This is a genomic window from Armatimonadota bacterium, assembly GCA_036504095.1.
Classification (GTDB): Bacteria; Armatimonadota; DTGP01; order JAKQQT01; family JAKQQT01; genus DASXUL01.
In genome coordinates this window covers 1-57671 of the sequence record DASXVS010000045.1, presented here as the reverse complement: position 1 = coordinate 57671, position 57671 = coordinate 1, and the positions used below count along the sequence as shown (strand labels likewise).

The following is a 57671-nucleotide window of genomic DNA, read 5'->3' as shown; positions in this document are numbered from 1 at the left end:
CCTGGGCCGGGTCGATGATATTGTCCGTTCGCTGAAGGGTGCGGCCATCGTAATCGGTGGGATAGACCTTGCGGGCGAGCGAACTGCGCTGGATGCTGCTGCCGCGGCCGATGATGTTCATTTCGCCGCTGATGTTCACGCGGGAGAGTTCATCTTCGATCTTGGCGACACGCTTCGTGAGGCTGTTGAGGTCGCGCCGGAGACCGGTCACGTCCACTTCGAGCATCTTGAGTTCGGGGGCGAACTGATCCACCAGTTTGCTGATGGAATCAAAATCCTCTTTGGTGAGCAGGGTCTGCAGGTCTTGCTTGGTGGCGAGGCCGGTCAGGTCCGGTGCAGGTTTCGGCGCCGGGGTGGCGGCGGAGATCTGCTCCTTGATCGATTGCTCCAACTGAGGGAGCAGTCTCGCGATGGCGACGGCAAACTCGTAGCGCGTCATCGCCTTTTTACCGTCAAATGATCCTGAAGGGTACCCAAGCATGTAGCCACGCTGAGAAAGGGTGCTTACCGCCTCGTAAGCCCAGTGGTCCTTAGGTACATCCGCAAATGGAGCCTGCGCGTGCGCCGTGGCAATCGCCGCGACCAGCAACGCAAATCCTGCAATGAGCTTTCTCATGGCAGCGTCCTTTCCGTGGCAGGGCACTGAGAATAGGAGAGGCTGAAACGTCACCCCGGAGAGGCCATGTTTCCTCCGGATTACGCTCCATCGTGCTCTCCGCGGATTACCCGCGCGCCGCATTGCCACACTAACGGTTTCGACAGAAAACCAAGGGTAAGTTAGCATTATGCGGCGGGCAACGGCAATAGCAGGCACTCATGGCGAAAACGGGCAAAATCAAGGGGCCGCGCCGAATAGTACGGCGCGGCCCCCTGATGCTATCATTTGCACACGTGATGTAATACTCTGGTGCCGAAGGTGGGATTCGAACCCACACGAGGTCACCCCCGACGGTTTTTGAGACCGTTGCGTCTGCCATTCCGCCACTTCGGCGCGCGGCGCGACACGTGTCCGCGCACACTAACACAATCTATCAAATATACAGTTCTCTGTCAACCGGCCTCACCGCCGAATCCAAGGAAAGGCGACTCACGTGGACGATCAACCCATCAACCCTGTTTCAGGAGACGCGACGCCGGAACCCGTTGCTGAACCCGCGGCGCCGCCCCCGCAGGCGCCGCCGCCCCAGGGGGCCACTTTCGGCACAGCGCCCGGCGCCAGCGCGACGACATTCGCCGCGCCGCCATCTGCGGCGCAGCCCCCGCTGTATTCTGCCCCCAGAACCTCTTTCTCCCCGCCCCCACCGCCGCCCGCGCGCGACAAGAAGGGCCTGAGTTGGGCGGCATTCTTCGGCGGGGCATTGTTCGGCTGCGGATGCCTTCCATTCGTTGTGATGGCCCTCTTCTTCGGAACCGTGACATCGCTCATCTCCAGAGGCCCGTCAGCCGGCACAGGTCCCAGCCGGGATTCGGTGGGCCTCATCAACGTCACCGGCGTGATCACCTCGGGAGAAGCCGACGGCGGCCCGTTCGGCGGGGCAAGCGGCGCTGAAGCGCAGAGCATCATCGACCAGTTGGAGGAGGCTCGGAAGAACGACAAGATCAAGTCCGTGGTCCTCTGGATCAACAGCCCTGGCGGCAGCGCCGCGGCATCGGATGCCGTGTACACGGAGGTCGAGAAGGTTCGAACCGGCGGCAAGAAGGTTGTCGTGGCGATGGGCGATGTCGCCGCATCCGGCGGCTATTACATCGCAAGCGCCGCGGACAGAATCTACGCCAACGGCGCCACCTTGACAGGGAGCATCGGTGTCATCAGCGAACTGCCCAATTTCAGTAACCCCAGCGGCTGGATCAAGAAGAGCGGTTACGATGAAATCGTGGTCAAATCCGGCAAGTTCAAGGACATGGGCAATCCGATGCGCCCGATGACCCGTGAGGAGAAGGCTCTGTTCCAGGATATGGTCGATGACATCTACAACCAGTTCCTGACGGCCGTCAGCAAGGCCCGAAGGATCGACATGGCCACCCTGCGCCCCCTCGCCGACGGACGCGTGTTCACCGGTCGGCAGGCGGTCAAGAACGGGCTGGTCGATAAGATCGGAACGCTTCGCGACGCCATCGCCTACGCCGGCGAGCAGGGGGGAATCAAAGGCGATCCGCCGATCTATAAACTCAGCAGCAGCCCGCTCTCCCGCCTTCTCAGCGGCACAGGCGAGATGTACCAGGGTTCGATGCAGCGCAAGATGCTGGGATTGCTGCTTCTCGATCCGCGCGCGGCGGCGTTGGCCAAGGCGCTGGAGGGCGGATCCGGGCAGGTCGAGGCCAGGTAAAGAGGCCGGTCGAATGCGGCGCGACCGGTATCGGCCGCGCCACATTCGACCGGCTATGGGGTTGCAGCGGGAGCGGTCCGACGGTTGGACTCCCCTCCCCCCGCGTGTGTATGATAATGACAGAGATATTTGTTTCCTAGTTCGTAGAGAAACGAGCGGGCACTCGCGGCCCGACTCGTTTCTTGGCGTGTTGGGTCGTAACCGTCTTCACCGGACCGCCGTCGGGCGCCGGATGACGACGGGGCAGTCGCGGGGAGCGTGAATTTGGCGGTTAAGGTTGGTCTCATCAGTCTCGGCTGCCCGAAGAATACGGTCGATTCCGAGACGATGCTGGGCCAGCTTCGGGCGGCCGGCATGGAGGTCTGCGCGGACGAAGAACAGGCAGACGTTCTGATCGTAAACACCTGCGGTTTCAAGGAAGATGCTGCGCAAGAGTCGGTGGACGCGCTGCTGGGTACCACCGAGTGGAAAAAGCGGGCCGGAGGCAGGGCGGTTATCGCCGCCGGCTGCCTCGTCCAGCGCTATGGCGCGGACCTGGCGAAAGAGCTGCCCGGCGTGGACGCGTTCATCGGTGTGGGGCAGTATGAAGGCCTGGCTCTCCAGATTCAGAGCATTTTGACCGCCGCCCCGCCGCAGCCGCTCCTGCAGATCGGGCCGCCGCGTCCGATTCCGCACCGGCAGCCGCCGAGGGTCAGGTCAACGCCGCCGTGGACCGCCTATGTGCGCATCAGCGATGGCTGCGACTACCGTTGCGCCTTTTGCACGATTCCGTCGATCCGCGGCGATCACGCCAGCCGTCCGGTCGAGGCGATCGTCGATGAAGTCCGCGCGCTGGCAGAGGAAGGGACCGTGGAAATCGTCCTGGTCGCCCAGGATTCCATGCGATACGGCTGGGACCTGTATGGAACGCTGGCATTGCCGCGATTGCTGCGCGAGCTGGCCAATGTCGATGGCATCCGGTGGATCCGCATCATGTACGCGTTTCCGGCGACCGTGACGGACGCCGTCATCGATGTCATCGCGTCCGAGCCGAAGGTGTGCAAATACCTGGACATTCCGCTGCAGCATGCGGACCGCGGCGTTCTGGAGGCGATGAACCGCCCCGGTGACGGTGACAGGTATCTGCGGATCATCGAGCGGTTCCGAAAGGCGTGCCCGCAAATCGCGATCCGAAGCACCTTCATTGTGGGGCACCCGGGCGAGACGCCCGAAGCGTTCCATGCACTGAAAGGCTTCCTGGCATCCGCTGAACTGGACCGGGTTGGGGTCTTCTCGTTCTGCCGCGAAGATGGAACCCCGGCGGCGACGCTTCCGGGCCAGGTGCCCCATCGAGTCGCGGAGCAGCGGCGCGAAGAACTGATGAAATGGCAGGCCGGCATTTCCCGCCGGCGAAATCGCGCGCTGGTCGGCAGCGCCCTTGACGTCCTGGTCGAGGAGCGAACTGCAAACGGCGCATATAGCGGTCGTACGTATCGCGACGCTCCGGAGATCGATGGAACGGTGGCATTCACGGGCGGCGATTCCGCGCCCGGATCGATTGTCAGTGTACAGATCACCGCTGCGGGCGTGCACGATCTTTCTGGCGTTGCCGAGGGCGCTGACCCGGGCAAAGCCGCTTTCAGGTCTGATAGTCAGTCATAAACCGCGCCCCGCCTTCGGGCGGCGTGTGGATTGAGGAGGCGAATACCTTGTCTAAATCGGCATCTACAGCCGTATTGCGTTCCGCGGCTCTCCGCTTTGTAGCGGACCGCGCCGTTGTGTATCTCCTGCAGGTCGGTGAGCCCGCCAAGACGGGGCAAGTCACCGGTTTCGTGAACGAGGAGCATCAAATCTCCGCGAAGGTCGTTCGTGACGCGCTCACACTCGACCCGCGCTTCGTTCAGCACGAGCGGCGCTGGGACCTTGCGGCCCGCCAGATCGACACCCGCCACCCGATGGAGCGCATCATCGAGGACTTTCTCGGTCTCGTGGGACGCCCCCTGCTTATCGACACCATCGGCGTCGAGATTGCCAAGGCTACTGGACAGACGCCGGAAACAACCACCGAGGTTGTCCGCCGCCTCGTCACAACGCGGCCGAAATTCGCTGTTGTGGCCGGCGACCGCGTCGTCCCGGCAACCTGGCTTCTCAACGTGGTGCCCGGATCGGACGTCGAGGACACCTTGTTCGACAACTTCGAAGACGACACGGTGGTGGCCCGGGTTCGCGCGCTGGTGAAGCCGGCGGAATGGAAGCACCCGGTTGCGGCAGCAACCGCGGCCATCGACAAAGCCGGCGAGCCGCTTCCCGCCAAGGCGCTCGCCTATCTGGCGTATGAAATCGCGCCGTCAGAGTTCTGCGCCCCGAAGTTCCACGACGGCCTCCTGGAGGCAGGGCTCACCCCGCTATCAGACGCTACCTGGATCACGCCCAAACTCATTGAATCTCTGCCCAACCTGTGGGATAAGATCGCCGATGAGCCGCCCGTTGAAGGCGCCCCCGAAGAGGCCTCGCGTCCGGCCGGCGAAATCGCGATCACCCCGGCGGATATGGAGGAAATCGCCATCATCATCCGGCGGTCCGAGAGCTTCATCACCTCCCGCCAGTTGCTGGAACAGGTGCTTGAAGTGAACGCCAGCGACCGCGACTACGGCAAATGGGAAGCCGCGATGGCCGCCGCGCTGCAGGAGCAGGGCGAGGTGATCAGCGTCGGCTGGGACCGTTGGCGCCGGTTTGAAACTATCCCGACCGACATCCTGGACGCTCCGCCAACGCTCGAGTTTGAGTCCTTCTCGTTCCAGACCCTTGAGGGCGAGGAACTGGACGTGGAAATGACCGAAGACGGCCTCGACGGCAACCTGAAGTCGCAGGTAACGCAGCCGATGGCCCTTCTGGGCGGGGAAGCAAAGAGACAGAAGGACGGCTCTGCCCGTTGCACCGTGACGATTCTGCACCACGAGAGCGGCACGCTGCCCGTCAGCGGCGATGCCCCGTACTTCCCAACTGACCCGCCGCTTCTGGAAGCGACAATCTCGGGACCCAGCGGGAAGTTCCCGCTGTGGGTGAACAACCAACTCGGCCTCGCGTACGGCCTCGACGCGGTCTATGCGGACCTGCCGGAATCCGGCGGCGTTTTCACACTCACGCCGGGGAACCGGCCGGGTGAGTATAAACTCGAAGTCGGCGCGGATCTCGACCCCGCGATCGGCATCGACGAGGGCCGCCTGAAAGAGCTTCGCAATATCGCCGCCCGGCCGAACTTCGCCGACATCTCCACGTTTGAACTCATCGGCGAGTTCCTCGAACGGCATCGCAAAGGGGCGGACTTCTTCACGCTGCTGGCAGAAATCTGGGTCATCCGTCCGGTGTCCGCTACGCTGGTCGCCTCGCTGCTCAGTGAGTATTACTGCTTCAAGCAGAACAAGAACGGCTCGTGGTCCTTCGACCCCCGCGAGGTGGACAAGGGCTTCAAGAAGGCCAAGAGAAAGTACGTAAAATAATGGCTGAGGTGTGAGGGCTGAGGGCTGAGCAAGCCACCTCAGCCCTCAGCCCCCGGCCCTCAGCCCTATGAAAGCACGCACCCGATACGCTCCCAGCCCCACCGGACCGCAGCACATCGGCGGACTCCGGACCGCCCTGTACTCGTGGCTCCTCGCCCGCCAGACAGGCGGGCAGTTCCTTCTGCGCCTCGAGGACACCGACCGGGAGCGCTACGACGCCGAGTCGGAACGCAGCATCAAGAATTCGCTCCGCTGGCTCGGCCTGGACTGGGATGAAGGCCCCGAGGTCGGCGGCCCGCACGCGCCGTATACGCAGTCGGAGCGCCTGCCCATCTACCAGGAAGCGGCGGAACGCCTCATCGCGCAGGGCAACGCCTATCGTTGCTACTGTACGAAGCAGCGCCTCGACGAGATGCGCGCGGCCCAGCAGGCCGCCAAGCTTCCCACCGGATACGATCGGAAGTGCCGCAACCTGACTGCCGAAGAGCGCGCCGCCAACGAGGCCGCTGGCCTCCCATCGGTCGTGCGGTTCGCGATGCCGGCAGATGGATCGGTCACGTTCACAGACGCCATCCGAGGCGACATAACCTTCGAGAACGGCCTGCTGGACGATTTCGTGATCCTGAAGTCCGACGGCTACCCCACCTACCAGCTCGCCGCCCCGCTGGACGACGTGCTGATGGAGATCACGCACATCATCCGCGGCGAGGAGTGGATTTCCAGCGCCACGAAGAACATCCTCCTAACGCGTGCGCTCGGCCACGAACCGCCGATCTACGCGCACCTGCCCCTGATCCTCGGCCCCGACAAGAAGAAGCTCTCGAAGCGCAACGGCGATGCCGCGGTGAAAGACTACCAGGACGCGGGCTACCTGCCGGAGGTGTTGCTGAACTTCATCGCGCTCCTCGGCTGGAGCGAAGGCACCGACCAGGAGCTCTACACCCGCGAGGAACTGATCTCGAAATTCAGCCTCGAGAACGTCACCAATCACCCGGCCGTCTTCGACGTCGTCAAGCTGGACTGGATGAACGGCCTCGCAATCCGTGCGATGTCACTCTCCGAACTCGCCAAGCGATGCGTACCCTATCTCCAGGCCGCCGGGCTGATCCCGGATCCGGTGCCCGCGGAGATGCTGGCGTACATCGAGTCGGTCATCGCGCTGGAGCAGGAGCGCCTGCACAAGCTGGCGGACGCCCCGGAAATGACCGCCTTCTTCTTCAAGCACGACCTCGAATGGGATGACAAGGCCCTCAAGAAGGTCCAGGCCGATGGCGCGAAGGAAATCCTGAGCGCTGCCGCGGACGCCCTGGAAGCAACTGCCGACTGGAGCTTCGAGTCGGTGGAGTCCGCCGTCCGCGGCCTCATCGAAACGCGCGGTGTGAAACCGGGCGAGGTGATCCACCCCGTCCGCGCCGCCGTCACCGGCCGCACCGTCGGGCCAGGCCTCTTCGAGACGATCCACGTCCTGGGCAAAGCGGAAACCATTCGCCGGCTGCGAAACGCCTCCTAACCGGGCGGTCATCCTCCCTCTGGTCGCTGGCAGGCGGCCTGTGGTATCATCATCGTTTGTAGCCTGAGCGGCGGCGCTGCGCCTCGCATCCGGAGGGAGGGCAGCCGTTCGCCAGCCGAAATCGATGCTACGTGGAGGTCACGATGATGAAGCCGGTTGCCCGCCTTGCCAGCGCACTTGCTCTCTGCGCCTCACTCGTTCCCCCTGTTTCTGCCGGTGGCGGCGGAAACACCTGGGCCATTCCGATACAGGCCGAACTCAAATCGGCGGCTGGTGTACCCATAAACGGGAATGTGCACCTGGCCTTCAGCCTCTATAACTCTCCAAGCGGTGGAACGGCATACTGGACGGAATTTCGCGACGTCATTGTAACCGCAGGTCTGCTCAACACGTCGCTAGGACAGGTGACCCCGGTTCCCGATCCCTTCCTGGAGCCGGCCTACCTCGGTATCCAGGTCGGAACCGACCCGGAAATGACGCCGCGCCTCTTGATGACGGCCGCACCGTACGCACTGCGCCTGCCGAACGTCTATACCTTTGCCGGAATGGTCGGGATTGGCACCGCTTCTCCCGCCACCACGTTGGATATCATTTCGCATGACCAGGCAACGATGCGCCTGTACAGTGTCAATGGCAGCGCACCCACCATCCTGCTGAACCGTACCGCAGCCTCCGGGTTCGCGCCCGGGAGCCTGGGGGCGCTGAATTTCGGGCTCAATGGGAATACATGGGGCTCAATCGGCGCCAACTTCGCCACCGGGACAAATGATGGCCTGCTTTTTGGCGCCAATTACGGACAGGTGGCAAGGCTGATGTCGCCCGGCCTCTTCGAGTTGCACTCCTCGGTCGGCGATAAGCTGGTACTCTACCGCGCCGCGGACGGGATATCGACCGTCGGAATGGGCGTGCAGGGCAACCTTCTGCAGGTCCATTCGGACACCAACGTTTCAGACATCGCGTTCGGTTACGGCAGCAGCGACAACCTCACCGAGACCGTCCGCTTCTCCCACCTCGGCCGCGTCGGCATCGGTACGACCGCGCCCGCATTCCCACTGGATATCGCGTCTCCCGGTCAGGCTGTGATTCGCATGCAGAGCGCGGCGACCGGGTATGGCTCCGTCATCGAACTGCGCAACAACTCTGCCCCGCAGACGATGATTGGCGCTATTAACTTCCCGCACAACACGGACGGAACGATCGGTCAGATCGCCTACTTGTCCGGACATCAAATGGTGTTCACCATAAAGAGTTTGGAAGCGATGCGGATCACGGACTACGGCCGCGTGGGAATCAACCAAGCGGTTCCCATGTATATGTTGGACGTCGGAGGATCCATCAACGCCAGCAGCAGCGTTAGGGCCGCTGGCGTCCTCCTCACGTCCGACGCCCGGTACAAGCAGCACGTCTCGACGCTGGACGGCGCGCTGGACAAGGTCCTCGCACTCCGCGGCGTAGCGTTCGACTGGAACCGCCAGGCATGGCCGAAGAAGGACTTTCCGGAGGGACGACAGGTCGGCTTTGTGGCGCAAGAGGTGGAGAAGGTGCTGCCCGAGGTGGTAAGCGCCGGCGCGGACGGGTATAAAGGCGTAGCCTACCAGAACATCGTGCCCGTTCTGGTGGAGGCGATCAAATCGCAGCAGAAACAGATCGATGAAATGAAGGCTCAGGTGGAGCGCCTGACGGCGAAATGAGCTACCTCAGATTGAAGGCGTCTGATCGTGTGGTGAGGAAACTGAAGGTTATTCTGATCCTGGTGGCGCTTGCGATGGCCGGCATCTTAGGCCTCTTCGCGTATGAAATGCACGAGGAGGCCCTTCTCATCGGGCCGGACATGGCTTTCGATGCTCGGCTCTGGAAGGCCACCGAACTCGGCGGCATGAACACCACCCGGATGCGTATGGAGAACGACCTGTTGCGGAAGCAACCGCTTGTCGGAATGACGCGACGGGATGTAATTGCCCTCCTCGGTCCGCCTGACCCTGAATATGCACCCAATGGTACGATGGTCTACTGGCTGGGTCCTGGGGGAGGACCTTTCGGATTCGGGATAGACAGCACCTTTCTGGAAGTCCGCCTCACGAACGACCGGGTGGTGGCTGTACGCGAGACCAGCGGCTAACTGCCCAACGGCTCGCGGTTAATCATCCGGTGCGTCCTTGGTGAAGACCAGTTCTCCGTGTTCAGCATTTATCGGCACACCCCAAATTGAAACGGGCCGCCCCTCTGGGAGCGGCCCGGTACGAGTAACATGATCAGGCGACGGCAGGCTGTCTGGACGGAACGGCCTCGATGTCCGCTGGGTGCATCACAACAACATGGGTTGGGTCCGTCGTGGCAGGAAATTCCACGTCGTAACCCTCTCCATCACCGTATATCTCTAAAATCGCGCCCCGATCACCCTTGATGAGGCCATATTCAGGAAAATCTTTGGTCGTCCTGACAATCGTGAAGAGTTCCAGAGCCATTATCATTCGCCTCCCAAGTCAATCAGCGTGATGAGTTTCGGCGCTATCTTGCCGTGATCTATCTGCCAGATCGACGTAACATACGGATTGCGTCCGTCCGGCGATTGAATTCTACCACGTACAGCCCATTTGGCACCATATTCCGTATCGCCCTTGTATTCCGCAGAATTGTCCCGAATGTGTTTGTGAAGTGCATCGCGCAGGAAATGCGGGTATTCGGAGTCGAACCCGAACCGATTCAGGAATCGGCATTTTGGCCCTCCAGCTTCGTTATCAGGGTTCAGAAGGTACTTGCTAAGCTTGCCATCGGCGATGATGGCCCTGCCGGCATTTGGTACTGTCACGCCACCCCTCCGCTACTTCGTCAATCCCACTGGTGACCCCGCCAATACGCGTCTATTCTTCCGCCTCGTCCTTGGTGAAGACCAGTTCGCCGTGTTCGGCGTCTACCAGGACCGTGTCGCCGTCGGTGAACTCGCCCTGCAGCATTTTCATCGCCAAAACGTCCTGGACTTCGCGCTGGATGGCGCGTTTGAGCGGCCTCGCGCCGTAGACCGGGTCGAACCCGTCTGCGGCGAGGCTGGTCTTGGCGGCGTCGCTCACCTCCACTGTGATTCCCCGCGCTTCGAGGCGCTTCTTCAGTCCGCGCAACTGGATGTCCACGATCTGCTTGATCTGTTCCGCGCTCAGCGAGTGGAACGTGATGATCTCGTCCAGACGGTTCAGGAACTCGGGACGGAAACTTGAGCGCAGCGCCTGCATCACGGCATCGCGGCCTTCCTTGCCCGCGCCGAACTCCTGCAGGTACTGGCTGCCGATGTTGCTCGTCAGGATCAGCACCACGTTGCGGAAATCGACCGTGCGGCCCTGGCCGTCCGTGAGGCGGCCGTCGTCCATCATCTGCAGGAGGATGTTGAAGACGTCTGGGTGCGCCTTTTCCACTTCGTCCATCAGCACCACGCTGTACGGCCGGCGGCGCACGGCCTCGGTGAGCTGCCCGCCCTCTTCGTAGCCCACGTAGCCCGGAGGCGCTCCGACGAGGCGTGACACGGAGTGCTTCTCCATGTACTCGCTCATGTCGATGCGGATCATCGCGTGCTCGTCGTCGAACAGGAACTCGGCCAGCGCCCGCGCCAATTCGGTCTTGCCAACTCCGGTGGGGCCGAGGAACATGAAGCAGCCGATGGGGCGATTCGGATCGCCGAGGCCCGCGCGCGACCGGCGGACAGCGTTGGCGACGGCTGCGATGGCCTCGTCCTGGCCGACAACGCGCTCGTGGATCTTGATCTCCATCGTGAGGAGTTTGTCGACCTCCCCCTGCAGCAGGCGTGAAACGGGGATGCCGGTCCATTTGCCGACCACTTCGGCGATGTCCTCCTCGTCCACTTCCTCCTTCAGGAATTTCACGTCCTTCTGGAGTTCGGCGAGGCGCGCGTTCAGGTCCTTCAGGCGCTGTGTTAGCTCGGGCAGTTTCCCGTAGCGCAGTTCGGCGGCCTTTTGGAGGTCGCCCTGGCGCTCCGCCTGTTCTGTTGCCACGCCGGCCTGTTCGATCTGCTGCTTCGTCGCCTGGATCGCCTGGATGCCGTCCTTCTCCTGCTGCCAGTGGGCCTTCATGCCGCCGATCTTCTCGTTTAGCTCGGCGAGTTCTTCGTCCACCTTCTCGAGGCGTTCCCTAGCGACAGCGGTTTTGTCCCGCTTGATGGCTTCGCGCTCGATGGTGAGCTGTCGGATGCGGCGGTCGATCTCGTCGATCTCGGTGGGCATCGAGTCGATCTCCATGCGCAGGCGTGAAGCGGCCTCGTCGATGAGGTCGATGGCCTTGTCCGGCAGGAACCGGTCCGCGATGTACCTCTGGCTGAGCGTGGCGGCCGCGATGAGCGCGGAATCGGTGATCTTGACTCCGTGATGGACTTCGTACTTCTCGCGCAGGCCGCGCAAGATGGCGATGGTGGCTTCGACGGTCGGCTCGCCGACCACGATGGGCTGGAACCGCCGCTCCAGCGCGGCGTCTTTCTCCACGTGCTTTCGGTATTCGTCCAGCGTGGTCGCGCCCACGCATCGCAATTCGCCCCGGGCGAGCATCGGCTTGAGCAGGTTGCTGGCGTCCATCGCGCCCTCTGCGGCGCCGGCGCCCACGATGGTGTGGAGCTCGTCGATGAAAAGGATGACTTGCCCTTCGGCGGCAGCGATGTCCTTCAGGACGGCCTTCAGGCGGTCCTCGAACTCGCCCCGGTACTTGGCGCCGGCGATGAGCGCTCCCAGGTCGAGCGAAACCACGCGCTTGTTCTTCAACCCCTCGGGGACGTCGCGCGCGACGATGCGCTGGGCGAGACCTTCGACGATGGCTGTTTTGCCCACGCCGGGTTCACCGATCAGCACGGGGTTGTTCTTGGTGCGGCGGCTGAGGACCTGGATGGTGCGGCGAATCTCGTCATCGCGGCCGATGACGGGGTCGAGTTTACCGGCGCGCGCCGCCTCGGTGAGGTCGCGGCCGTACTTCTCGAGCGCTTGGTACTTGTCTTCGGGGTTCTCGTCCGTCACGCGCTGGTTGCCGCGGACTTCCTGGAGGGCTTCGTAAACACGTTCGCGGGTCACGCCGGCCGTCTTGAGCAGCCGCCCTGTTGCGCCGGGATCCTCGATGAGGCCGAGGAGGAGATGCTCCGTGGAGACATACTCGTCCTTGAGACGCCCCATCTCGTCCCACGACCGGTCCAACGCGCTGTTGAGGCGTGGGCCGACGTTCACGTTGCCAAGCCCGCCGCTCACCGACGGCATCCTGCCCAATTCGGACTGAATGCTCTGGTCAAGCGCCGGCAGCGAGGCGCCGAGTTTGCCCAGCAGCGGGCGAACGATGCCCCCATCCTGCTGGAGCAGTGTCGCCAGAAGATGCTCCGGCTCAATCTGAGGTTGTCCCTTATTCGAGGCCAGGTCGTGCGCCGCTCTGAGCGCCTCCTGCGCCTTAACAGTCATTTTGTCCACACGCATTTGATTGCCTCCTCTATTCAGTTTCGCTAAACCACCGACTGAAGTCGGTGGCAGGCCAGAGAATGTCGGCTGAAGCCGACTCATTCGACTACCAACACACCCCTCCGCTCACCTGCCCTACATCTGTCGGCTTCGGCCGACATCCGAACGTCAGCCACCGACTTCAGTCAGTGGACGGCTCCAGGATCGCCTTCGCCGTGCCGCCCCTGTGATGCTCCTCTTGATTCGCAATGTACTTCGTCATCTTGGGAACATCCCAGCGGGACACAGAGAATCCACTGTATCCTTCTTGCCATCCAAAGCCATCGAGGTCCGGAACCTGGCGGATGGCGTGTGACGATACACCCTTAACCTGTTTGGCAAGGTGGCTGATATCTAGAGTAGCCGGCAGTCTGGAAAGCAAATGAACGTGATCTTCGAACCCACCCAACGCAATCGGCTGCGCGCGAACCGATTCACATTCCGCCCGGATCACAGCATATGCGATGTCACGAGTCTTACCTGCCAGCAGCGGTTGTCTTGCCACCGTTGTCCAGACGAGATGAACGTAAATCTCAGCGTGGCTTCCCGGCATGGTTGCCTCCACTAGACCCACCGACTGAAGTCGGTGGCGGGCCAGAGAATGTCGGCTGAAGCCGACTCATTCGACTACCAACACACCCGTCTGCTCACCTGCATTACATCTGTCGGCTTCAGCCGACATCCGAACGTCAGCCACCGACTTCAGTCGGTGGTCGCACTCAGCCCGCGGAGGCGGGCTTCGTGCCTGTCAGAGCCGCGACTTCAGTCGCCGGGAAAATATGTACTGATTACCCGGAAGAAGTTCAACCTGGCTCAGTCGGTGGCTTTCTCCCGAACTTCGACTCCGTGCCGTTCAACAGCCTCTTGTAATTCGCCCGGTGCTTCACCGTGATGAGCAGCGCCGCCGCCAGGCCAAACCCAAGCAGAGGCGTTAATTCGGCGGTTCCCCGATGCCAGTACCACAAACCGAGCGGAACGCACCACGCGCCAAGCGTCGAACCCAGCGACACGTACCGCGTTACGAGGACCACAACGATGAACACCGTCGCGATGAGCACCGCCACCCGCCAGTCGAGGGCCAGCACCACGCCGAACCCTGTGGATGCCCCTTTGCCGCCCTTCCCCTTGAGGAAAAGTGACCAGTTGTGCCCAACCATCGCGGCAACGCCGACGAGAACGGCCACCGCGGCAACCACGAGTCCCGTCTCGACAGACATCCCTCTCTGTGTCAGGTATACGTAATTCGTGGGGATGGGCATCGCTCCGTCGATGGGATCGAACACCGGCCTGCCCCATACGCGGAGGCTCTTGAACAGGCCAACGAGCCATATCTGCGAAGCCGCGACGGGTAGAAACCCCTTCGCCAGGTCTAAAAGCAGAACGATGGCCGCCCACGCGGGACCGAGTGCCCGCAAAACGTTGGTCGCCCCGATGTTCCCGCTTCCAACGTTCCTTGGATCCACACCGCGCATCCTGCCGACCAGAACGCCGAAGGGGATGCTGCCGACCACATACGCCGCCAGGACAAGAGGTATGAAGCTCCACCACTCCACCAGCACCATCATGCCTGCTTCTCCCGCTTCTCACGGTCCTCGCTGCGCCGCAGGAAGAGCCGGACCGGCGTTCCCACGAATCCGAACGCATCCCGAATGCGGTTGATCAGGTATCGTTCATACGAAGAGTGCGTGATGTCCGGGTTGTTGACCATCACGGATATCGTGGGCGGCTTCACGCGGATCTGTGTCGCGAATCTCACCTTCAGATCGCGTCCGCGCCGCGTGAACGGCCGCGCGTCCACTGCCTCGCGGACCACACGTGTCATCTCCGCCGTCGGAATGCGCAGCGCGTGGTTATCCGCGGCGACCTTGACGGTCGACAGGATATCCTTCACGCCGCGCCCCGTGATTGCCGAGGTGAAGATCACAGGCGCGTACTCCAGGAACGGCAGCTTCTCCTTCACGTCCTGGGCGAACTTGTGCATCTGCGTGTTGCTGATCAGGTCCCATTTGTTGACGATGATCACGCAGGCCCTGCCGGCATCGTCGGAGATTCCGCCCACGCGCGCGTCGCCGTCCGCAACACCGTCGTTCGCATCGATGATAAGCGCTGTGACGTCGGCTCGCTCGATTGCGCGTTGCGCTCGAAGCACCATGTAATACTCGACGCTTCCGGCCACCTTTCCGCTGCGGCGGATGCCCGCGGTGTCCACCAGGGTGTATCTGTCTCCCTCGAACTCAACCGTCGTGTCAACCGCATCGCGCGTGGTCCCCGGCACGGGGCTCACTATCGCTCGCTTCTCTCCCACCAGCGCGTTCAAAAGGGATGACTTTCCGACGTTCGGCCGGCCGACGATGGCAACCCGGATGACATCCTCTTCGACCTCCGGCTCGTCCATTTCCGGCGGAAGCGCCTTCACGACCTCGTCCAGTAGGTCGGCGACTTCGCGCCCGTTGAGCGCGGAAATCATGAACACGTCGCCAAGTCCCAGCCCGTAAAACTCCAGTGCGTCCCCTTCGCGCTTGAAGCTGTCGGTCTTGTTCGCCGCCAGGATCACCGGGGTGCCGGATTTGCGCATCACTTCTGCGACTTCCTGGTCCACCGGCGTCGGCCCCTCCAGCGCATCGACGAGAAAGATGATGGCGTCCGCCTCCGACACGGCGGTCTGGGCTTGAGCGTAGATCTCGTTCTGCATGAACTCCGCGCCGTCCGGCACGATTCCGCCGGTATCCACGAGCGCGAAGGCACGGCCGTTCCACTCCACGTTGGCGTAGAGACGGTCACGAGTGATACCCGGCGTGTCCTCCACGATGGCGACACGCTCACCCACGATTCGATTGAACAGGGTGGATTTGCCGACGTTTGGCCGGCCCACGATAGCAACTGTTGGTTTTGACATCTTGATAACTAGAGACTCAACTCTTATGACTATTATACTATAAATGCTGTTCGATTGAAAGGGCGAAATGGTCTCCAGGCTGAACCTATTGTAGCGCCGGCACGGGCCGCAGCCTTCAAAGGGTCCAACACGTCGGCAATTGGCGTTCCCGAGCGCCTGAACGCTTGGTTCCCGTCCCCATTGGTGTTTCGTATGCACTCCGTGGCATGATGTGACTGGCGGCCTAGCAAGCCGTACGGAGGAATGCGATGGATACCGGCCGGCGCATCGACAAGATCTTCCTTCTGCACATCTGGGCATGTGTACCCTTCGCGCCGCTGTGGCTCCTCGGCGGTACGGAAAGCCACATGACCCCGTCCTCGGACACGATGCACATCGTTGTCGGGGTCGTTGGCGCGTACCTTCTCTTCCGCACGTGGGTCGTCCTTCGAGGAGGTGAACTCGCGAAGTGGGCCCTGTTGTGGTGTGTGATGGACTCGCTAATCGTGACCGGAATCCTCATCGGCCTGCACGATGCCGAGGATCCCACAGGTTTCATCTATTTCCTCGCAGTAGCCTACGCCGGACTTCGCCTGAGCGTCAAGCAGGTCATTCTTGTTACGTTGTTGAGCGTGCTCGGCCAGTTCGGCGCCGGGCTGCTCAGCCACACGTGGGACAAATACTTTATCGACGGCAACTACATGTACGTCGGCTTTCGGCATTTCTTCATCATCCTGGTCGCCTCACTCATCACATTCCTGCGCCGCGAGAGCCAGAAAGTGGCGCGCCAGCTCGCCGTCAGCGAGTACCAGAGCGATCTCTCGGCCGAGATGCACGACGGCATCCAGCACGACCTCGTATTGATCGCGCGGAGGCTGGACCTCGCTGAAGCCGTCTCCGAGACCGACCCTCTCCGCGCAGCGTCCATCGCGGTTGAACAGCGTGAAACGGCCCGCCGCGCCTCGGACGAGCTTCGATTTCTCATTCGCCAGACGCGACCCGATTCCCTGAGTCCCACGGATTTCATGGACGCGCTGCGACAACATCTCGTCACCTTGAGCGAACGATTCTCCATCCGCATCGATTTCGGATACGACGGTCCGCCATGCGAATTCCCCGCAGCGTATCAACACAACGTCCTCCGCATCGTTCAGGAAGCGGTGACCAATGCCGTGAAGCACGCTGAAGCCTCCCGCATCACCGTTCGCATCCGGAGGGGCGGGCGTTACTATCACATCCGTGTCTGCGATGATGGCATCGGGTTCTCCGACGGCGCAAATGGGGGCTCCGGATTCGGCCTTGCCTCGCTGCGCGCTCGCGCCGAATCTCTTGGCGGATCGACCCGCATCGTCGACCGGGCACGTTCGGGCGCCGTCATCGTCGCCCGACTCCCCATCCAGCCGCCGGACAGAAAGGCCTGGTTCCATGGACTCCATTCGCGTGCTGCTCATTGAAGACGAGGGCTTGCTGCGCAACACTCTCGCGGAATTGCTCCGGCTCCAACCGGATATGGAGGTTGTCGGCGAGGCGGTCGACGGCGAACACGGTGTGAAGATCGCGAAGGTTCAGCGCCCCGATGTTGTGCTGACAGATATCCAGATGCCGCGCCTCGACGGAATCGAAGCAACGCGCCAGATCCGCGAGGCGCTTCCCGCAACCGTGGTAGTCATCCTCACGAATTACGATGACGACGAGCGTCTCTTCGGCGCGTTGAAAGCCGGCGCGCTAGGGTACGTGCTGAAATCCGCATCCCTTCCGGAGATTGTGGAGGCGGTCCGCGCGGCCCGTCGCGGCGAGGGAACGCTTCCGCCAAGCCTGGTGACCCACGTCCTGAGCGAGTTCGCGCGTCAGGCCAACGTCCTGCACAAGCACCACGAGATGTTCACCGAACTCACCCGGCGCGAAATGGAGATTCTCGAGCAATTGGGGAAAGGACTGCGGAACCGGGACATCGCCGACGGCCTCTTCCTCAGTGAGCGCACGGTGAAGAACCACGTCAGCGCCATCCTGTCCAAACTCCACGTTAACAGCCGGACCGAGGCCGCCCTCATCGCCAAACAGGCCGGACTGTAAGCGATCCTGGGGGGTACCGGAAATCCGGTACCTCGCCGACAACGGAATGGCCCCAAAGCCACGCGAACTTGCAACGCCGAATAGCGGATAATGGCCCTGGTTGATACGAAACGCCGTCAGTTTTCGTATAGAAAGGAGGCCAGATCATGGCCGAGAACACACCCGAGGCCACCGGCGAACGCTTGGATCGCCTCGAAAATCAGATGGAGGCCGTGCTTGGCCACTTGAGGCGCCTTACGGCAGGTCTCCCTCCCATCCCGGAGTTCCCCGACGCGACCCCTAAGGCCGCACCGCCTCCAACCCAGCCGCTTCGACAGGAGAAACCGCAACCAACATCGGTTTGGGCGCGGGAGGCAACACCCGAGAGCAATGCTCCCGAGGTATCATTCGCTACTTTTGTGCAGGCGGCGGAGCAAGCGTCTTCCGAGGCGAAGCGCCCGGATGCTCCGCAGCCGGAGGCGAAGCCACCCGAACCGGCGATCGAGACGCCTTACAGACCTGCACCGCCTGTCGGGCGGCCGAGCCAGCCGTCCAGCTCATTCACCTTCGGATCACCAACCCCGGAGAAGGCCGGCGTCGACTGGGAAGACATTATCGGTCGCCAGTGGGCTCTGTGGGTGGGTGCGATCGCCGTGTTTCTGGCGGTGGCATTTTTCCTTGTGTACGCGTGGGACAAACTCTCGCCGTTCGGCCGCCTCGGTGTCGGCGCAGGCGCCGGCCTCGGCCTCATGATCGCCGGGGAGTTCGCGCGCGGCAAGACCGAGAAGAGCGGGTTCAGCGAGGGAATGGCCGGCGGCGGCCTGGCGATACTGTATCTCGATGCTTGGGCGGCCTTTTCCCGTTACAGCATAGGTTCATACGAGCTGTCCCTCGCCCTGATGATCGCCATTACCGTTCTCGGTGTGGTCCTGGCGGTCCGCTACGACAGCCCGAGCCTTCACGCCCTTGCGACGATCGGCGGGTTCGCCACACCGGCGCTCCTTGGAAATGGCGCCGCTGGTGGTAGTTTGCTGCCGTTTCTCTCATACATCACCGTTCTGAATGCCGGCGTCCTGGCGGTAGCGGTGTCCAAAGGCTGGCGAGTCAACGTTGCCTTTAGCGCGTTTGGGACCCTGCTGCTCCTCGGCGGCTGGGCCGTAGACGCCAATCTGACCGACCATCGCTGGCTCGTCATGGCATTCCTTACAATGAACTACTTGCTCTACGCCGCCGCCGCGATCGCGCCGGTCCTGACGAAGCGCGAACCAACCGAACCGACCGATTGGCTTCTCCTCATTGGCGCAACCGCCTTCTACTTTGCCGCGGGGAATGCCCTCATCCGGCCGGCCCTCGGGTCAGTTCCTGGCGCCTTCCCGGTGGCGGTCGGCCTGCTGTTCGCGGGTTTGGCCATCCTGACGCGCTTCCAGTGCCCCGCGGACGTGCCGCTCAAAACAGCCTGCATCGGCATCTCGTGCTCGATGGCGGCGCTTGCGGTGCCCATTCAGTTCAAGCAGGGCATGATCAGCGTCGGGTGGAGCGTCGAGGCGGCCGTCCTTCTCAGCCTGGCTGCCATATCTCATTCCGAGGTTGTCAGGCGCGCCGGACAGATCGTATACGGCCTGGCGGCAGTAGCTCTCCTTTCCACCCTGACCACAACCCCGGCGACCACGGGGCGCCTTGTATTGAACGAACACGGAATCCCCGTGTTATTCTTCGCCCTGGCATCTGGCTGGATAGCGTGGTACACGAAGCGATGTGGCGGCGACGACGGACGACCGGCATACGCGATGGCCTGGGTCGTGGCAGGCGCATGGCTGCTGGCAGAACAGATCCAGTATGGGTTCACAAGCAAGGTGTTCGAACTATCCGGTGGATTGGTCGGCGCCGAACCGTACATCATCGCCATTGCCATTTCCGTCTACGCGACGGCGGTACACTCTTTGTGCGTACGCATCGACGATTTGGAGGCGCGGGTCACCGCCATTGCCACATCATTCGTCGCCATCGCCCTGATCCTGGGTGCAACAGGCGTCGGCTCGCACCTGTGGAGGCCGGTATTTAATCCCAGATTCCTCGCATACATCGTTTCGATCGTCAGTCTGCTGAGCATCGCGTGGGTATCGGGCCGCCGGAAGGAGGCCCTGACGGAGACGGAAGACAACGTGCCTCGCGTTATTGCTCCGGCGGTTCACGCGCTGATCGTCTTCTGCGTCGGGCTTGAGATTGTCGGCGCCTATGCCATGCACCCGGTCTTGGGCTGGGAGGCCATCGCGGGGATGACGGTTGCGGCACTGATGTGCTCCTACGGCGCGATGCTTTTCCTGCCTGCATTCTCTCCCGGACGCGCGGAAATTCGGTACCTTGCCTACGGACTGGTTGGAATTGGCGCGCTGGTGCTGCTGGTGAACGCCACGCAGACCTGGGATTCGACGATCACGCCGATCGCCAACGCCCGGTTCGTTGCTTTCGTGATCTCCGCGGTCGCGCTCTGCGTGGCGGCGTCCCTGTCCGCGCAGGTGGCCGGCGACGGAGAACGAGACATCCCTCCAACAGTCCTGGTCGCCGCCGGGCTGGTAACGCTCTGGGCGCTCACCCAGGAAACCTACTTCACCTTTGCCTATTACCAGCAAAGCATCGGCGTCTACTGGGAGCGGTGGGCGCAATCAGCGGTGTCCGTCGTGTGGACGCTCGCTGCTACCTCACTGCTTCTCCTCGGGATAGCGCGGGAACACCGCATCACGCGCATCGCCGCTCTGGGCCTTTTCGGGGTGACGTGCGCCAAGGTATTCCTGTTCGATCTCGGTTTCCTGGAATCCCAGTTCCGCGTGCTCTCCTTCGGCGGCCTCGGCGGCGCTCTGATCGGGATCTCGTGGCTGTACAGCCGGTACGGCGGTGGCGCCGGCGCCGGGATTCAACCGGGAGGGCTGTTCGCGCATAAACGTTGACGAGCCCGCCAGGGAACCGAACACGGCGATCGTTGTGTTCGTGAGCGTTGACAACGCATGCACGTTCATGCCGCGTCGGGGGCAACGCGCCTCCGGACCACGATGTCCGGAGGCGCGTCCGGCATTTTCCCGCCGGCTAACAGAGGGCACTCCCGCGCCGTTTCCCCCCGGGGGCTATAATGCCGCTGGAGGTAGCCGACACCGAATGCTTTTCATTTTCGATATGGACGGGGTTCTATACCGTGGCACAGAACCCATCCCGCAGGCCGCGTGGGGCGTGGACGCGCTTCGAACCGCTGGGCACACCGTACGCTTTCTCACCAACAATTCATCTCGCACTCGCGCGCGTTATATCCCAAAACTCGCGGATATGGGCATTGCCTGCTCGATGGACGAAATTGTAACTTCCTCGCACATCCTCGCAAGGCTGCTCGTCGAAAGGGGCATGACAGGCTGCTCCGCCTATCCGGTTGGCCACGACGGCCTTCGCGAAGAACTGGTTGACGTGGCCCAATGCCGCCTGATCGCCGGTGACGGCCCGCGCGCCGATGTGGTGGCTGTGGGAATCGACCGCGAATTCACGTATGACAAGATGAGAATCGCGCAGCATCACCTTCTGGGCGGCGCTCGGTTCTTCAGCACCAACCGCGACAGCACGTTTCCCGTCGAAGGCGGAATCCTGGTCCCCGGCGCCGGCAGCATCGTCGCGGCCATCGCCACGGCCTCTTCGAAGGAACCTGAGAACGTCGGCAAGCCCAATCCGCTGGGTACGGCCCTTGTTTGCCGGCTCTGCGGGATCCCGCCGGAGGAGACCGTGGTCATTGGAGACCGCCTGGACACGGACATCGAAGCCGGCCGGGCGGCAGGGGTGAAGACGCTGCTGGTCCTCACGGGCGTCACTTCCCGCGAAGAGGGTGAGGCGGCCCCCAGCCATCAAAGGCCCGACATGATCATCCCCGACCTCTCGCAACTGCCGGAGGAGTGGATCCGATGACGGCCCACCCTCTGGTCCTCACCATCGCCGGCACAGACCCCTCCGGGGGCGCCGGGATACAGGCGGACCTCAGGGCGTTTCAGTTCCTCGGAGTCACCGGAACCTCGGTCATCACTGCCGCCTTGGCGCAGAACAGCACGGGGGTGACCGCGATCCATTACCTCCCGCCGCGCATCATAGAGGCCCAGATCGACGCCGTCGCCAAAGACGCCCCGATAGCCGCGGTCAAAATCGGCATGCTGGGCAACGAGCGCATCGTCTCGGCCGTCAGCGAACGCATTACTCGCCGCAAACTGCCAAACGTGGTTCTCGACCCCGTGCTGGCAGCGAAAGACGGACGGGTGCTCCTCACGCCGCGCGGCATCCGGCGCCTCATCTCCGATCTCCTGCCCAAAACACTGATCGTCACCCCCAACGTGCCGGAGGCCGCCGCGTTGGCTCAAAGAGCGATTTCAACGCTGGACGAAGCGCGGGAAGCGGCGCGGATCATTCACGGACACGGAGCGCGCTGGGTCATCGTGAAAGGCGGCCATTGGGCGGATGACACGTCGCCTATCGATCTCGTCTTCGATGGCGAGACGTTTGTCGAACTGGCGGGCGACCGGATTCCCGGGCCGTCGGTTCGCGGAACGGGATGCCTTTTCTCGGCGTCGCTCGCGGCTTATATCGCCCTGGGCACAGGCGTACTGGACGCGGCCGTTAAGGCCAAGTCCTTCGTGGCCCGGGCCATCACAGACGCGGCCCAAGTCGGCAAAGGACACAGAATCTGGTCGGGTTGAATCGGGAAGGGCATCGCACGATGCCCTTCCCACCTTTTGGCATATATGGCGCCCCGCGCGGGCGACAAAATGGTTGTAGCAAGTTCTAGTTTCACATGGTCAGGGAGGCGGACATGACGAAATACATATTTGTAACGGGCGGGGTTGTATCGTCCATCGGAAAGGGAATCACCAGCGCCAGCATCGGGCGCCTGCTGAAGAACCGCGGATTGCGCGTAACGATGTTGAAAGTTGACCCCTACGTCAACGTGGATGCGGGGACGATGAACCCGTACCAGCACGGAGAGGTTTTCGTGACCGATGACGGCGCGGAGACCGACCTCGACCTCGGCAACTACGAGCGCTTCGCCGATCTCAGTCTCAATAAACTGAACAGCATCACCACGGGCAGCGTCTACGGGAACGTGATCGCCAAGGAACGACGGGGCGATTACCTTGGCCGCTGCGTGCAGGTCATCCCACATGTCACCGACGAGATCAAGGAACAGATCCGCCGCGCAGGGCGCGACAAAGGCGCGGACATCGCCGTGATCGAAGTCGGCGGCACCGTCGGCGATATCGAAAGCCTCCCCTTTCTGGAAGCCATCCGCCAGTTCAAGAAAGAGGCCGGTCCCGGCGGCTCGCTCTACATTCACGTAACCCTCATCCCCGGCGTCGGCCCATGGAACGAGCTCAAGACCAAGCCGACCCAGCACAGCGTCGCGAAACTCCGCGAGGTGGGCATCCACCCGGACATTCTCGTATGCCGCGCCAAGAGCCCCATCAGCCAGGAAATGCGGGACAAGCTCGCACTGTTCTGCGACGTGGACGATGACGCCGTCATGGAGTCCCTGGATGTGCCCTCTATCTACCAGGTGCCCCTCATCTTCGAAGAGGAGGGTTTCGGCGACCTCATCGCCAAGCGCCTTTACCTCTACGACTCCAAGCCCTCCGTGGCCGACACCAGGGAATGGCAGCGGGTTGTCAACGCGATCACGAAGCCCTCGAAGGAGGTGGAGGTCGCCATCGTCGGCAAGTACACGGACCTCCGTGACGCGTATATGAGCGTGAGCGAGGCGATCCACCACGGTGGAATTGAAAACGATGCCCGGGTGAGCATCCGCTGGATCGAGTCCGCCGACCTGGAATCGAATGCCGCCGCCGACCTCCTGAAGGGAGTGCATGGAATCGTTGTGCCCGGAGGCTTCGGGGAGCGAGGCGTCGAAGGAAAACTGGACGCGGTGCGCTACGCACGGGAGAACAAGATCCCGTACTTCGGGCTCTGCTACGGCCTTCAAATGGCGGTCATCGAGTACGCCCGGAACGTCTGTGGACTGGAAGGGGCGAATACCACCGAAGTGGACAAGCAGACCCCTCACCCCGTGATCCACATCCTTCCCGAGCAGGAACAGATTGAAGACAAGGGCGCCACCATGCGCCTGGGACTCTACCCGTGCCGCCTGGCTGAAGGAACGCTTGCCAGGGACGTTTACGGTGAGGCCCTGGTCTATGAACGGCATCGGCACCGTTACGAAGTGAATAACGAGTACCGCGAGCAGCTCACCGACGGCGGCCTCCTCCTCAGCGGCACCTCGCCAGACGGCAGACTGGTGGAGATCGTGGAGATCAAAGACCATCCGTTCTTCATCGGCACGCAGTTTCACCCTGAGTTCAAGAGCCGCCCCAACCGCGCCCACCCGCTCTTTAAGCGCTTCATTGCCGCGGCCGTTGCCACCAAGAAGGGTGGAAAGGCGAAGGGGAACTGAATCGTAATTCGCTAGTGCGCGATGACCGATGGACAGCAACGTGGTATCAACGATGATAACGCTTTCGAGCATTACGTTCGTTAACTGGCTCTGCTTCGTCGCTTTATTGGCCTATTTGATAAACGGCTCACAACTTGGCTACCGCATCCGAGATACCAGGTACCTACGCAAGCACCCCGAGGCGACTTTTCGGCAGACGAACGTTTACATTTGGAGTCGTTACAGGAGTTCTCCAGGTTCAGTCACAATGGACTCGGACACGCTTGCCATACGGATTTCGCTCGATCTGTTACGCCTGGGGCGAAAGATCCCACTGAGGAGTATCAGGAAGGTCAAACTGCGTGACGCGGGATTCTGGATCTCTCGCGTTGATATTTCATTTGCCGACGACCGAGGGAATCGGAGGCAATACCTTCTTGGCATTCGCAATCCCGCTGAATTCCTAGCGATAATCAACCGCCTGCGAGCCTCCTGAACTGAAGCCTACCCCGAATTAGTAGAACCTGTCTCTAGCGTCTATGCTTCGGTGTGATTGACGTGATAACGGCTTTATGGTAATATGAGGGCATGGAAGAACTGACAACAACAGAAGCGGCGGCTGCGAAGGGTGTGTCCCGCGCTGCCGTGTACCAGGCCATCAAACAGGGCAGGCTGCCTGCGCGCACGCGTCGAAGCGAAACGGGCGTGCGTGTTGTCTACCGTGTGGATCGCGCCGCCCTGGACGCCTGGACGCCTGCCCTGTCTCAATCAGACCGTGGGAAGCGAGGCGGACGCGGGAATCGGGCGGCGAGCGAGGATTCCCGGCGTGCGTTAGCTATGGAGCTAATGGGAAGCATGCCCGCTGGGCGTTTCACGCTGGACGATTTCCTGGCTGCTAAGCACGCGGACACGGATCGCGAGCGATGAGCACAGCCGCTCCGCTCGTGATCGATGCAGGCGCCTTAATCGCGTTTCTGGATTACGAGCCGGGCGCACCGATAATGGCGGAACTGTACGCTACCCGACCCTCGTGGCATATGCACGCCATCAACGTCTGCGAGGTGCTTTATCACTACAGGCGGAGCATCGGCGAAGGTGGTGAGGAAGCCGCGCAGGAGCGGATCGATCGGGCCGGAATCCGGGTTCACGAGGATCTGGACCCCGGCTTCGTCCTGGAGGTCGCACGCCTCAAAGCCGATTACGCTCGCGTCTCGCTCGCGGATTGCTGCTTTCTCACCTTGGCCCGGCGGATCGGTGGTGAAGCAGTAACCACCGACCACAAGGAGATGGACCCTCTGGCTCCGCTCAAACTGTGTCCCATCACATTCATACGTTGACCCACCCCAAACTCATAGAACCGGTTTCGGACGAGTGTCTGAGCGCCATCGTGAGGAAGGCACTCGGCCCTGCCGCAGTTATTCACGAGAGCCATCTACTGACAGGCGGCCAGTTCAATACGGCCTACTACCTTGAGACACGCAGTCCCGCTGAACGCGTCGTGCTCCGGATCGCGCCGCCGGATGACCGTCGACTGTTCCAGTACGAGCGCGGGATGATGCAGGCGGAGCCGTGGATCTACAGGCAATTGGCCGCCGCGGGGGTTCCCGTGCCGGAAACCATTGCGCTGGACACTTCGCGGGACATCCTCGATCGCGTGTATATCGTCCAGGAGTACGTTGATGCACTGCCACTGAACCACTCAAGCGTGCCGCCCGAAGCCCGGGCCCAACTGATGCGGGAGGCGGGCAAATTGACGACCCGCATTCACGCCATTCGCGGCAACGAGTTCGGCTGGCCGGTTGGAGACGGCGCCCTCCGCGGCGGCCCTACGTGGAGAAAGGTCTTCGGCGACCTCCTCGCTGAAACGTGCACGGAGGCCGCCAGGGAAGGCGTTATTTCTGACGCCGACGAGAATGCCGTACTTGAGCGCTTTATGGGTCGCCGTGCTGCCTTCGACGCGTGCATCCATCCGGTTCTGGTGCATAACGACATATGGGCGCCGAATATCCTCGTCGCTGAGCTGGACGGCGAGTGGTCCGTGCGGGCGATCATCGACGCCGACCGCGCCCTCTTTGCGGACCGCGAGTTCGAGTACATCCTCTGGGATGACGACGACGCCTTGCACGACGATTTGATGGCCGGCTACGGTACCCCGCTTGACGCATCACGGGATGCCCGTTGGCGGCGACTCCTCTACCGGTTCTATTGGTACCTTTTCGCGGCGTGGGCGTATCGCGCGCAAATCTGGCGTCCCGACGCGCAAGCGTGGTGCCAGGGTGTGGCGGACACTGCCCTGCGGCAGATTCTGAGAACGTAGTCGTGTCGGCAAGCGGCGCAGTCAGAATATCGGACTCCGACACGTGTATGCTGGATGCCGGATGCTGGATGCTACTCTAAGAGCGTGATCGAACTCGTACTCCCCATATTCGTCCTCATCGGCACCGGCTACGTGCTTCGCCATTACGGCGTTCTTGACCCGTCAACAAGCTACAAGATCGTCGGCCTGTTGATGTACGTCACCTATCCCGCCACGCTGTTTCTCGCACTGGTGAGCCAGCCGATTCCGGCCGGAGTATGGAAGGCGCCGCTCTGGTCCGTTGTTACACTCCTTGCGTCGTGCAGCGTCACGTACACCTACGCCCGTATTGTGAAGCTGAAAAGCCCTGTAGCCGGAAGCCTGGTCGTGGCATCGTCTTTCGGCAACACCGGTTTCCTCGGGGTGCCTTTCCTCTTCATGGCTTACGGCGAAACGGGGCGCATCACAGGGGTTTTCTACGACCTGATCGGCGTTTCCATGGTCCTCTACGGCGTGGGCTTTGCCGTCCTCGCGGCCTTCGGCGGCGAGGATTTCAACTGGAAGGCGATCCTCCTCTTCTTCCGGACACCGACCTTTATTACCGCGGTAGCGGCTTTGGCGGTCCGCTCCATCATGCCTTACTGGACAGCGTGGTTTCCGCACGAGTGGCTCGTCGGGAAGGTCGTCTACCAGAGCATGCACATGCTGACGCCGCTCACCGCTCCGCTGGCGATGATCTGCCTAGGAATCAACCTCCGGTTCCGCGCCCTGCGTGAGTTCCTGCCACAGGTGGGCGTAGGCGTATTCGCCAAGGTGATCGTCATGCCGGTGGTGGCTTATGCGCTGGTTCGCGCCTTTGGTCCGTTGGGTGCGGCTGGGAAGGCGACCGTCCTCGAATCCGCCATGCCCGGCGGGCTTGTGGTAGGCGTTCTATGCGGACGATTCGGCTGCAACCCCCGGCTTGGCGCGGCCATCACCGTGGGAACGACCCTCGCGGCGATGGTCACACTTCCGTTCTGGCTGGGGCTATTGGGGCGATAGTGAAGCGCTATACTGAGAACCGTTGTTCGGTTTTCTTACGGAGTCCCCATGCCCAGTATCCTGGATAGTCTCAATCCCGCTCAGAGCGACGCGGTTCAGCATTTTGAAGGCCCGTTGCTGATATTCGCTGGCGCTGGAAGCGGGAAGACCCGCGTTCTCACCCATCGCATCGCCCACCTTGTCGCCCATCACGGCGTCCGGCCGTGGAACATCCTCGCGGTAACGTTCACCAACAAGGCCGCCGGTGAGATGAAGGCGCGCATCGAGGCGCTGGTCGGAGAATCGATCGCGCGCGAGATGTGGGTTGGGACGTTCCACTCCATTTGCGCCCGCCTGCTCCGCTTTGACGGCGAGAAGAACGGCATCGATTCGAATTTCGTGGTCTACGACGATGCAGACCAGATATCGGTCGTCAAGCAGTGCCTCAAGGAGATGGGGCTGTCCGACAACAAATCGGTGCAGCCGCGCGCCGTCCTTTCGCTCATCGGGAAAGCGAAGGAGAAACTCGTCATCCCGGAGGAGTACTCGCGCCATTTCGGCGGGAGCTACATGGAGGACATCGCGGGTTCTGTTTACCGCATGTACCAGGAGCGCCTCTTCGCGAGCAACGCCCTGGATTTTGACGATTTGATCATGCAGGCGGTCCTCCTGTTGAAGGCGAGACCCGATGTACTGGAGAAGTATTCGGAGCGTTTCCGGTTCGTCTTGGTCGACGAGTATCAGGACATCAACAACCCGCAGTACCAACTGGTGAAGCTTCTCTCCTCAAAACACCGCAACCTCTGCTGCGTTGGCGACGACGACCAGTGTCTCGCTTCGGGAACGCTTGTAACGATGGCGGATGGGTCAGTTCGGCCCATCGAGGCCATTCAAGTAGGAGACCGTGTGCTCTCGGGGTATGGGTCGGGAGACTACCGCCCGGCAACTGTAACCAGAGTGTTCAGCCGCCAGGCAACGGGAGAACTGGTGGCCATCAACACCGAGGCCGGGAGGCGCATCGTTTGTACGCCGGAACACATGCACTTTGCCGGCTATCGCCTGGGTCTGGCGCCGCAACTTTACTTCACATACCTGATGTACAAGAAGGGGGTCGGTTATCGCCTTGGGACGTCCCAGGTGTATACCCGCGGTCAGGTCAAGCCGTTTGTCGGGTTCCATGAGCGTGCGATCCAGGAACACGCAGACGCCCTGTGGATCGTCGGAACGCATGCATCGGAGAACGAGGCCCGCGAAGCCGAATGTGTGATATCGCTGCGGTATCGTCTGCCCACTCTGCCCTTCGTGCCGCGCAAGGGTGCTTCGCGCAACGGATTGGTTCACGACGCCGAAGCCATTGCCCGTGTATTCGCTGCATTTGATACGTGTGACAGCGCGATGCGTCTGTTGTGCGACCTTGGCATGTCGCCCGGGCATCCTCACCACCAGCCCCGATCGCGATCGTCAAATCGCCGCAACGTTTCCGTCACCCTGTGCGGCGACCATCGGGGGGCATCCCCAATGCACCGAATTGCCATCGCCGGCAATGATCCGCAGGGTAGAGCGGCCATCGAGTCCCTCGGTCTCTCAGTTCGGCCCGCCAAATCGGGGAGCACAAGCTGGCGGATGGAGTCTTGTTACGCCGACTACGCTCAGATAGAGAAGATCGTGTGCGCGCTGAGAACGGTGTTTGACCTGAACGTCCTGCGAAGCGCACGGATGGGTCCCACCGAGCCAGGACGCGCTACGAACTCGTTGCCGTTTACCCCCGCTGCGTCGGTGCTCCCGGGGATGTCATTGTTCACGGCCGATGGTGCTTACGACACTGTCACCAGCGTTGAGCGCGTGCCGGCGAACGAGACGGTTCACGATCTGGACGTCACACCGACGCACAATTTCGTGGCAAACGGAATCGTCACTCACAATTCGATATACGCCTTCCGTGGCGCGAACGTGGAGTTGATCCTGGCGTTCGAACGGGACTACCCGGACGCCAAGGTCGTCAAATTGGAGCAGAACTACCGCTCCACCGGAAACATCCTTGCCGCGGCGCACGCTGTGGTGAGCAAGAACCGGGGACGGAAGGAAAAGAAGCTCTGGACGTCCCAGGATGAGGGGGCCAGGATCCGGGTCTTTGCGGCTCACGGCGAGCGCGAGGAGGCGATGTGGGTGGCGGAACGCATCATGGCTTCCCGGTCGTCGGGGCGCGCGTGGCCGGACTTCGCGATCCTCTACCGAACGAACGCCCAGAGCCGCGTCTTTGAAGACGTCTTTATGTCCTATCGCATCCCCTACCGCATCGTCGGAGGCCTCAGGTTCTACGAGCGCAAGGAAATCAAAGACATCGTGGCGTATCTGCGCCTCGCCCTCAACACGAACGACTCCGTGAGCCTTCGCCGCATCGTGAACGTGCCGGCGCGCGGCATCGGGGCCACGTCTTTCGGGCGCATCGAGGAGTTCGCGTTCAAATCCGGTATCTCCCTGTTCGATGCGTGTGCCCGGATCACGGAGATCGAAGGCGTTATCCCGCGAACCCGAACCGCGATTGGCAGCTTCGTTTCCGTCATCCGCTCCCTTCAGCAGGACGCGGAAACGATGGATGTCCACGATCTTGTGCTTCGCGCCCTGGACACCACCGGCTATCTCACATGGCTCAAGGAAGACAAGACGGCCGAGTCCGGCGCGCGCGTCGAAAACCTCCAGGAACTCGTAACCGTTACGCAGGAGTTCCAGCAGCGCTCGGATGACGCCTCGCTTCGCGCCTTCCTCGAGGGAATCAGCCTCATGAGCGACATCGATGAAACCGTCGATGAAGATGACGCCGTCATCCTGATGACGCTGCACTCCGCGAAGGGCCTGGAATTTCCGGTTGTGTTCCTCGTGGGCATGGAGGAAGGGCTGTTCCCCCACATGCGAAGCCTCGATGACCCGGCCGGCCTCGAAGAGGAACGCCGCCTCGCCTACGTGGGCATGACCCGGGCGCGCGAGGAACTCTTCCTCACCTACGCATACAGCCGGCAGGTCTTCGGCGCCACGCAGAACAACGCGGTTTCCCGGTTTATCCGCGATGTTCCCACCGAACTCCTGGACAACGCCCGCCCGGACGCAACGATGCCCGCGCCGTGGTCCGGCGCGCCGCGGACCGGACCGAGCCTGTGGGAACAGATGAAGAACCGAAACGTCACGGGACCCGCCACCCGCACCGTTCGGCCGCCGTCCAACAGCCCGTACCGGGTCGGCCAGAAGGTGAAGCACGCCAAATTCGGGACAGGAATCGTCGTTGCCGCGCAGGGCGAGGGCGACGAAGCGCAGGTGACTGTCGCGTTCCCGGACGCCGGCATCCGGAAACTGATGCTGGCTTACGCCAAGCTCGAAACGGTGTAGCATTCTCCATCGGCAAATCCGTTGCCGCAAATCTGAAACGCACTCTGCCTTCCGCACCTCCTTGACGGCAATGGCGCCATACCCTATAATACCTAGTAGTTTACTAAGCATTAGGGGGTTTTACCTTGTTCTCAACTCGGGACGCATACGGTCTGCGAGCGCTCGTGGAACTGGCCCGCCAGGATCGCGGCGTGCCGCTGCAAAGCCGCGAAATCGCCGCGCGCCAGAATATTCCCCAGCCATACCTCGACCAGTTGCTGGTCTCGCTGCGCCGCGCCGGGCTGGTGAAAAGCGTCCGTGGCGCGGGCGGAGGATACCTGCTCGCCGCGCCCGCGGATACGCTGACGGTGGCGGACGCGCTGCGCCCGCTCAGCAGTGAGCTTTTCAGCACCCGGTGGCAGGCCGACTCTTCCGGCGAGCCCAGCATCACCCACGTGTTTCACAACGCCCTCACGGCCGCCGTGGAGACCCTCGCGGCCGTCCATATATCCGACCTCGTGGAGGAGCAGGACGCTCAGCGCGGCAACCAGGCATTTATGATGAACATTTGACCGTGGGTCGCTCACGGCGAGCGTGCCATCCCGCGTCCCCCGCCGCGTAATCGCGTGGAATGCACCGGTCTCCAGATAGGAATAGATGAACACTATGTCCAAGATTGCCAAATCCATTACGGATCTCATCGGGTATACACCGCTCCTGCAGCTCAACCGGGTTTCGGAGGGGAGCGGCGCCACCATCCTCGCCAAACTCGAGTTTTTCAACCCGGCGGGAAGCGTGAAGGACCGCATCGGGTACGCCATGATCGTGGACGCCGAACAGCGCGGACTCATCGGCCCGGGCTCCGTCATCGTAGAGCCCACCAGCGGGAACACCGGCATCGCTCTCGCGATGGTGTGCGCGGCCAAGGGGTATCGACTCATCCTCACCATGCCGGAGACGATGAGCGGCGAACGCCGGAAACTCCTCAAGGCCTTCGGCGCGGAGTTGATCCTCACGGACGGCGCCACCGGTATGCGCGGCGCGATCGCCAAAGCGGAGGAGATTCTTGCCAGCACACCCAAATCCTTTATGCCGCAGCAGTTCTCGAACCCGGCCAATCCCAAGATCCACGAAGAGACCACGGCCGAGGAATTGTGGAAGGACACGGACGGGCTCATCGACGTCCTGGTGTCCGGCGTTGGCACCGGTGGAACAGCCACCGGAGTGGCCCGCGTCCTGAAAAAGCGCAAGCCGGGCTTTAAGCTCGTCGCCGTGGAACCGCGCGAAAGCGCCGTGTTGAGCGGCGGACAGCCCGGACGGCACGGCATCCAGGGCCTCGGGGCCGGCTTCGTTCCCGAGGTAATGGACCTCTCCCTCATAGACGAGATCATCACGGTCGATACGGCGCAGGCCATCAGCATGGGCCGCCGGCTAGCCAAAGAAGAAGGGGTGCTAGCCGGCATTTCATCGGGCGCCGCCGCATACGCCGCGGTGGAGTTGGGTAAACGGCCGGAATACGCAGGCAAAACCATCGTCTGCATCCTCCCTTCAACCGGCGAACGCTACCTGAGCACTGCACTGTTTGAGGAAGACTAGGCCAGAGGAAGGAAACGGGGAAATGAGGAAACGAGGAAATGGTCGTATTCAGTCATTTCCTCATTTCCCCGTTTCCTCATTTCCATCCCGCGGGCCGGGAGGATGATCGGATGCCCAAAGTTCTGGGACTGAAGTGTAAGGAATGCGGCGAGCATTACGAGAAGGCGCCCATTCACGTCTGCGAGTACTGTTTCGGGCCGCTGGAAGTCGAGTACGATTACACGGAGATCGCCAAAACCGTCTCCCGCGCGAGCATCGAGGCGGGGCCGCCGACCATGTGGCGATACCGCGACCTCTTGCCGCTCGACGGCGAACCGCGTGCGGGCCTGCAGGCAGGCTTCACGCCGCTCATCAGGGCGAAACGCCTCGGCGAAGCCATCGGCCACAGTGACCTGTGGATCAAGAACGACGCCGTCAACTGCCCCACGATGTCGTTCAAGGACCGCGTGGTCGCCGTCGCCCTCGGAAAAGCCATCGAATTCGGTTACGATACCGTGGCGTGCGCGTCTACCGGCAACCTGGCGAACAGTGTTGCCGCCCAGGCCGCCCAGGCCGGATTGAAGGCATACGTCTTCATCCCGGACGATCTGGAGCGCAGCAAGGTCGTCGGCACCCTCGTCTACGGCGCCACCGTTCTGGCCGTGCGTGGCAACTATGACGAGGTCAACCGCCTCGCGTCCGAGGTGGCGGGCAAGTACAAATGGGGGTTCGCCAACGTGAACCTCCGGCCGTTCTACGGAGACGGATCGAAGACGTTCGGCCACGAGATCGCCGAGCAGCTTGGCTGGCGGGCGCCCCGGCACGTCGTCTGCCCCATCGGCGGCGGCTCGCTGATCACCAAGATCCTCAAGGGCTTCCGCGAGTTCCACCAGTTGGGCCTGATCGATGAAGTCGACTGCCGGATGTACGCCGCCCAGGCTGCCGGGTGCAACCCCGTCAGCCTCGCCATCAAAACCAACAACGACATGATCCGCCCGCAGAAGCCGAACACCATCGCGAAATCGATCGCCATCGGCAACCCGGCCGACGGGTATTACGCCGTTCAGGCCGCGAAAACGACCGGAGGGTGGGGCGAGGACGTCTCCGAAGACGAAATCGTGGATGCCATCAAACTTCTCGCGCGCACCGAGGGTATATTCACAGAGACGGCCGGCGGAGTCACCGTCGGCGTGGCAAAGAAACTCATCGAACAGGGCCGCATCCCCCGCGACGAAACCACGGTCATCGCCATCACCGGCAACGGACTCAAAACCATCGAGCCGGTGGAGGATCGCATTGGCGAACCGCTCCCCATAGCGGCGTCATTGGCATCCCTGGAAAAAGCCCTGGCGATGTAGATGACCACAAAGACACAACGGCACAAAGAGAATCCCGAATTAGACCTTTGTGCCTTTGTGCCTTTGTGGTAAGATTCAGCATAGGAGAAAGATATGGCAATTACGGTTCTGATTCCCACGCCGCTGCGGAAACTGACGGACGAGCAGGAAAAGGTTGAAGCCAGCGGCCTGAGCGTCGGCGAAATACTGGACGACCTGGGACGGCGATACCCGGGCATTACCGGCCGGATCTGCGACGCCGACGGCGAACTCCGCCGGTTCGTAAACGTCTATGTGAATGGCGAGGACGTGCGTTTTGAAGGCGGCAAGGCCGCCGCGGTGAAAGATGGCGACGAAGTATCAATTGTGCCGGCCATCGCCGGTGGAATGTGAGGGAGCGAGATGGCGACGAAGCGTGTACACCTAACGTTTAACAAGCAACTCGTGCGCGAGCCGGTTCTGTGGGAGATCGGCCAGGAGTTCGGCCTGGTGATGAACATTCGGCGCGCAGACGTTCAGGCGGACATGGGCTGGGTTGAACTGCAGATGGAAGGCGACGAAGACAAACTGAACCTGGCCATCGAGGCGTTCCAGAAGCGCGGCGTCCGAGTGGACCCCATCGAAGTCCAGGCCGTCACCGGTTAGCCCGCCCCTGCCGGAAATGGGCCGCCGGCCCGGGCGTACAACCGCCGAAACTGAAACTTCTACCCTCCCGTTTACGTCATGACATGACGGGAGGAGATCGTGCCAGGACAGGCCCGTACGGCCGTTTGAAGCGTCCGAACGTTATAAGCATACACCGACGGTACGGTTTATGCTATCATCCTCGAATGGACAGCGCCGCGAGAGTAATCGGTGCGGGATTGTGGCGCCTGCAACGCCGACGGGCTCAGCCAACCGGCCCTTCGTACCATCGACGTTTCAGGCCCGGCCGGCATCCCTGTCCCCATCTTCGCCAGTGCGCGTGAGCGCTATTGGCCGGGGAGTGCAAGCGAACAACCAACGAAGAGTAGATCCGACCATTTCGGAGTCCGGCCCTTTCATTTCCCGAAGGCCGGGCGTATTCATTCCGGACGGCCACGCGGCGTCCGGAGAGCTGAGCGGAGGCGTCGTGTCTTAACGACTTAGATTACACACCACGATCAGCCGTGTAAGCCAGTGCCTGGCCGGGTAAAATCCATAGCCAGCCCGTTCAGATGACTAGCAAGAAAAGGAGGCTCCCCATGAGAGCCCAAGTGAAAAAGAACCTCGGGTTCACCCTGATTGAGTTGCTGGTGGTCATTGCCATCATCGCCATCCTGGCCGCCATCCTGTTCCCCGTCTTCGCCAAGGCGAGGGAGCGGGCAAACGCCACGGCGTGTCTCAGCAACGAGAAGCAGATCGGCCAGGCCATGATCACCTACACCGATGACTACGACGGAAAGTTCCCGCCAAACCGAAGTGCGGCCGGGATCTGGAAGGATTCCCTCGTTGGCTATTTTGGGCGCGACAAAAGCATCGCCAAGGGCACCAACCCTGCGAGCATCTATTTCTGCCCCAGCAACAAGCAGGCCTGGAACACCGTCGGTGGAGTTACCGGAGATGAATCAGGACGGTGGCCCCGCGGATACGCGTACAACGGCGGCGTCCTGTATGGCAAGTATGTGCTGACGGGTGGGTTGACCGACGTTCCCGCGCTCTCCGATGTAAAGGACCCTGCCGGATTCATCCTTCTCGTTGAGACGCGCAACGTCCAGTCCGACCTCGGCCCTTGGATGATTGATGGCTATGCGAGTCCGGACGGAAACTGGTCGAACACCGCGGTTAAGTGGCTTGATGAGAATCCTCAGACTCGCAAAGGCTGCTTCAACTCCCATATGGGCCGCGTCAACTTCGTGTATTACGACGGTCATGCCGCCGGCAAGAAGATGGCACAGACGCTGAGCGTTCCGCAGCAGTGGAACCCCTGGCAGGCACCGGACGCATACTTGAGCAAGATTCCAAACCTCGTGCCTGAGTACAGGTAACGTCGGTACCAACGAAGGAAGCGTGGCCATCCCCATCGGACGGATGGCCAGGTTTCCTTTTGTCGTCTGAACGATCGTCAAGCGGCCTCGGAGCATGACCGAGCGTCCATGTGAGTCACCTGGGCGGAGCCTCTTCCGGCCCCGCCTGAAGCCTGCGTACAATGACGCGTCGGCGCGTTGAATCAGGGGAGCCACCACACCAACCAAAGTGCGAGCAGCTCTAGTCCTGGGCTTTCCGCGCGGCGCCAACCCCATGGGAGGCGCCGCGCTCTGCATTTGGCCCGCGGTGCACCCCTGGAACCGCGACGCTTGCGGGAACGTCTAAGTAGACAGGAGCGTGACCTCCCCTCAGCGTGAGGGTTTCTGGCGCCACTCCAGAAATGAGATGGTCACCATGCGATTGCGCATTACCAGGGCGTTCACCCTCATCGAACTCCTCGTCGTCATCGCGATTATCGCCATCCTCGCGGGCATACTGTTCCCTGTCTTCGCCAAGGCGCGCGAACGCGCCACCACGATCGCGTGCCTCTCCAATATGAAGCAGATAGGCATCGCCCTGCAGTCCTACCTCACCGACTACGACGACAAATACCCGATGTCGCGCCTGCCGGACGCCACCCACAACCTCCCCACCCTGGACGGCACGACGATCAACTGGCGCACGGAACTGTTCAGCTACGTCCAGAGCAAGGACGTGCTGATATGCCCGAACAACCGGTGGTCGAAATACCCGGAGGAAAGCGGCAAATACGCCATTTCGTACGCTCTCAACGGAAGCATGTTCCACGAGTACGCCCACGGCACGTACCGGCCCACGACCACCTCAGACGTCAAGACACCGTCCGATACGCTCTTCATCGTGGAGTCCCGGGCCCATTATCCGGACCTCGGCCCGTGGGAATGGCAGGTGGGAGTCACGGCGGAGCACGACCCCAAGCACGGCGCGTTCCAGATCCACGGCAACAAACGGATGAACGCGGTTTTCGCCGATACGCACGCCAAATCCGTGTCGCTTCCGGAAACGATGACAAACGACTACTGGAAGGACCCGCGCCCCGCCTACCAGGGCGCCAGCCTCGCCGCGATCATCAACACGATGCAGCCCGAGTACAGGTAGTAGAAGCGGAAAGTAGCGCGGGCGCCCTCGCCCGTATCCCTTCCCATTCGACTATCGCCGGGAAACCAGGCCTACGTAGCGCGGGCGCCCTCGCCCGTCGAAGTAGCGCGGGCGCCCTCGCCCGCATCCCTTCCCATTCGACTATCGCCGGGAAACCAGGCCCACCTAGCGCGGGCGCCCTCGCCCGCATCCGAACGTATCAATCCATCGCCCCTAAGGGACAAACGTATCAAACGCTGACCAAACCCATTCGTACGCCTCGCCTTCACCCACGAGTCCCTTCCTAACGGGATTCTGCAGGATGTAGCTCGCCGCCGCGAGAACACTCTCCTCGCGACGAAGCAAACGGTCGTAGTATTCCGGTTCCCATACCCGCCCCGATCGCCCCAGGGATTTGTTGACCGAATGTGCGGATGCGCCCTTGATCCCTTGCATAATCTCGGAGAGCCCGAAAGGGACGCCATCGGGACCCTCCAACGGGCTGAACAGGAGGTGGACGTGATCAGGCATGACGACTGCCGCGTGCGCGGTTAGCCGAATCCCGTTATCGTGAAGGCAGTACTTCAGGACGGTTGACCTGACATCCTGTGGCAGAACCCACCGACCGTCTGTACAAAATGTGACGATCACAGGGATGCCGCCACGCAGCATGTGAGGAAGCCTTCGGCGCCGGTCCAGTTTGGCCGCACTTGGGGTGCGAGGTGCGGATTTGGGGTCGGGTTCCATCGGATGTGTCCGGTAGCAATTGGCGGTTGCGATTTAGCGGGCGAGGGCGCCCGCGCTACGTGAACGGGCGAGGGCGCCCGCGCTACTTTGCGGCGCCTCTCACTTCCCCGTCCGCTGGTACTCCGGCTCGCCTTCCACGGGGCCGAGGTCGGCCACTCGGGCTTCATAGTCCGGCATCAGCGGCAGCGGTTCGTTGCCGTCCTGATACCAGAACGCGGCGGCGCACCAGTCGTCCTGCCGCTCCGCGAGTACCCCCTGCCCGTTCTCATCGATGCCACCGCCCAACTGCTGCATTTCCACGCGGATGTCCGTGTGAAAGAAAAGCGGGTCAGGGATGTGGAAGCGGTAGAACGAAACGAGGTTGTACTGCGGCGACACGGAGGCGACAAACGGGCAGCCGGCGTACAGGGCGAAATGCTGGCCGATACCCCACGCGGAGCAGGCGTAGTCCTCCGCGCCGGTGCCGCAGATGGTGGGAAGGGTGGTGTCGCCGTCCAGGTATGCCTTGAACTCGCCTTCGCCCCACCAATCCGGTTCCAGCACGCGAACGCCGACAGTGCAGCCGAGGAAGCGGCCCTTGCCATTGCGCGCCGGCAGTATCTGGAAATCACACTTCCGGGTGGTGGGATTTTCGCGGCGAAATGCGGCGTGGAACCGTCCCATATCCGGCGTCACCGCATCGCCCAGGGTGTAATCCACGTAATAGAAGACCATATCGGTGGCTTCCGGGCCTTCGTTGGTGAGGGTGATGCGGCAGCCATTGGAGAACGGCATCGGGAAGTACGCGTTCAGGCCGGAACCCTCCTGCATGCTCTGCATGGCGTTCACGAAGTGCGGAGTGCGGCCGTGGGCGCATCCGAAGAAGTCTCCGATCGGGCATTCCACGCTGGGATGGGGCATACCGTCCCACCAGGCACGGATCACCAGGCCCCGAAGGCGCCGCGGGTCCAGCATGCACGTCATCCAGATGTGGCGGATCTGGCCGCTTCCCTCCGCGACGCACAACTCGACTTCCTCGCCCGGGTCCAGCGATTTCTGCGCGAACCCCTTGCGGCCGGGGCCGAGGTTGGAAGCCGCGGTGCCGCCGCCGCCACGCTTTCCGCGCGGGTTCTCAAACGACGCACAGCGCGTCTCGAGATCCGAGAGCCTTGCCAGGTCACTGCTGTTCCACATTTATGGTTTCCCCCTGATGAACCGATCCGGGCGCGCCGGATCGCTGTTTCACGCGATAGGCAAGGCCGTCGGCGATCAGGTCGCCGAGCCAGTACAGCAGCCAGAGCAGCACGGCGAAGACGACGACCGCCTCCATCAGGCGGAAGCGGCCAAACGCCTGGACCGTCTCGTCCCACACGTGGAAGGGTCGGTGCAGAATATCCCACGAGTTCAAACGGACGATGAGGCCCAGGTAAACGCCGAAGGACATTAGGAAGAAGAACGGCGCGCCCGGTATCCAGCCCGGCACACGGAGGCGGCGCAGCAGTTGGTGGATCGGCCGTATGGCCAGGATGAACGCGGCCGCGCCGATGCCGCTGTAGAGCAGGAAGAACAGCCCCCATTTCGCCACGTTCAGCATCTCGGCCGGGTCCTGGTCCGCACGGGCGAGCAGGCTCGGCATCTGGTCGTCCATCAGGAAGTGGCGCCACTCCGTGAGGAGGTAGCACGTGTTCGGCAGAAACACGAACCAGACGGCCAGGAGCGGCAGCCATGCCGCCAGGGGGATCGTGCGGCGGCGGATCGAAAACTGGGTGGCGCCGATGGAGATCACGTACCCCGTAACCACCGGGATGGCGGCGAGGAAGACGTTCCAAAGCACCCAATGCCACGCGTCAAGGTCCCATATCATCGAAATTGAGTCTCCACAAGCGTGGCCCTAGCAGGCTTAACGAGAGCAGAATGGGCAGCGGTCGCGCCCCGGATCCATTGGGCCCGAGCAGACAGGGCATATTCCCGACCGATCCGGCCGCGCCATCATGCGCTCGGCCAGCCCGCCGATCACCGCGCCGGCGTCCGGTTCCAGGCGCGCCGCAAGGTCCGCCACCAGCTTTCTCTCGTCCGCGGTAAGCGTCTTCGGCAACCGGTCGGGCGCCGGTTCGTCCGGCCTTCGCGTCGGGAGGCGCTTCACGCGAAATCGGATATCGGTGACTGCCTCGATACCGATCGCGGCGTTGATCCCGGCGATCAGGTTCGGGCGGAGCATCGACAGTTCCTGCGACCACGCGCTGGACGGCGTAAACACCCAGAGGACGCCGTCACGCACGATGTCGGCCCGGGTAACCGACGCAACGGCAGGTCCCGCGACGCGGTCCCACACGTTGACCGCCTGCGCCGCCTTCACCCCCTGTTCAAGGTGATAGTGCTTCAGGCCCTCGTTAATAAGCCCCGACAGCGTTGTGAAACCTGGTCTCATCTTCCGAATGAAAAGGAAATGAGGCGATGGGGAAATGGGGAAATGACCGGATCATTTCCTCGTTTCCCTATTTCCTTCAGTCCGCCTATCGGTCGACGTCGCCGAGGACGATGTCGATGCTCCCGAGGATGGCGATTGTGTCGGCGATCTTCCAGCCGATCGCCATCGGGGACATCGCCTTCAGGTTGCAGAACGAAGGCGCGCGAACGTGATAGCGATAGGGGCTCTGGCTCTTGCCGTCGCTCACCAGATAGCCGCCCAGCAATCCACGCGGGCTCTCCACGCGACTGTACGCTTCGCCCGCCGGCGGCTTGATCATCTTGCCCACCTTGCCCATGATCGGGCCCTCGGGAATCTGATCCAGTGCCTGCAACAGGATGCGGCGCGACTGTCGCATCTCCTCAAGACGGACGAGATAGCGCGCGAAGCAGTCGCCCTCGGGCCGCGTGGGGATGTCGAATTCAAAACGATCGTAGACGGAGTATGGCTCCGCGCGCCGGACATCGAAGTCGAGGCCGGAGCCGCGGATCATCGGGCCGGAACAGCTGAGATCGATCGCCTTGTCCAGCGGAAGGACGCCAACCCCCTGTGTCCGGAAGAGGAATATCTGATTGCCGGTAAGCAGGCGATCGCACTCGTCCATCAGGACCGGGAACCCGCCGTGCGCCGCATCGCCGCCGGCATCGACGGCGTACCGCCCCGATCCGTTCAGCCAGTGGCGTATGTTCTGCCCCCACGACTCATCCGGAATATCCCAAGCGACCCCGCCGATACGCATGTACGAGAACGTCATGCGAGCGCCGCAGATCTCCTCGAACATCCGCATCAGATGCTCGCGTTCGCGGAAGCAATAGAGGAAGACGGTCTGCGCGCCAAGGTCCATCGCGAATGTTCCGAGCCAGACGAGGTGCGACGAAATGCGGTTGAGTTCCATCACGATGACGCGGAGGTATTCCGCCCGCTCCGGAACCTCCAGGTTCATCAGCCTCTCAACGGCCTGAACGTACACCTGGTTGTTCATCATCGCGGCGAGGTAGTCGTCGCGGTCCGTCAGGGTAACGTATTGCGGATAGGTGCGCTTCTCCGCCAGTTTCTCACTGCCGCGATGCAGATAACCCATGTGGAGGGTGCATTCAGTGATGACCTCGCCTTCGAGGCGGACCATCAGGCGGAGCACGCCGTGCGTGCTTGGGTGCTGCGGCCCCATATTCACATAGAGTTCGCCGGCGCGCTCGCCGGGCTCGGTATCCAGCAACGGCATCTAATAAAGTCCTCCGCAAGCCCGCCAGGCGGGGCCCGCGTACCCGGTATTTGCCAGTCGGGCACGGAGGCCCAACGTACCGGGGTCAGTCAATGAACGTATAATCCTTGCGGAGGGGATGCCCCTCCCAGTCGTCCGGCGTCATAATGCGCCGCAGGTCGGGATGCCCCTCAAACACGATCCCGAACAGATCCCAGATCTCGCGCTCGTCCCAATCGGCCCCCCCATAGAGATGGGTGACAGTCGGCAGGGACGGCGCCCCGGTACGCGGTAATTCGGCGTGCAGAATCACCGACTTCGTGAGGTCCGAGACGTTGCTTAACACGTAGACCACGCGGAATTTACCCTCGGCGATCAGGTCCACGGCGGTCACGGTGTCCGGGAAATTGAAGCCCTGCTCCTTGCAGTACGCCGCGACATCCGCAATCCGCGATGCCTCGACCGTCACGCGAGGTGTCTTGACCGACAGGCCAGTGTCCAGGATGGCGGGTCCGAATCGCTCGCGGAAGCCGCCGATCAAAGCTTCCTGCTCGGGCGTCATGGTTGGGGGCGCTGGCGCGGCCGGAGGTGCGGGTCTCGGCGCCGCCGGCGCCGGGGCGGGCGCGGCGGCCACAGGCGCCGCGGGAGAAACCGCGGGCGGGACGGCCGCCGGCGCACCGCTCTTCATGGCGGCCAGTTTAGCCTGAGCCTCGACGTCGCCCTCCTCGGCGGCCTTGCGCAGCGCGATCATCTCGCGGGCGCTGACCTTCTTCCTGGGCTCGCCTTCCGCAGGAGGCGCGGCGGGTGCCGGAGGAACCACCGGGGCGGCCGGAGCAGCCGATTTCATCGCGGCCAGTGTGGCCTGAGCTTCGGCGTCGCCTTCCTCGGCGGCCTTGCGCAGCGCCATCATCTCGCGGGCGCTGACCTTCTTCCTGGGCTCGCCTTCCGCAGGAGGCGCGGCGGGCGCCGGGGGCGTTAATGGCGGGGCCGGAGCAGCCGATTTCATGGCGGCCAGTGTGGCCTGAGCATCGGCGTCGCCTTCCTCGGCGGCCTTGCGCAGCGCCATCATCTCGCGGGCGCTGACCTTCTTTCTGGGCTCGCTGCCCGGCGCGGGTGTCCCGGCGTCGGGGCTAACGCTGTTTTGTGTTTCGTCGTTCATTGGCTCGGTACTATGCCGTCAAGCGATGAGGCCGCGTTACGCGGCTCCCGGCTAAGCGGCGTTGCGGAACTGGCGCGCTTCGTCTTCCGTCAACACGCGCCCCTCTTCATCCACCACGATGGGCGGTGCGCCGGACTCGTGGCGCTCCTGGGAAGTGGCGAAGTATTTCCGAGTCCGAATATGATCCTGAAGCTTCAAAATGCCGTTCAGCAGCGCTTCGGGGCGCGGCGGGCAGCCGGCGACGTATACGTCCACCGGCACGACAAGGTCAACCCCTTTCAGGACGGCATAGGAGTCGAAGTATGGCCCCCCCGCCGTGGCGCACGCCCCCATGGCGATGACCCATTTCGGCTCCGTCATTTGATCGTAGAGCAGTTTGACGCGCGGCGCCATTTTCTTCGTGACGGTGCCCGCCACGATCATGCAGTCGGCCTGCCTCGGGGTGGCGCGGAAGAAGATCCCAAAACGGTCCAGATCGTACTTGGCGGCGCCCGTGGCCATCATCTCGATAGCGCAACAGGCCAGGCCGAACGTGAGGGGCCAGATGCTGTTGGACTGCGCCCAGTTGAACAGGGCATCGACGCCGGTCTGAATGATCTTCGTCGCACCGCCCATGGCGGGCGCCGCGCTGCCGGCGCGCTGAAATGGCGATTGCTCCGCGGGATCGATACGAATCAGGTCCACTTGAACACACCCTTCCTCAGCGCATACAGCCAACCAACGCCCAGAAGGGCGACAAAGACGGCGCCCTCGGCAACGCCCATCCAGCCCAGGCCCATGGAGTGCAGATTGCGCATCACAAGCGCCCAGGGGGCCAGAAACACCGTATCAATGTCAAACACCACGAACAGCAGGGCAAAGATGTAATATCCAACGTGAAATTGCGTCCAGGCCGTCCCAACGGGCGCCTCGCCGCACTCGTAGGTCGTCCCGCGGGCGACGGACTCATCCAACCGGCTTCGGCGGCGAACCGCGTAGGACAGCATCAAGGTGATCGCGATGAACGCGATACCGAGGATGATGAAGAACGCTACGTATTTGTAGTCCGAAGTTGTACCTATAGGTTCCATTCTCTATATCCTGCCCTCAAACGCTCGTCAGCGCCGGGCCGTGTCCACGCGATTGAGCGCTCTGGAAAGGGCCGCCTCAGCCCGCGAAATATCGATGTCCGCTGACCGCTCGCCCAACCTCAGACGCGCCCGCTTGAGGGCCTCTTCCGCGCGGGCGACATCGATGTCGTGACGAAGCTCCGCGGAGTCCGCCAGTACCGTCATGGTGTTGTTGCGCACCTCGGCGAAGCCGCCGGAAACGGCCATCACGGTCACGGAGTCCGCTTCATCAGTCGCCGTCAGGCGTCCCACGCCCACCTCGGCGAGCATCGGGGCGTGATGGGCGAGAACGCCGAAATAGCCATCGCCGCCGGGGGCCATAACGGACACCACCTGCGCATCGAGGACCGTCCTCTCCGGCGTCACTACTGTCAACTGAAACTTATCGGGCATGGGCCGTTAGTCCACCTGGAGAGTCTTCGCCTTTTCGACGGCTTGCTCGATACTTCCAACGTTGAAGAATGCCTGCTCGGGAAGGTCGTCGTGCTTGCCGTCCAATATCTCCGCAAATCCCTTCACGGTGTCCCCGATAGTTACGAACTGACCGGAAACGCCGGTGAAGACCTCCGCCACAAAGAACGGCTGGCCCAGGAAGCGCTGGAGTTTTCGGGCCCGCGAGACAGTGATCTTGTCATCGTCGCTCAATTCGTCCGCCCCGAGGATCGCGATGATGTCCTGGAGTTCCTTGTAGCGTTGCAGAATCCGCTGAACGCCGCGGGCCACGCGGTAATGCTCCTCGCCAACGATTCGCGGGTCCAGGATGCGGCTGGTCGAGACCAGCGGGTCGACGGCCGGATAGATACCCAGCTCGGCAATGCGCCGCTCCAGATATGTCGTCGCGTCCAGGTGGGCGAACGTCGTGGCCGGCGCCGGGTCCGTCGGGTCATCGGCCGGGACGTAGATCGCCTGAATGGAAGTGACCGAGCCTTTGCTTGTGGACGTGATGCGTTCCTGCAGCGCGCCCATCTCGGTTGCCAGCGTCGGCTGGTACCCAACAGCGCTTGGCATCCGGCCGAGGAGCGCGGAAACCTCGGAACCTGCCTGCGTGAATCGGAAGATGTTGTCCACGAAGAGGAGGACGTCGCGCTCCTCCACATCCCGGAAATATTCCGCCATCGTCAGCGCCGAAAGCGCGACGCGCTGGCGGGCGCCCGGCGGCTCGTTCATCTGGCCGAAGACCATGGCGGTCTTATCGATAACCCCGCTCTCCTGCATTTCCAGCCAGAGGTCGTTGCCTTCGCGGGTGCGCTCGCCAACGCCGGCGAAAACGGAGTAGCCGCCATGCTCCTGGGCGATGTTGCGGATCAGTTCGGTGATCAGGACGGTCTTGCCGACGCCCGCCCCGCCAAACAGGCCGATCTTGCCGCCGCGGGCGTACGGGCACAGGAGGTCAACAACCTTGATGCCCGTCTCGAACTGCTCTGTGCTGGTGGACTGCTCGGAATAGGAGGGAGCCTGGCGGTGGATCGGATTGCGCTGCGTCGTCTCGGCGGGACCCCGCTCGTCAATCGGCTCGCCCAGCAGGTTCCAGACGCGGCCCAGCGTTTTCGGACCAACGGGGACGGTGATGGGCCCGCCGGTATCGACGGCTTTCATGCCTCGAACAAGGCCATCGGTGCTGCCCATCGACACGCAGCGTACGACGTCGTTTCCGAGCATCTGGGCCACTTCGACGACTAGTTCGCGGGGGCCGGTGGAACCGCCGCTGGCGTCAGACGCAAGCGGGATAATCACGGCGTTCTGAATCTCGGGCAGGGCGTCGGACGGGAACATCACATCCACCACCGGCCCGATGATCTGGAGCACTTTTCCGGTTGCCAATACAGGGACCTCCAACGGCACTAGGCGATAACAACGATTAATAGTATAGCACACCCCGCGAGCACGAATCGGGACGCTCCCGAGTGCTGGGAGCGGTTGACAGAACGGGGAAGCGGAAAAGGATTCTCCGCTTCCCCGTAAGCATCAGGCGTCGGAAATCGCGCCTTATCCGACGCTCACCTTGATCGACCGGGTCTTCGCGGTCTCCACCTTCGGCAGAGTAACCTCGAGAACGCCATCCTTGTAGTCGGCCTTCACGCCGGAAGCATCGATGTGCGCCGGCAGGGTGTAGGCGATCCGGAAGGTGCCGAAGCCGATATTCCGAACGTGGTAAATTTCGTTCTTATCTTCCTCGCGAGCCTTTCGCTCTCCCTGAATGGTGATGGTGTCGCCGGTCACTTCCAGGTCAAGATCGTCCCGGTTGATGCCCGGTAGCGTTGCACAGAGCACGTACGCCTCCGGCGTCTCCAAGATATCCACCGCAGGCTGGATGGTGCTTGGAGTTACGCTGAAAGGCGAAAACGGAATTTCCCCGAACCATCTACCGAACAAGTCGTCCATGTTTCGGCGAAGGTCGCCGAAGTCGGGTCCGTTGATGAGACGGGCAGCGGGGGAAACGGTGATGCGGGCCGGACTGTTACCCGCGCGGTTGAGATTCGACATTTTTGAAAACCTCCCTGGTTAGAAGATCTCCGGCGCTGTCGTGCCGGTTGTTTACATCCGGATTTTACCACACGTCTTGGCACTCCGTCAAGCAGAGTGCCAAAATTTGCAGGGCAATCACCAGGTTATACCGGCCGCATTCCGAGGCTGATGTAGGGCTCGCCGCTGTACGGGTGGCCGCGGACCCAGTCCATATCTATCTGCAGGCCAAGGCCCGGTCTGTCCGGCGGTAAGAGGTTCCCCTCGTGCCATTTGAGGGAGTCCGGCGCGAGGTCCCCCATCAGTGGATTGTACGTGACATCCAGTTCCAGAATGGGGGCGTTGGCGGTCGCGGCCACCAGGTGCAGGTTCGCGACAGTCGTGACGATGTCGCCGGATGTATGAGGCGCCCAAAGCGCATTGAACGACGCGGCCATCGCCGCGATCTTCCGGACCTCGGTGAATCCGCCCGCCCGGGCGACATCGGCCTGTGCAACCTGGATCCCCTGTGCGGCGAGAAGGTCGCGGAACGGGAAGCGCGTGTAAAGGTTCTCACCGGATGCGATCCGGATGTCCGTGCTCTGGCTCAGGCGGACGTGGCCGTCGATGTCGTCGATGCTGATCGGCTCTTCAAACCAGTAGATGCCGAAGCCTTCCATCTCGCGGGCCATGCGGATGGCGTTATCCACGCGAAACGCCATATCGGCGTCCACCAGAATGTCCATATCCGGTAGCGCTTCGCGAACTTCCTCGATGATGCGCAATTCGCGTTCGGGGTCGTCGCCGATCTTGATCTTGATCGCCGTGAAGCCCTCGCGCGACCTCCGCTGCGCCTCCTCGACGGCCTGATGTGGATCCATGTGCCACGGGAATGAAGACGCGTACGGGCGAACCGAGTCCTGTGCGAATCCCCCGAACAGCTGGTACAGGGGGATCCCCAGCGCCTTCCCCTTGATGTCCCAGAGCGCGATATCGATGCCGGACAGAGCGGCGATGCCCACGCTGCGCGAGCCCAATGTGCGCATCAGGGAGCCGTAGTAAAGGGTCTCCCACATCTTCTCGGTCTGAAACGGATCGCGCCCGATATACTCCGGCTGCAGGACCTTGTTCACCACGGCCGAGCAGACATCCAGATCGTACGCATCGGAGCAGGAGCCGTAGCCCGTGATGCCGTCGTCGGTCGTGACTTCGATGAGACACATTTGGCGGGCCAGGCGATAACCGGCGCCGCTCTGCGTGCGGAAGCCTTCCGGAATGGGAACGTGAATCAGATAGGGTGTAATCGAGGTGATTTTCATGGGTGGGTTTGGCGCGCGGTTGGGATGGCCCGGCGCGCCGTCATGATAGCACGACCGCAATAGCGGTTGCCCTGGGGTGTTCTGCCAGCCGGCGAACAGATGATTCGAGCGGAGGGCGTCGCCCTGCCTGTGATATAATGACGGCAACTGGACAGCATCAGACCGAACAGCCCTACCGAAGACGAAGGAGTCCAATAGTGCCGTACATCTGCACCCCGCAGCCGCTCCGCGCGGTAATCCGCGCGCTCCCCCTCGCTCTCCTGCTCCCCACGGCCGCTTGGGGGAAGGTAGTCTACGTGAACAAAAATGCGCCTGGCATCATTACCGATGGCGCCTCCTGGCCGACCGCATTCAAGTCGGTCCAGGCTGGCATCGACTCAGCGCTAAGCGGCGACGAAGTGTGGGTGGCCGGTTCGGCACCCGCTGCTCCGGCCTACGTCGAAGCCATCGTCCTCAGGAGCGGCGTCCCGTTGTACGGCGGGTTCGCGGGCACCGAAACCGAGCGCATCCAACGAAACTGGAAGACCAACGTCACCATAGTGGACGGCAACGGTAGCGCCACCACCGACACGATCACGTCATACTCCCAGGATACCGTGGTGGACGGGTTCACCATCCGCAACGGTCGAAGGGGCGTATACGTTTACAGCGGAGGTGCCACGACGGTCGCCAATAGTGCCATCAGCGGTTGCATTTACGGAGTCTATGGGAACCACGGCCGGGCTGCCATCACGAACTCCATCATCAGCGGCAACTCCTCCACCGGCATCTCGCTGTACATCGACAGCTCGGTAACAGCCATCAATTGCACCATCTGCGCCAACTCCCTTGCAGTTAACGTATACTCGGGCGGGGCGACGCTCACAAACTGCATCGTGGCGTTCAACGGAGCCGGCATCTCTCGCAGCGACCGCTTCCAACCCGTTACCTTGTCACACAGCGACGTGTATGGCAGCGCCGCCGCCAACTTCATCAACGTCACTGATCCATCCGGTTCCGCGGGAAATATTAGTCAGGATCCGAAGTTAACCAACTCGTACCACGACATTCACATACAACCCCGTTCACCGTGCGTTGACACCGGAGACGATGCCGTGGCTCAACCGGGCTGGACCGACATCGACGGTCAGCCACGGATCATCGGAGCCCATGTGGATATCGGTTCCGACGAGAGCGACGGAACGGCCTGGACGGTTCCATCCCGCACCTGGTTTGTCAAACCCACGGGAGACGACGGGAACGATGGGACCTCGTGGGGCAACGCCAAGAAGACCATCGGGGGAGCGATAGTCGTTGCGAAGGGAACGGACGAGTTGTGGATAGCGAGCGGAGTATACCGGGAGAACGTGAGCGTCCCTCCGGGCGTAAGCGTCTTCGGCGGATGGGCGGGAACAGAGACCTTCAAGCTTCAACGAGACTGGAAGACGAATATCTCCGTACTGGATGGCGGCGGAACCACAAGTTCCAGCGTAGTGACGTCGCAGTTCGTGGGAAGCGCGCTGGATGGCTTTACTGTCCGCAACAGTGCCAATGGAATTTCCGTGCCTTCCGGCATCATGACCATCGCCAACTGCTCGATCAGCGCAACCTCCGCCGATGGCTATGGGATCAACGTGGACTATGGCACGGCGAACGTCGCCTACTGCACCATTGGTGGTGGGGCGTCGAGAGGCGTCTACGTACACTACGGCTCGGTGAACGTCTCCAACTGCGCAGTCATCGGAAGCGCCAAAGACGGCATCAACGTGCTCGCGGGCACGGCGCGCATCGCCAGCAGTACCATCGCAGGATTCTCCAACGGCATCACCGTTAGCTCGTCCTCGGCCTCGGCGACAGTCACCAACTGCATTGTGGCTTTCAATCGCATCGGCATTAGCGCTAGTCACGCCACTCTCTCGTATAACGATTTCTACGGCAATACCTTCACCAACTACTGGACCATCCCAGACCCAACCGGGACCGACGGCAACATCAGCGAGGATCCGCTGTTCGGCAGCCAGACCGACGGAGACTTCCGCTTGCAGGCCGAATCGCCCTGTATCGATGCCGGCGATAACGCGTCTGTGGAGGGTGGGCAGCACGAACTGGACGGCAAGCCACGAATCATCGGCGCGGTTATTGATATGGGAGCCTACGAATTCGGGGCAAACTATTATGTTGCTGCCGACGCCGTGAAAGCGCTTCAGATTTCTGCTGGAGTGGAAGCAGGCCCGCCCGACAGCGCGCGCTGGAACGTATCTACGTCGAATCCCGGAATCGATATCATCGATGGCGTTCGAATCGCCCGAAAGGCCACTGGACTGGACACAAACCCCTGAGTGGGAATAATGAGCGATGAATGCCGGCCGAGGAGCCCGGCATTCATCGCCCATCGTCTCCCGCTGCCTCACACCACCATCACGAACATCGTCCCCTCTTCCCAGCCGCGCAAGTCCGCGCCAAGTGCCCGCATAATCGAAATGCCGTATCCGCCTTCACCGTCCGGTTTGTGCGAGTGGTAATCCACGATGCCGCCCCCGTGGTCGTAGGCGACGAGAAGCGACGGCAGTTCCACGATCTGGACATCCTTGCGGGTACAGTGCTCCCGCACGTTCGCCAGGAACTCCCGCAGGGCGGCGCACGCCTCGGCGCCAACGTGATGCGCCACGTGATGGGTGAGTTCACGTATCTGCAAGGCGTCGTCCACATCGACTGTGAACGCGCTTGCCAGTACCGGCGATGGATGCAGTTCTACCATTCAGACGGCTTTCGAACCGGGGGCAATATGGCCCGAATACTCGTTCCACAGCCTCGGCGCGGCCTGGAGGTAAGAATGTCTCTATTTGCCGACTCGCGGGGATAGACAATGCCTGCATCCTTTCACCGATTCGCTGAACCATGGGGCGACCCCAAAAAGGCGGGGAGCCCGTAAAGGACTCCCCGCCTGCCCGCTTTGGTAATCGAGTTACGACTGTGCCGGAGGCATCGGGCGCGGCGCCGGCCGGGGTTGCGGCGGCGCGGGAGCCGCTGGGGCAACGGGGGCGGGAGCGCCATCGGCGTCCTGCATCGATCCCTGCACAAGTTGCGCGGCCAGCATCATCTGGACGACCTTGGTGATGTCTCCGGCCGTCTCGCTGGCGGCGCCGTCACCGCCGCCTCCGCTGAAGGTGACCAGCCGCGCCTTCGACAGCGCATCGGCGATCCCCGGAGCGATCTGCGGCACCATTTCGAGCTGCTTCAGTGTAAGGTACATGCCACCGCCGGCCGCCGCCTCGTTGACCTTCTTGATGGCGTCCGCCTGCGCCTCGGCAACCGTGCGGATCCTGACCGCTTCGGCCATCGCGCGGGCTTCGGCTTCGATCTTCACGCGCTCCGCGTCCGCGGTGGCCTGAGCGATCTGGGTCGCCCTCAACTCGGCGGTGCGCTGAACGGCGAGGCTATCCTGCTTCTTCGCTTCAGCCTGGGCGATGAGGGCCGCGTTGTTCGCCCTCGTCTGGTCAAGTTCGCGTTCTTTATCCGAGATCGCCTGCTGGGCACCCAACTGCGCTTCACGGGCGCGCCGCTCCTGAACGGCGGTCACGATATCGGCGTTGGCCTTGGCTTCAACGGCGCTCTGGCGGCGGCGGGCCTCCGCCACTTCGCTCTGGACTTCCTTGATGTTCAACGAGTTGAACACGAGGCCCAGGTCGTGAAGCTCGCGGGAACACGCCTGTTTGATGATGATCGCCAGGCTGTCATCTTCCTCGGTTTCCTGTTCCGGCGGGAGCATGCTGCTCAGGCTCGGCGTCGGCACCGTTGCGGTTTTGCCGGGCTCGCCCGGTGTCCGGGTGCTGTACAACTGGTCGTGGTTCAGCAGGTTGACAGCCCGGCGGCCGGCCGAACTCAGCAGGTCGCTCAAGGTGCTCAACTGCTCCATGTCCGGCTTCGAGAAGAAGCGGTTGGCGGCCGTCAGGATGGTCTGGTCCGTGTCGCCGACGCTTACGATGGCGGAGGCGAGGACGCGAACCTTGATAGGCTTTGGAATCCCGTTGGCGTCCAGGTCCGCCGTCTGGTCATTGATGTCGATGTCGATGTTGATGGCCTTGCTGGGGATGCTGGTGCTCGTGGTCAGGATGGGAACCTCCCATGCCTTGCCCGGTCCACGGTATATCTTGACGCCGCCGCCATACCAGGACACCAGTCGAATGGTACCGGCGTCTACCCGGGTGAGAAACATCTGGGCGATAACGGGCAGCACTACGAACAGGAAGACGATTACGCCGATGACGAGCGGCCAAATGTTGTCTTGCATTACTACGTTTCTCCTATAGGTTTGCGACGGAATCCGGCTTGGACACGAGGACGCTGTTGTCCTCATCCGCGCGTTCCACGAAGAGCGTATCGCCTCTTCGCACGCGTCCGCGCGAGGTCCCCGGTATCAGGCGAGCAAGGACGTCGCGGTCCTGGCCGTCCACCGTTAAGCGCACGAGGCCTCGGCCCCGCGCGTTGAATGAGGTTACGGCGATCGCTTTCGTGGCGACCGCGCCCTGGAGGTTGGTCCCGGGTGTGCTGGCAAATCGGAATATCCATTCCCAATAGGGGCGGACCAGGAACCGCTCGAAGACAATCGCGTTGGCGACGGCGATCGCGGCGGTCCACTCCATTGGAAGGTTCAGCCAACGGCCGAACACGATCCCCGCGAGCCCGAAACCTATCATCAGCGAGAAAACGGTTATGGGAGACGGTATGAGCCAGAACGGAGCCTTGACAACGTGTTCCGCCGCCGCGCCGTGACCCGCTTGCGCAGCGTCCCCGTGCCCAACGTGGGCCACATCACCGTGGCCGATGCCGGCATGCCCCGCATCACCGATGTGCCCGATGCCGGCGTGCCCCGCGTCACCGATGTGCCCGATGCCGGCGTGCCCGGCGTCACCGATGTGCCCGATGCCGGCGTGCCCGACGTCACCGATATGCCCGATGCCGGCGTGCCCCGCGTCACCGATGTGGCCGAGATCCAGGCCGTGGCCGCCGACGTGGTGCCCCATTGAGCCATGACCAAGTTGCAGGCCCGCCATACTCACAAGCCCAACACATCCGATGGCAAGGCTGCCTTCGAAAAGTCCCAGCATAGTTCCCCCCTCCGTGTTGCCATACGCGACCCCTCGGCAATGAGTTACACCCCGCCTATAATTTTCCTCAGCATTATATGGTGCGCTATTGAAGGTCTCGCCGCACCCGCGTGTCACATAGTACGAAACTTCCGGAATGAAGGAGAAAAGCATATGAACCGCGGGTCTCAATTCAGCCTCTGTATGGTGCCAATCGGCCTCGCCCTGCTGGCGGCTTCCGCCTACCGCCCGGTCGTACAGGCGGCGCGAACCGATGGACTGACGCTCGACTTGCGCGGCGCACCCATCGAGGATTCCCTGGGAGTCGTGCTGGGCAACCGTGAGATCGCCTACAACACCGACGCGCTGCGGCGCGCCCGGCCGGTGACCATCACCCTGAAAGACGTGGCGCCGAAGGAAGCGGTTGCGGCGATTTCGCGCGCGGCGCGGGTTCCGATCACGCTGACAGACAAGGAAGTCGTCGTGGGACCGGAGGACCGCAGTATTCCGCCCGCGCCGCAACTGGATACCCGCCTCTACGGCCAGACCCAGTTCCTCCCGAACAGCGTCGCCGCATTGCGTGTCGTGGCGTTGCGCCATGAGGATTCGGCCCCGGTGAACGGCGCATCCGTTCTGGTCACGCTCACCCGCAACGCCGAACCAGGCCCGAAGGGCTCGCCGGGCTTCGCCACCACGGTGTACCAGGGCAAGACGGACGCGTCCGGGACCGCCGGAGCCTCGTTCCGGATGCCTAACCTGCCGGCCGGCAGCTACGGCCTCAGCGTAACCACAGTCGCTCTCGGCGAGCGCGATCGCGTGACGCAGGGCATCACCATCGCGCCGTCGGCGCAGGTACTCCTCACTACGGATAAGCCCGTTTACCAGCCCGGACAGGTCATCCACATCCGGGCCCTCGCCCTGAGCTCGCCGGATCGTTCCGCCGTGGCCGGCGCGGATGGCGTTATCGACGTCCGCGACGGCAAAGGCAACATGGTCTTCAAGCACCGCGATCGCTCTTCGGCCTACGGCATCTTTTCCGCCGATTTCCAGTTGGCGAACGAACTGAACATGGGCGGCTTCAAGGTGACCGCGACGATCGCCGGAGTGAGCCAGGAGAAGACCGTCACCGTAGACCGGTACGTTCTTCCCAAGTATAAGGTGGGGTTCAAACCGGACAAGACCTGGTATCGGCCGGGCGACACGTTGACGGGCGCCATTTCCGCCCAGTACTTTTTCGGCAAGCCGGTAGCCGGCACAGTTAAGGTAGCGCTTTCGACATTCGACGCCGGTTTCAATCAGTTCGCAGAGGTCAACGGTACGCTGGACAACAGCGGCCACTTCCGCGTGGAGCAAAAGCTGCCGGAATTCTTCGCCGGTCAGCCGCTCGAACAGGGCAACGCATTCGTGAAGGCGGAGATCACCGTTACGGACACCGCGGACCACGATGAGAAGGCGACCTCCAACGTACCGGTTGCGGCGCAAGCGATCAAGGTGACGATCGTACCGGAGTCCCCGACGCCGGTCCCCAACGTGGAGAACCGGGCGTACATTGTGACCTCCGCTCCCGACGGCTCGCCGGTGAAGACGCAGTACCACCTCTCACTCGGGGGAGGTTTCTCCACGAGCACGATTGACGGGGAAACCGACGATTCGGGCGTCGCGCTGGTTCGCTACTCCGTTCCCTCAACAGCCCAGGGGCTGCAGGTCACGGTGAGGGATGCCAATGGCGCTACCGGCGCGGCTACTGCGGCGCTCAACGCACCGGACGCTGAGGCGATCCTGCTGCACGCGGACGGCGCGCTGAACAGGGTAGGCGAAACGCTCCACCTGACCGCCATCAGCCCGCAGGGCAAATCCCCAGTGTATTTCGACATCATGCGTAACCGGCAGACCGTGTTGACCAAGACGGCCGAACTCGAGGCCGGGCGCGCGGAAGTGTCCGTCAGCCTCGGGCCCGATCTGTCCGGCACGCTCGAGATTCACGCTTATCGCATCGGACACGACGGCAATATCCGCCGCGACACCCGCGTGGTCTACGTCGATCCCGCGAATGATCTGCGCATTGCGGCAACACCGGATAAGGAAACCTATCTCCCCGGCGAGCCCGCGAAGGTCCGTTTCGCCGTGACGGGTCCCGACGGGCGTCCGCGCCCGTCTGCACTGGGAGTCAGTATCGTGGATGAGAGCGTCTTCGCCCTCCAGGAGATGCAGCCCGGGATGGAGAAGGTGTATTTCCTCCTGGAAAAGGAGATACTGGAACCCCGGTACGAAATCCACGGTATGTCGCCTTCCGAGATCGTCCGTCCGGTGCCGACGGGCGCCGTGGGCGCGGTCCGCCAGCGTGCCGCGGGCGCGTTGTTCGCGTCGTTGCCACGGCGCGACGATGCCGTCGCAATGCTCGCGGATTCATATCCCGCGAAGCTCGCCGCCGCTCGCGAACGCGGGTTCAACCTCGTCGCCGATGACGCCGAGGCGATCCGACAGGCAATGAATGCTTACGAGAAGGCGCACAAGGCCTACCCGACGCTGTCCGGCGACGCGCTGATGGTTCTCGTTCTGGACGGTCGCCTCGCCCGTCCAAAGACAATTGATCCGTGGAAACACGACTATACCATCTCGGCTGTCAGCCAGTCTTACAAAGACGGCTTCACCCTCCACTCGTTCGGCCCGGACGGCAAAGCCCACACAGAAGATGATATCGACATCTACGTTTGGCTCAGCCAGAGCGTGAAGGACACGATGTTCAGGGACCGCGATCAGATGGCTTGGGCCGCGAGAGGCGGGGGCTTCGGCGGCCGTGGTTTCGGCGGGGTGCGCCGAGGCATGGTAGTCGATGGCGCCGTCGCTTTCGACCGACCGGCAGCTGCCCCCATGCCGATGCTCCTGGGATTAGAAAAGAACAGGCTGGTACCGGAGGGCATCAAGACAGCGTTCGCGTATCAGGAAGACAACTCCGCCGTTACCGCCGCGCCGGCGCGAGTTCGCGAGTACTTCCCGGAAACCCTGCTGTTCCAGCCTTCGCTGATCACCGACAACAACGGCCGCGCATCGTTGGATGTGCCGATGGCGGACAGCATCACCACGTGGCGTCTTACGGCGATGGCCTCCACCCGAAACGGCGCCATGGGCTCCGTCACCGCGCCAATGCGCGTATTCCAGGACTTCTTTGTGGACATCAACTTCCCCGTTCAACTCACGCAGGGCGACGAAGTCTCCGTGCCCGTGTCGGTCTACAACTACCTGCCTCGCGCGCAGAAAGTCACCCTCACCGCCGATAAGGAGGGCTGGTTCCAGTTGATGGACGACGCCGCCAAGACTGTGAGCCTCGGGCCGAACGAGGTGAAGGGCGTCAAGTACCGCGTCAAGGTAACCGGCCTGGGGTTCCAGAAACTGACGATCCGCGCCCAGGGTACCTCCCGTTCGGACGCCGTCCGCCGCGAAGTCGAAGTCATTCCGAATGGCAAGCGGGTCGAGCAGGCGTTCAATGGTCGCCTCACCGAAACGGTCCACCAGACCGTCCGCATTCCGGAGGGCAGCGTCGCCGGCGCCAGCAACATCCTGGTGAAGGTCTACCCGGGAGTGTTCAGCACCGTCGTCGAGGGTATGGACAACATCTTCCGGATGCCGTTCGGCTGCTTCGAGCAGACCTCGTCAACCACGTATCCAAACGTGCTCGTTCTGGATTACATGAAGCGGACGAACAAGATAACACCCGAAATCCGGATGAAGGCCGAGCAGTACATCAACCTCGGCTACCAGCGCCTGCTTTCCTTTGAAGTTCAGGGCGGAGGGTTCAGCTGGTTTGGAACGCCGCCCGCAAACAAGGTCCTCACGGCATTCGGCCTGCAGGAATTCGCAGACATGTCCGGCGTGTGGGACGTCGATAAAAACGTCCTCTCGCGGACGCAGGTCTGGGAAGCGTCACAGCAGAACCCGGACGGCAGTTGGGCGCCGGACGCCAACTATATCGATGAAGGTCTCGGACCGATGTGGAAGAGCAACCTCCTCGCCACCGCTTACGTGACCTGGGGGCTGGCCGAGAGCAACCGCATCGTGGACGGCGCTCCCGGCACCGCCGGGAAGGGCGTCAACTACCTCAAGACTCACCAGAGCGAAGCGCTTGACGCCTATGCGCTGGCCATCCTGGCTAACGCAATGCTCACCGCCGCCCCCAACGACCCCGCCGGCACAACAATCACCGACCGCCTGGTTAAGGAACGCACCGATGACCCGAATGGCATGACCTACTGGAAAACCGGCCAGGCCACGGTTACTTTCGCGGGAGGCGACTCAGCCAACATCGAAACGACGGCCCTGGCGGCGTTGGCCTGCATCAAATCCGGCCGGTATCCCGACGTGGTCGGCCGCGCCCTGAACTGGCTCATCTCCAAACGTGACCCCAGCGGAACGTGGGGAAGCACTCAGGCCACCATCCTCACCCTCCGAGCGCTTCTCGCCGGGCAGGGCGCCCAGGTGCACAAGGGCTCCGCCACGATCAAGGTCCTCGTCAACGGATCCGAGGCCGGCACGGTCAAGGTAACCGATGACAATGCGGACGTGATGCAGCAGGTTGACTGCAGGGAGTACGTCCGCGCGGGTGACAATGACGTTGAACTCCAGGTTTCAGGCGAGGGACAGATGATGTACGGCATCTCCGCTTGGCACTACACGCCGTGGGGCGGCCAGGGAGCCGAAAAAGGCCCGCTAGACATCGAGGTCAAATACGACCGGACGCAACTGGCCGTCAATGAGACGCTGAAGGCCGACGTCAAAATCACGTTCACCCCGCCGGTGATGCTTGCCGGTGAACTGGTCGGAATGGGGATCCGCAACCTCCCGCCGGCGAAATACGCGAACATGGTCGTCGTCGATCTCGGCGTGCCGCCTGGATTCGTCGTCGATCAGAACGATCTGATCGGCCTCGTCGAGGCGAAGACGATCACGCGGTTCGAACTGACTGGACGCCAGATCATCCTGTACTTCGACCGCATCGAGGCGAACAAGCCGGTGACCTTCTCCGTTCACATGGCTGCGCAATACCCGCTGCGCGCTCAGACGCCGCAAAGCGTCGTGTACCAGTACTACAACCCCGGCATCCGGGCGACTGCCTCGCCGGTCGGCCTGCAAGTGACCGACAAGTAAGGAAACAAGGTGATTAGCAAATGGGGAAACGATCCATCCGGACGTTTCCCCATTTCAGGCTGGGTCGCAACTTGATCGGGTTTTCGGTTTTTGTCGATCAAATTGTGTGGTCATATCCCGTTTCGCCGTTAATCCGATTGGTGGCTATCAGTTGAACGCGTTCCGAGGAGGTGGCAGGGTTGCTTGAGCGGTCC

48 protein-coding genes and 1 tRNA gene (1 of these 49 running past the window's edge) are annotated in these 57671 nt (G+C 62.3%); 26 read left to right on the top strand and 23 right to left on the bottom strand.

Translation table 11 applies throughout. The annotated features are described in order from the left end of the window. Positions 1-616 carry the beginning of an S-layer homology domain-containing protein gene (locus VGM51_10105; GenBank protein ID HEY3413392.1) on the bottom strand. Its footprint begins 1376 nt before the window's first position, so 616 of the gene's 1992 nt are visible here — the first part of the coding sequence; the start codon lies at positions 614-616; the stop codon falls past the left edge of the window. 289 nt (positions 617-905) lie between these two features. Continuing rightward, positions 906-991, bottom strand: a tRNA-Leu gene (locus VGM51_10100). 100 nt (positions 992-1091) lie between these two features. Here VGM51_10100 and sppA point away from each other — a divergent pair. From sppA to VGM51_10070, 6 genes are all read left to right on the top strand, one after another. Beyond that, complete coding sequence (sppA, locus tag VGM51_10095; GenBank protein ID HEY3413391.1) at positions 1092-2327, top strand: signal peptide peptidase SppA; 1236 nt, start codon at positions 1092-1094, stop codon at positions 2325-2327. A gap of 264 nt (positions 2328-2591) precedes the next feature. Continuing rightward, positions 2592-3968, top strand: coding sequence for a 30S ribosomal protein S12 methylthiotransferase RimO (gene rimO, locus VGM51_10090; protein ID HEY3413390.1), 1377 nt, complete (start codon positions 2592-2594; stop codon positions 3966-3968). A 47-nt stretch (positions 3969-4015) separates the two neighbouring features. After that, positions 4016-5806 carry a hypothetical protein gene (locus VGM51_10085; protein ID HEY3413389.1) on the top strand — a complete coding sequence of 597 codons (1791 nt, stop codon included), beginning with the start codon at positions 4016-4018 and terminating at the stop codon, positions 5804-5806. 67 nt (positions 5807-5873) lie between these two features. After that, positions 5874-7316, top strand: a complete 1443-nt coding sequence (gene gltX / locus VGM51_10080; protein ID HEY3413388.1) for a glutamate--tRNA ligase — start codon at positions 5874-5876, stop codon at positions 7314-7316. A 143-nt stretch (positions 7317-7459) separates the two neighbouring features. Continuing rightward, a complete protein-coding gene (locus VGM51_10075; protein ID HEY3413387.1) occupies positions 7460-9007 on the top strand; it encodes a tail fiber domain-containing protein in 1548 nt (515 codons plus the stop codon). Continuing rightward, positions 9004-9435 (top strand): hypothetical protein, encoded by a 432-nt coding sequence (locus tag VGM51_10070; protein HEY3413386.1) that lies wholly within the window; start codon positions 9004-9006, stop codon positions 9433-9435. Before VGM51_10075 ends, VGM51_10070 begins: the two co-directional genes overlap by 4 nt. 133 nt (positions 9436-9568) lie before the next feature. On the opposite strand, the gene VGM51_10065 is transcribed toward VGM51_10070, so the two are convergent. The 6 genes from VGM51_10065 to der form a co-directional block, all read right to left on the bottom strand. Then, positions 9569-9781, bottom strand: coding sequence for a DUF4926 domain-containing protein (locus VGM51_10065; GenBank protein ID HEY3413385.1), 213 nt, complete (start codon positions 9779-9781; stop codon positions 9569-9571). A gap of 2 nt (positions 9782-9783) precedes the next feature. Next, on the bottom strand, positions 9784-10125 hold the full coding sequence (locus VGM51_10060) for a hypothetical protein (GenBank protein ID HEY3413384.1): 342 nt from the start codon (positions 10123-10125) through the stop codon (positions 9784-9786). A 52-nt stretch (positions 10126-10177) separates the two neighbouring features. After that, positions 10178-12766, bottom strand: coding sequence for an ATP-dependent chaperone ClpB (clpB, locus tag VGM51_10055; GenBank protein ID HEY3413383.1), 2589 nt, complete (start codon positions 12764-12766; stop codon positions 10178-10180). A 163-nt stretch (positions 12767-12929) separates the two neighbouring features. After that, positions 12930-13340 carry an IS200/IS605 family transposase gene (gene tnpA / locus VGM51_10050; GenBank protein ID HEY3413382.1) on the bottom strand — a complete coding sequence of 137 codons (411 nt, stop codon included), beginning with the start codon at positions 13338-13340 and terminating at the stop codon, positions 12930-12932. 250 nt (positions 13341-13590) lie between these two features. Beyond that, positions 13591-14352, bottom strand: coding sequence for a glycerol-3-phosphate 1-O-acyltransferase PlsY (plsY, locus tag VGM51_10045; GenBank protein HEY3413381.1), 762 nt, complete (start codon positions 14350-14352; stop codon positions 13591-13593). Next, a complete protein-coding gene (gene der, locus VGM51_10040) occupies positions 14349-15683 on the bottom strand; it encodes a ribosome biogenesis GTPase Der (protein HEY3413380.1) in 1335 nt (444 codons plus the stop codon). The genes plsY and der overlap by 4 nt, the downstream gene beginning before the upstream one ends. A gap of 248 nt (positions 15684-15931) precedes the next feature. Between der and VGM51_10035 the strand changes: the two genes are divergently transcribed. From VGM51_10035 to VGM51_09950, 18 genes are all read left to right on the top strand, one after another. After that, entirely contained in the window at positions 15932-17116 is a 1185-nt protein-coding gene (locus VGM51_10035) for a sensor histidine kinase (protein ID HEY3413379.1), read from the top strand. Next, the gene (locus tag VGM51_10030) at positions 17088-17735 is read left to right on the top strand and encodes a response regulator transcription factor (protein ID HEY3413378.1); all 648 of its coding nucleotides are present in this window, start codon (positions 17088-17090) and stop codon (positions 17733-17735) included. The genes VGM51_10035 and VGM51_10030 overlap by 29 nt, the downstream gene beginning before the upstream one ends. Positions 17736-17881: 146 nt before the next feature. After that, the gene (locus tag VGM51_10025) at positions 17882-20659 is read left to right on the top strand and encodes a DUF2339 domain-containing protein (protein ID HEY3413377.1); all 2778 of its coding nucleotides are present in this window, start codon (positions 17882-17884) and stop codon (positions 20657-20659) included. A gap of 205 nt (positions 20660-20864) precedes the next feature. Then, positions 20865-21653 (top strand): HAD-IIA family hydrolase, encoded by a 789-nt coding sequence (locus tag VGM51_10020; protein HEY3413376.1) that lies wholly within the window; start codon positions 20865-20867, stop codon positions 21651-21653. Continuing rightward, on the top strand, positions 21650-22432 hold the full coding sequence (thiD, locus tag VGM51_10015) for a bifunctional hydroxymethylpyrimidine kinase/phosphomethylpyrimidine kinase (protein ID HEY3413375.1): 783 nt from the start codon (positions 21650-21652) through the stop codon (positions 22430-22432). The genes VGM51_10020 and thiD overlap by 4 nt, the downstream gene beginning before the upstream one ends. Positions 22433-22545: 113 nt before the next feature. Then, entirely contained in the window at positions 22546-24177 is a 1632-nt protein-coding gene (locus VGM51_10010) for a CTP synthase (protein HEY3413374.1), read from the top strand. Positions 24178-24744: 567 nt separating this feature from the next. Continuing rightward, positions 24745-25083, top strand: a complete 339-nt coding sequence (locus VGM51_10005) for a helix-turn-helix domain-containing protein (protein HEY3413373.1) — start codon at positions 24745-24747, stop codon at positions 25081-25083. Next, the gene (locus VGM51_10000; protein HEY3413372.1) at positions 25080-25493 is read left to right on the top strand and encodes a PIN domain-containing protein; all 414 of its coding nucleotides are present in this window, start codon (positions 25080-25082) and stop codon (positions 25491-25493) included. Before VGM51_10005 ends, VGM51_10000 begins: the two co-directional genes overlap by 4 nt. A 50-nt stretch (positions 25494-25543) precedes the next feature. Beyond that, a complete protein-coding gene (locus tag VGM51_09995; GenBank protein ID HEY3413371.1) occupies positions 25544-26473 on the top strand; it encodes a phosphotransferase in 930 nt (309 codons plus the stop codon). Positions 26474-26557: 84 nt separating this feature from the next. Continuing rightward, positions 26558-27493 carry an AEC family transporter gene (locus VGM51_09990; protein ID HEY3413370.1) on the top strand — a complete coding sequence of 312 codons (936 nt, stop codon included), beginning with the start codon at positions 26558-26560 and terminating at the stop codon, positions 27491-27493. A gap of 48 nt (positions 27494-27541) precedes the next feature. After that, positions 27542-30853 carry a UvrD-helicase domain-containing protein gene (locus VGM51_09985; protein HEY3413369.1) on the top strand — a complete coding sequence of 1104 codons (3312 nt, stop codon included), beginning with the start codon at positions 27542-27544 and terminating at the stop codon, positions 30851-30853. A 125-nt stretch (positions 30854-30978) separates the two neighbouring features. Beyond that, positions 30979-31404 (top strand): Rrf2 family transcriptional regulator, encoded by a 426-nt coding sequence (locus VGM51_09980; GenBank protein ID HEY3413368.1) that lies wholly within the window; start codon positions 30979-30981, stop codon positions 31402-31404. 94 nt (positions 31405-31498) lie between these two features. Beyond that, positions 31499-32428 (top strand): cysteine synthase A, encoded by a 930-nt coding sequence (gene cysK, locus VGM51_09975; protein ID HEY3413367.1) that lies wholly within the window; start codon positions 31499-31501, stop codon positions 32426-32428. A gap of 110 nt (positions 32429-32538) precedes the next feature. After that, entirely contained in the window at positions 32539-33765 is a 1227-nt protein-coding gene (gene thrC, locus VGM51_09970; GenBank protein HEY3413366.1) for a threonine synthase, read from the top strand. A gap of 93 nt (positions 33766-33858) precedes the next feature. Continuing rightward, complete coding sequence (locus VGM51_09965; protein ID HEY3413365.1) at positions 33859-34137, top strand: ubiquitin-like small modifier protein 1; 279 nt, start codon at positions 33859-33861, stop codon at positions 34135-34137. Between the two features lie 9 nt (positions 34138-34146). Beyond that, positions 34147-34389: an NIL domain-containing protein gene (locus tag VGM51_09960; protein HEY3413364.1), complete on the top strand. Its 243-nt coding sequence runs from the start codon at positions 34147-34149 to the stop codon at positions 34387-34389. A gap of 578 nt (positions 34390-34967) precedes the next feature. After that, positions 34968-35750, top strand: coding sequence for a prepilin-type N-terminal cleavage/methylation domain-containing protein (locus VGM51_09955; GenBank protein HEY3413363.1), 783 nt, complete (start codon positions 34968-34970; stop codon positions 35748-35750). A 394-nt stretch (positions 35751-36144) separates the two neighbouring features. Further along, positions 36145-36867, top strand: a complete 723-nt coding sequence (locus VGM51_09950; protein ID HEY3413362.1) for a DUF1559 domain-containing protein — start codon at positions 36145-36147, stop codon at positions 36865-36867. A 213-nt stretch (positions 36868-37080) separates the two neighbouring features. On the opposite strand, the gene VGM51_09945 is transcribed toward VGM51_09950, so the two are convergent. From VGM51_09945 to VGM51_09890, 12 genes are all read right to left on the bottom strand, one after another. Continuing rightward, entirely contained in the window at positions 37081-37518 is a 438-nt protein-coding gene (locus tag VGM51_09945; GenBank protein HEY3413361.1) for a transposase, read from the bottom strand. A gap of 174 nt (positions 37519-37692) precedes the next feature. Next, positions 37693-38766, bottom strand: a complete 1074-nt coding sequence (locus VGM51_09940; protein ID HEY3413360.1) for a glycoside hydrolase family 172 protein — start codon at positions 38764-38766, stop codon at positions 37693-37695. Further along, the gene (locus VGM51_09935; protein HEY3413359.1) at positions 38750-39436 is read right to left on the bottom strand and encodes a DUF1361 domain-containing protein; all 687 of its coding nucleotides are present in this window, start codon (positions 39434-39436) and stop codon (positions 38750-38752) included. The genes VGM51_09940 and VGM51_09935 overlap by 17 nt, the downstream gene beginning before the upstream one ends. A 36-nt stretch (positions 39437-39472) precedes the next feature. Continuing rightward, positions 39473-40000, bottom strand: coding sequence for a DUF721 domain-containing protein (locus VGM51_09930; protein HEY3413358.1), 528 nt, complete (start codon positions 39998-40000; stop codon positions 39473-39475). A gap of 85 nt (positions 40001-40085) precedes the next feature. After that, positions 40086-41261, bottom strand: a complete 1176-nt coding sequence (locus VGM51_09925; protein HEY3413357.1) for an NADH-quinone oxidoreductase subunit D — start codon at positions 41259-41261, stop codon at positions 40086-40088. An 85-nt stretch (positions 41262-41346) separates the two neighbouring features. Next, positions 41347-42399, bottom strand: coding sequence for an NADH-quinone oxidoreductase subunit C (locus VGM51_09920; protein ID HEY3413356.1), 1053 nt, complete (start codon positions 42397-42399; stop codon positions 41347-41349). Between the two features lie 51 nt (positions 42400-42450). Beyond that, a complete protein-coding gene (locus tag VGM51_09915; GenBank protein HEY3413355.1) occupies positions 42451-43014 on the bottom strand; it encodes an NADH-quinone oxidoreductase subunit B family protein in 564 nt (187 codons plus the stop codon). A 59-nt stretch (positions 43015-43073) separates the two neighbouring features. Next, on the bottom strand, positions 43074-43469 hold the full coding sequence (locus VGM51_09910) for an NADH-quinone oxidoreductase subunit A (GenBank protein HEY3413354.1): 396 nt from the start codon (positions 43467-43469) through the stop codon (positions 43074-43076). A gap of 27 nt (positions 43470-43496) precedes the next feature. After that, positions 43497-43901 (bottom strand): F0F1 ATP synthase subunit epsilon, encoded by a 405-nt coding sequence (locus VGM51_09905; protein ID HEY3413353.1) that lies wholly within the window; start codon positions 43899-43901, stop codon positions 43497-43499. Positions 43902-43907: 6 nt separating this feature from the next. After that, positions 43908-45329: a F0F1 ATP synthase subunit beta gene (gene atpD / locus VGM51_09900; GenBank protein HEY3413352.1), complete on the bottom strand. Its 1422-nt coding sequence runs from the start codon at positions 45327-45329 to the stop codon at positions 43908-43910. 165 nt (positions 45330-45494) lie between these two features. Next, on the bottom strand, positions 45495-45992 hold the full coding sequence (locus tag VGM51_09895; protein ID HEY3413351.1) for an Hsp20/alpha crystallin family protein: 498 nt from the start codon (positions 45990-45992) through the stop codon (positions 45495-45497). Positions 45993-46117: 125 nt separating this feature from the next. Then, positions 46118-47269 carry a mandelate racemase/muconate lactonizing enzyme family protein gene (locus VGM51_09890; GenBank protein ID HEY3413350.1) on the bottom strand — a complete coding sequence of 384 codons (1152 nt, stop codon included), beginning with the start codon at positions 47267-47269 and terminating at the stop codon, positions 46118-46120. 197 nt (positions 47270-47466) lie between these two features. Here VGM51_09890 and VGM51_09885 point away from each other — a divergent pair, with 197 nt between their 5' ends. Next, positions 47467-49587, top strand: a complete 2121-nt coding sequence (locus VGM51_09885; protein ID HEY3413349.1) for a right-handed parallel beta-helix repeat-containing protein — start codon at positions 47467-47469, stop codon at positions 49585-49587. Between the two features lie 68 nt (positions 49588-49655). Here VGM51_09885 and VGM51_09880 read toward each other — a convergent pair whose 3' ends face one another. The 3 genes from VGM51_09880 to VGM51_09870 form a co-directional block, all read right to left on the bottom strand. Further along, a complete protein-coding gene (locus tag VGM51_09880; protein HEY3413348.1) occupies positions 49656-50006 on the bottom strand; it encodes a hypothetical protein in 351 nt (116 codons plus the stop codon). Positions 50007-50213: 207 nt separating this feature from the next. Further along, entirely contained in the window at positions 50214-51539 is a 1326-nt protein-coding gene (locus VGM51_09875) for a hypothetical protein (protein HEY3413347.1), read from the bottom strand. A gap of 13 nt (positions 51540-51552) precedes the next feature. Further along, positions 51553-52356, bottom strand: coding sequence for a hypothetical protein (locus VGM51_09870; protein ID HEY3413346.1), 804 nt, complete (start codon positions 52354-52356; stop codon positions 51553-51555). Positions 52357-52509: 153 nt separating this feature from the next. On the opposite strand from VGM51_09870, the gene VGM51_09865 reads away from it, so the two are divergent. After that, positions 52510-57477 carry an alpha-2-macroglobulin family protein gene (locus tag VGM51_09865; GenBank protein ID HEY3413345.1) on the top strand — a complete coding sequence of 1656 codons (4968 nt, stop codon included), beginning with the start codon at positions 52510-52512 and terminating at the stop codon, positions 57475-57477. Positions 57478-57671 lie beyond the last annotated feature (194 nt).

Excerpts from the sequence above, each read along its gene's own strand:
- VGM51_09895 (HEY3413351.1), bottom strand. The coding sequence starts at position 45,992 with ATGTCGAATCTCAACCGCGCGGGTAACAGTCCGGCCCGCATCACCGTT.
- tnpA (HEY3413382.1), bottom strand. The coding sequence starts at position 13,340 with ATGCCGGGAAGCCACGCTGAGATTTACGTTCATCTCGTCTGGACAACG.
- VGM51_09960 (HEY3413364.1), top strand. The coding sequence starts at position 34,147 with ATGGCGACGAAGCGTGTACACCTAACGTTTAACAAGCAACTCGTGCGC.
- VGM51_09865 (HEY3413345.1), top strand. The coding sequence starts at position 52,510 with ATGAACCGCGGGTCTCAATTCAGCCTCTGTATGGTGCCAATCGGCCTC.
- plsY (HEY3413381.1), bottom strand. The coding sequence starts at position 14,352 with ATGATGGTGCTGGTGGAGTGGTGGAGCTTCATACCTCTTGTCCTGGCG.
- der (HEY3413380.1), bottom strand. The coding sequence starts at position 15,683 with ATGTCAAAACCAACAGTTGCTATCGTGGGCCGGCCAAACGTCGGCAAA.
- VGM51_10070 (HEY3413386.1), top strand. The coding sequence starts at position 9,004 with ATGAGCTACCTCAGATTGAAGGCGTCTGATCGTGTGGTGAGGAAACTG.
- VGM51_09935 (HEY3413359.1), bottom strand. The coding sequence starts at position 39,436 with ATGATATGGGACCTTGACGCGTGGCATTGGGTGCTTTGGAACGTCTTC.
- VGM51_10020 (HEY3413376.1), top strand. The coding sequence starts at position 20,865 with ATGCTTTTCATTTTCGATATGGACGGGGTTCTATACCGTGGCACAGAA.
- VGM51_10010 (HEY3413374.1), top strand. The coding sequence starts at position 22,546 with ATGACGAAATACATATTTGTAACGGGCGGGGTTGTATCGTCCATCGGA.
- thiD (HEY3413375.1), top strand. The coding sequence starts at position 21,650 with ATGACGGCCCACCCTCTGGTCCTCACCATCGCCGGCACAGACCCCTCC.
- VGM51_09945 (HEY3413361.1), bottom strand. The coding sequence starts at position 37,518 with ATGCTGCGTGGCGGCATCCCTGTGATCGTCACATTTTGTACAGACGGT.
- VGM51_09910 (HEY3413354.1), bottom strand. The coding sequence starts at position 43,469 with ATGGAACCTATAGGTACAACTTCGGACTACAAATACGTAGCGTTCTTC.
- VGM51_09955 (HEY3413363.1), top strand. The coding sequence starts at position 34,968 with ATGAGAGCCCAAGTGAAAAAGAACCTCGGGTTCACCCTGATTGAGTTG.
- VGM51_09925 (HEY3413357.1), bottom strand. The coding sequence starts at position 41,261 with ATGCCGTTGCTGGATACCGAGCCCGGCGAGCGCGCCGGCGAACTCTAT.
- VGM51_09870 (HEY3413346.1), bottom strand. The coding sequence starts at position 52,356 with ATGCTGGGACTTTTCGAAGGCAGCCTTGCCATCGGATGTGTTGGGCTT.
- gltX (HEY3413388.1), top strand. The coding sequence starts at position 5,874 with ATGAAAGCACGCACCCGATACGCTCCCAGCCCCACCGGACCGCAGCAC.
- VGM51_09985 (HEY3413369.1), top strand. The coding sequence starts at position 27,542 with ATGCCCAGTATCCTGGATAGTCTCAATCCCGCTCAGAGCGACGCGGTT.
- VGM51_09915 (HEY3413355.1), bottom strand. The coding sequence starts at position 43,014 with ATGGGCGGTGCGACGAAGATCATTCAGACCGGCGTCGATGCCCTGTTC.
- VGM51_09880 (HEY3413348.1), bottom strand. The coding sequence starts at position 50,006 with ATGGTAGAACTGCATCCATCGCCGGTACTGGCAAGCGCGTTCACAGTC.
- VGM51_10000 (HEY3413372.1), top strand. The coding sequence starts at position 25,080 with ATGAGCACAGCCGCTCCGCTCGTGATCGATGCAGGCGCCTTAATCGCG.
- VGM51_09890 (HEY3413350.1), bottom strand. The coding sequence starts at position 47,269 with ATGAAAATCACCTCGATTACACCCTATCTGATTCACGTTCCCATTCCG.
- VGM51_10030 (HEY3413378.1), top strand. The coding sequence starts at position 17,088 with ATGGACTCCATTCGCGTGCTGCTCATTGAAGACGAGGGCTTGCTGCGC.
- VGM51_09930 (HEY3413358.1), bottom strand. The coding sequence starts at position 40,000 with ATGAGACCAGGTTTCACAACGCTGTCGGGGCTTATTAACGAGGGCCTG.
- clpB (HEY3413383.1), bottom strand. The coding sequence starts at position 12,766 with ATGCGTGTGGACAAAATGACTGTTAAGGCGCAGGAGGCGCTCAGAGCG.
- VGM51_10025 (HEY3413377.1), top strand. The coding sequence starts at position 17,882 with ATGGCCGAGAACACACCCGAGGCCACCGGCGAACGCTTGGATCGCCTC.
- VGM51_09875 (HEY3413347.1), bottom strand. The coding sequence starts at position 51,539 with ATGCAAGACAACATTTGGCCGCTCGTCATCGGCGTAATCGTCTTCCTG.
- VGM51_10065 (HEY3413385.1), bottom strand. The coding sequence starts at position 9,781 with ATGGCTCTGGAACTCTTCACGATTGTCAGGACGACCAAAGATTTTCCT.
- cysK (HEY3413367.1), top strand. The coding sequence starts at position 31,499 with ATGTCCAAGATTGCCAAATCCATTACGGATCTCATCGGGTATACACCG.
- VGM51_09950 (HEY3413362.1), top strand. The coding sequence starts at position 36,145 with ATGCGATTGCGCATTACCAGGGCGTTCACCCTCATCGAACTCCTCGTC.
- VGM51_09905 (HEY3413353.1), bottom strand. The coding sequence starts at position 43,901 with ATGCCCGATAAGTTTCAGTTGACAGTAGTGACGCCGGAGAGGACGGTC.
- VGM51_10075 (HEY3413387.1), top strand. The coding sequence starts at position 7,460 with ATGATGAAGCCGGTTGCCCGCCTTGCCAGCGCACTTGCTCTCTGCGCC.
- VGM51_10005 (HEY3413373.1), top strand. The coding sequence starts at position 24,745 with ATGGAAGAACTGACAACAACAGAAGCGGCGGCTGCGAAGGGTGTGTCC.
- VGM51_09940 (HEY3413360.1), bottom strand. The coding sequence starts at position 38,766 with ATGTGGAACAGCAGTGACCTGGCAAGGCTCTCGGATCTCGAGACGCGC.
- VGM51_09920 (HEY3413356.1), bottom strand. The coding sequence starts at position 42,399 with ATGAACGACGAAACACAAAACAGCGTTAGCCCCGACGCCGGGACACCC.
- VGM51_10035 (HEY3413379.1), top strand. The coding sequence starts at position 15,932 with ATGGATACCGGCCGGCGCATCGACAAGATCTTCCTTCTGCACATCTGG.
- thrC (HEY3413366.1), top strand. The coding sequence starts at position 32,539 with ATGCCCAAAGTTCTGGGACTGAAGTGTAAGGAATGCGGCGAGCATTAC.
- VGM51_09965 (HEY3413365.1), top strand. The coding sequence starts at position 33,859 with ATGGCAATTACGGTTCTGATTCCCACGCCGCTGCGGAAACTGACGGAC.